General features: G+C 66.6%; 48 protein-coding genes and 1 pseudogene (1 of these 49 running past the window's edge). 26 read left to right on the plus strand and 23 right to left on the minus strand.

Features of this window, described 5'->3' with window-relative positions:
* Positions 1–8: 8 nt before the first annotated feature.
* Positions 9–2,495, minus strand: coding sequence for a S8 family peptidase (locus ACTOWK_RS14535; protein WP_441330842.1), 2,487 nt, complete (start codon positions 2,493–2,495; stop codon positions 9–11).
* A 266-nt stretch (positions 2,496–2,761) separates the two neighbouring features.
* Here ACTOWK_RS14535 and ACTOWK_RS14540 point away from each other — a divergent pair, with 266 nt between their 5' ends.
* The 10 genes from ACTOWK_RS14540 to ACTOWK_RS14585 all read left to right on the plus strand — a co-directional run bounded on the left by ACTOWK_RS14540 (position 2,762) and on the right by ACTOWK_RS14585 (position 15,294).
* Positions 2,762–3,601: a DUF6689 family protein gene (locus ACTOWK_RS14540; protein ID WP_441330843.1), complete on the plus strand. Its 840-nt coding sequence runs from the start codon at positions 2,762–2,764 to the stop codon at positions 3,599–3,601.
* A 71-nt stretch (positions 3,602–3,672) separates the two neighbouring features.
* Positions 3,673–4,575 (plus strand): FHA domain-containing protein, encoded by a 903-nt coding sequence (locus tag ACTOWK_RS14545; protein WP_441330844.1) that lies wholly within the window; start codon positions 3,673–3,675, stop codon positions 4,573–4,575.
* Positions 4,572–7,901, plus strand: coding sequence for a protein kinase domain-containing protein (locus ACTOWK_RS14550; protein WP_441330845.1), 3,330 nt, complete (start codon positions 4,572–4,574; stop codon positions 7,899–7,901). Before ACTOWK_RS14545 ends, ACTOWK_RS14550 begins: the two co-directional genes overlap by 4 nt.
* Complete coding sequence (locus tag ACTOWK_RS14555; protein WP_441330846.1) at positions 7,898–8,641, plus strand: sensor histidine kinase; 744 nt, start codon at positions 7,898–7,900, stop codon at positions 8,639–8,641. Before ACTOWK_RS14550 ends, ACTOWK_RS14555 begins: the two co-directional genes overlap by 4 nt.
* Positions 8,642–8,679: 38 nt before the next feature.
* On the plus strand, positions 8,680–9,330 hold the full coding sequence (locus ACTOWK_RS14560; protein WP_441330847.1) for a response regulator: 651 nt from the start codon (positions 8,680–8,682) through the stop codon (positions 9,328–9,330).
* A gap of 564 nt (positions 9,331–9,894) precedes the next feature.
* On the plus strand, positions 9,895–10,518 hold the full coding sequence (locus ACTOWK_RS14565; protein WP_441330848.1) for a hypothetical protein: 624 nt from the start codon (positions 9,895–9,897) through the stop codon (positions 10,516–10,518).
* Entirely contained in the window at positions 10,515–11,870 is a 1,356-nt protein-coding gene (locus tag ACTOWK_RS14570) for an XVIPCD domain-containing protein (RefSeq protein WP_441330849.1), read from the plus strand. The genes ACTOWK_RS14565 and ACTOWK_RS14570 overlap by 4 nt, the downstream gene beginning before the upstream one ends.
* Positions 11,871–12,630: 760 nt before the next feature.
* Complete coding sequence (locus ACTOWK_RS14575; RefSeq protein WP_441330850.1) at positions 12,631–13,755, plus strand: helix-turn-helix domain-containing protein; 1,125 nt, start codon at positions 12,631–12,633, stop codon at positions 13,753–13,755.
* A 70-nt stretch (positions 13,756–13,825) separates the two neighbouring features.
* The gene (locus tag ACTOWK_RS14580) at positions 13,826–14,752 is read left to right on the plus strand and encodes a type 1 glutamine amidotransferase domain-containing protein (RefSeq protein ID WP_441330851.1); all 927 of its coding nucleotides are present in this window, start codon (positions 13,826–13,828) and stop codon (positions 14,750–14,752) included.
* Between the two features lie 98 nt (positions 14,753–14,850).
* Positions 14,851–15,294 carry a nuclear transport factor 2 family protein gene (locus ACTOWK_RS14585; protein ID WP_441330852.1) on the plus strand — a complete coding sequence of 148 codons (444 nt, stop codon included), beginning with the start codon at positions 14,851–14,853 and terminating at the stop codon, positions 15,292–15,294.
* 403 nt (positions 15,295–15,697) lie between these two features.
* On the opposite strand, the gene ACTOWK_RS14590 is transcribed toward ACTOWK_RS14585, so the two are convergent.
* The 3 genes from ACTOWK_RS14590 to ACTOWK_RS14600 all read right to left on the minus strand — a co-directional run bounded on the left by ACTOWK_RS14590 (position 15,698) and on the right by ACTOWK_RS14600 (position 19,990).
* The gene (locus ACTOWK_RS14590; protein ID WP_441330853.1) at positions 15,698–17,995 is read right to left on the minus strand and encodes an endonuclease/exonuclease/phosphatase family protein; all 2,298 of its coding nucleotides are present in this window, start codon (positions 17,993–17,995) and stop codon (positions 15,698–15,700) included.
* Positions 17,996–18,309: 314 nt separating this feature from the next.
* Positions 18,310–19,155 (minus strand): hypothetical protein, encoded by an 846-nt coding sequence (locus ACTOWK_RS14595; RefSeq protein ID WP_441330854.1) that lies wholly within the window; start codon positions 19,153–19,155, stop codon positions 18,310–18,312.
* A gap of 145 nt (positions 19,156–19,300) precedes the next feature.
* On the minus strand, positions 19,301–19,990 hold the full coding sequence (locus ACTOWK_RS14600) for a hypothetical protein (protein ID WP_441330855.1): 690 nt from the start codon (positions 19,988–19,990) through the stop codon (positions 19,301–19,303).
* Positions 19,991–20,289: 299 nt separating this feature from the next.
* On the opposite strand from ACTOWK_RS14600, the gene ACTOWK_RS14605 reads away from it, so the two are divergent.
* Positions 20,290–20,943 (plus strand): glutathione S-transferase family protein, encoded by a 654-nt coding sequence (locus ACTOWK_RS14605; protein ID WP_441330856.1) that lies wholly within the window; start codon positions 20,290–20,292, stop codon positions 20,941–20,943.
* Between the two features lie 78 nt (positions 20,944–21,021).
* On the opposite strand, the pseudogene ACTOWK_RS14610 reads toward ACTOWK_RS14605, so the two are convergent.
* Positions 21,022–22,554: pseudogene (locus tag ACTOWK_RS14610) on the minus strand (amidase).
* Positions 22,555–22,843: 289 nt separating this feature from the next.
* On the opposite strand from ACTOWK_RS14610, the gene ACTOWK_RS14615 reads away from it, so the two are divergent.
* Complete coding sequence (locus ACTOWK_RS14615) at positions 22,844–23,263, plus strand: H-NS histone family protein (protein ID WP_441330857.1); 420 nt, start codon at positions 22,844–22,846, stop codon at positions 23,261–23,263.
* A 311-nt stretch (positions 23,264–23,574) separates the two neighbouring features.
* On the opposite strand, the gene ACTOWK_RS14620 is transcribed toward ACTOWK_RS14615, so the two are convergent.
* On the minus strand, positions 23,575–24,414 hold the full coding sequence (locus ACTOWK_RS14620) for a LysR family transcriptional regulator (RefSeq protein WP_441330858.1): 840 nt from the start codon (positions 24,412–24,414) through the stop codon (positions 23,575–23,577).
* A gap of 111 nt (positions 24,415–24,525) precedes the next feature.
* Between ACTOWK_RS14620 and ACTOWK_RS14625 the strand changes: the two genes are divergently transcribed.
* Both ACTOWK_RS14625 and ACTOWK_RS14630 read left to right on the plus strand, forming a co-directional pair.
* On the plus strand, positions 24,526–25,020 hold the full coding sequence (locus ACTOWK_RS14625; protein ID WP_441330859.1) for a lipocalin-like domain-containing protein: 495 nt from the start codon (positions 24,526–24,528) through the stop codon (positions 25,018–25,020).
* A 66-nt stretch (positions 25,021–25,086) separates the two neighbouring features.
* Positions 25,087–25,431 carry a 5-carboxymethyl-2-hydroxymuconate Delta-isomerase gene (locus ACTOWK_RS14630; RefSeq protein ID WP_441330860.1) on the plus strand — a complete coding sequence of 115 codons (345 nt, stop codon included), beginning with the start codon at positions 25,087–25,089 and terminating at the stop codon, positions 25,429–25,431.
* Between the two features lie 89 nt (positions 25,432–25,520).
* Here the strand turns inward: ACTOWK_RS14630 and ACTOWK_RS14635 are convergent, their stop codons facing one another.
* Positions 25,521–26,171, minus strand: a complete 651-nt coding sequence (locus ACTOWK_RS14635) for a hypothetical protein (protein WP_441330861.1) — start codon at positions 26,169–26,171, stop codon at positions 25,521–25,523.
* 193 nt (positions 26,172–26,364) lie between these two features.
* Positions 26,365–27,255 carry an AraC family transcriptional regulator N-terminal domain-containing protein gene (locus ACTOWK_RS14640; protein WP_441330862.1) on the minus strand — a complete coding sequence of 297 codons (891 nt, stop codon included), beginning with the start codon at positions 27,253–27,255 and terminating at the stop codon, positions 26,365–26,367.
* 134 nt (positions 27,256–27,389) lie between these two features.
* On the opposite strand from ACTOWK_RS14640, the gene ACTOWK_RS14645 reads away from it, so the two are divergent.
* The gene (locus tag ACTOWK_RS14645; RefSeq protein ID WP_441330863.1) at positions 27,390–28,145 is read left to right on the plus strand and encodes an SDR family NAD(P)-dependent oxidoreductase; all 756 of its coding nucleotides are present in this window, start codon (positions 27,390–27,392) and stop codon (positions 28,143–28,145) included.
* On the opposite strand, the gene ACTOWK_RS14650 is transcribed toward ACTOWK_RS14645, so the two are convergent.
* Complete coding sequence (locus ACTOWK_RS14650; protein ID WP_441330864.1) at positions 28,133–31,642, minus strand: PAS-domain containing protein; 3,510 nt, start codon at positions 31,640–31,642, stop codon at positions 28,133–28,135. The two genes, ACTOWK_RS14645 and ACTOWK_RS14650, sit on opposite strands and share 13 nt — an antisense overlap.
* A gap of 376 nt (positions 31,643–32,018) precedes the next feature.
* On the opposite strand from ACTOWK_RS14650, the gene ACTOWK_RS14655 reads away from it, so the two are divergent.
* Complete coding sequence (locus tag ACTOWK_RS14655; protein WP_441330865.1) at positions 32,019–33,602, plus strand: proprotein convertase P-domain-containing protein; 1,584 nt, start codon at positions 32,019–32,021, stop codon at positions 33,600–33,602.
* Positions 33,603–34,122: 520 nt separating this feature from the next.
* Entirely contained in the window at positions 34,123–35,361 is a 1,239-nt protein-coding gene (locus ACTOWK_RS14660) for a trypsin-like serine peptidase (protein ID WP_441330866.1), read from the plus strand.
* Positions 35,362–35,896: 535 nt separating this feature from the next.
* On the opposite strand, the gene rpmG is transcribed toward ACTOWK_RS14660, so the two are convergent.
* The 10 genes from rpmG to ACTOWK_RS14710 form a co-directional block, all read right to left on the minus strand.
* Positions 35,897–36,061, minus strand: a complete 165-nt coding sequence (gene rpmG / locus ACTOWK_RS14665) for a 50S ribosomal protein L33 (RefSeq protein ID WP_064746009.1) — start codon at positions 36,059–36,061, stop codon at positions 35,897–35,899.
* Positions 36,062–36,074: 13 nt separating this feature from the next.
* Positions 36,075–36,311, minus strand: coding sequence for a 50S ribosomal protein L28 (rpmB, locus tag ACTOWK_RS14670; RefSeq protein ID WP_031370657.1), 237 nt, complete (start codon positions 36,309–36,311; stop codon positions 36,075–36,077).
* 458 nt (positions 36,312–36,769) lie between these two features.
* Positions 36,770–37,105 carry a lipid-A-disaccharide synthase N-terminal domain-containing protein gene (locus ACTOWK_RS14675; RefSeq protein WP_435395354.1) on the minus strand — a complete coding sequence of 112 codons (336 nt, stop codon included), beginning with the start codon at positions 37,103–37,105 and terminating at the stop codon, positions 36,770–36,772.
* Between the two features lie 8 nt (positions 37,106–37,113).
* Positions 37,114–37,854 (minus strand): glycosyltransferase family 2 protein, encoded by a 741-nt coding sequence (locus ACTOWK_RS14680; RefSeq protein ID WP_441330867.1) that lies wholly within the window; start codon positions 37,852–37,854, stop codon positions 37,114–37,116.
* Between the two features lie 347 nt (positions 37,855–38,201).
* Entirely contained in the window at positions 38,202–39,167 is a 966-nt protein-coding gene (locus ACTOWK_RS14685; RefSeq protein WP_441330868.1) for an NAD-dependent epimerase/dehydratase family protein, read from the minus strand.
* A gap of 114 nt (positions 39,168–39,281) precedes the next feature.
* Entirely contained in the window at positions 39,282–39,713 is a 432-nt protein-coding gene (locus ACTOWK_RS14690; RefSeq protein ID WP_441330869.1) for a hypothetical protein, read from the minus strand.
* A gap of 343 nt (positions 39,714–40,056) precedes the next feature.
* Positions 40,057–40,974, minus strand: a complete 918-nt coding sequence (locus tag ACTOWK_RS14695) for a ParB/RepB/Spo0J family partition protein (RefSeq protein ID WP_057916203.1) — start codon at positions 40,972–40,974, stop codon at positions 40,057–40,059.
* Positions 40,971–41,789: a ParA family protein gene (locus tag ACTOWK_RS14700; protein ID WP_441330870.1), complete on the minus strand. Its 819-nt coding sequence runs from the start codon at positions 41,787–41,789 to the stop codon at positions 40,971–40,973. The genes ACTOWK_RS14695 and ACTOWK_RS14700 overlap by 4 nt, the downstream gene beginning before the upstream one ends.
* Positions 41,790–42,128: 339 nt before the next feature.
* On the minus strand, positions 42,129–42,794 hold the full coding sequence (gene rsmG, locus ACTOWK_RS14705) for a 16S rRNA (guanine(527)-N(7))-methyltransferase RsmG (protein WP_441330871.1): 666 nt from the start codon (positions 42,792–42,794) through the stop codon (positions 42,129–42,131).
* Positions 42,795–43,029: 235 nt separating this feature from the next.
* On the minus strand, positions 43,030–43,641 hold the full coding sequence (locus ACTOWK_RS14710) for a 4'-phosphopantetheinyl transferase family protein (protein WP_441330872.1): 612 nt from the start codon (positions 43,639–43,641) through the stop codon (positions 43,030–43,032).
* Between the two features lie 204 nt (positions 43,642–43,845).
* Between ACTOWK_RS14710 and ACTOWK_RS14715 the strand changes: the two genes are divergently transcribed.
* Together ACTOWK_RS14715 and ACTOWK_RS14720 are read left to right on the plus strand one after the other, a co-directional pair.
* On the plus strand, positions 43,846–45,231 hold the full coding sequence (locus tag ACTOWK_RS14715) for an AMP-binding protein (protein WP_441330873.1): 1,386 nt from the start codon (positions 43,846–43,848) through the stop codon (positions 45,229–45,231).
* A 326-nt stretch (positions 45,232–45,557) separates the two neighbouring features.
* Positions 45,558–45,833 carry a GlsB/YeaQ/YmgE family stress response membrane protein gene (locus tag ACTOWK_RS14720; protein ID WP_031370668.1) on the plus strand — a complete coding sequence of 92 codons (276 nt, stop codon included), beginning with the start codon at positions 45,558–45,560 and terminating at the stop codon, positions 45,831–45,833.
* Positions 45,834–46,069: 236 nt separating this feature from the next.
* Here the strand turns inward: ACTOWK_RS14720 and xth are convergent, their stop codons facing one another.
* From xth to ACTOWK_RS14740, 4 genes are all read right to left on the minus strand, one after another.
* Complete coding sequence (xth, locus tag ACTOWK_RS14725) at positions 46,070–46,837, minus strand: exodeoxyribonuclease III (RefSeq protein ID WP_441330874.1); 768 nt, start codon at positions 46,835–46,837, stop codon at positions 46,070–46,072.
* 16 nt (positions 46,838–46,853) lie between these two features.
* Positions 46,854–48,233, minus strand: coding sequence for a hypothetical protein (locus tag ACTOWK_RS14730; protein ID WP_441330875.1), 1,380 nt, complete (start codon positions 48,231–48,233; stop codon positions 46,854–46,856).
* 52 nt (positions 48,234–48,285) lie between these two features.
* Entirely contained in the window at positions 48,286–49,722 is a 1,437-nt protein-coding gene (locus ACTOWK_RS14735) for a coniferyl aldehyde dehydrogenase (protein ID WP_441330876.1), read from the minus strand.
* A gap of 111 nt (positions 49,723–49,833) precedes the next feature.
* On the minus strand, positions 49,834–51,108 hold the full coding sequence (locus ACTOWK_RS14740; protein ID WP_441330877.1) for a hypothetical protein: 1,275 nt from the start codon (positions 51,106–51,108) through the stop codon (positions 49,834–49,836).
* Positions 51,109–51,255: 147 nt separating this feature from the next.
* Between ACTOWK_RS14740 and ACTOWK_RS14745 the strand changes: the two genes are divergently transcribed.
* The 7 genes from ACTOWK_RS14745 to ACTOWK_RS14775 form a co-directional block, all read left to right on the plus strand.
* The gene (locus ACTOWK_RS14745; protein WP_441330878.1) at positions 51,256–51,798 is read left to right on the plus strand and encodes a gamma carbonic anhydrase family protein; all 543 of its coding nucleotides are present in this window, start codon (positions 51,256–51,258) and stop codon (positions 51,796–51,798) included.
* An 80-nt stretch (positions 51,799–51,878) separates the two neighbouring features.
* Positions 51,879–52,382 (plus strand): RDD family protein, encoded by a 504-nt coding sequence (locus ACTOWK_RS14750; protein ID WP_441330879.1) that lies wholly within the window; start codon positions 51,879–51,881, stop codon positions 52,380–52,382.
* The gene (locus tag ACTOWK_RS14755) at positions 52,382–53,065 is read left to right on the plus strand and encodes an RDD family protein (RefSeq protein ID WP_441330880.1); all 684 of its coding nucleotides are present in this window, start codon (positions 52,382–52,384) and stop codon (positions 53,063–53,065) included. The genes ACTOWK_RS14750 and ACTOWK_RS14755 overlap by 1 nt, the downstream gene beginning before the upstream one ends.
* A complete protein-coding gene (locus ACTOWK_RS14760; RefSeq protein WP_441330881.1) occupies positions 53,062–54,078 on the plus strand; it encodes a stage II sporulation protein M in 1,017 nt (338 codons plus the stop codon). Before ACTOWK_RS14755 ends, ACTOWK_RS14760 begins: the two co-directional genes overlap by 4 nt.
* Entirely contained in the window at positions 54,075–55,754 is a 1,680-nt protein-coding gene (locus ACTOWK_RS14765) for a DUF4129 domain-containing protein (RefSeq protein ID WP_441330882.1), read from the plus strand. The genes ACTOWK_RS14760 and ACTOWK_RS14765 overlap by 4 nt, the downstream gene beginning before the upstream one ends.
* A complete protein-coding gene (locus ACTOWK_RS14770; protein WP_441330883.1) occupies positions 55,751–56,977 on the plus strand; it encodes a DUF4350 domain-containing protein in 1,227 nt (408 codons plus the stop codon). Before ACTOWK_RS14765 ends, ACTOWK_RS14770 begins: the two co-directional genes overlap by 4 nt.
* Positions 56,974–56,985, plus strand: the beginning of a protein-coding gene (locus tag ACTOWK_RS14775; protein ID WP_408951916.1) for an AAA family ATPase. 978 nt of this gene lie beyond the right edge of the window; the window shows 12 of its 990 coding nt (coding positions 1–12); the start codon lies at positions 56,974–56,976; the stop codon falls past the right edge of the window. Before ACTOWK_RS14770 ends, ACTOWK_RS14775 begins: the two co-directional genes overlap by 4 nt.

The following is a 56,985-nucleotide window of genomic DNA, read 5'->3' on the forward strand; positions in this document are numbered from 1 at the left end:
CTCGCAGCTCAGTCCTCGGCGCTCTGGTAAGCGACCAGATACCGGCCTGCGGCGACGGCGAAGGCGGCACGGGTCACCGTCTTGCCGGGGTCGAAGTAGGCATGCAGGGTCGGCTGCAGATCGAACGGGCCCTGGGTGACGGCGAAACGCGCGTTGATCAGGCCACGGTCGAGGGCGAGCTGCACGTAGCCGCGCAGGCTGGCCGGGATCGACGCCGCATCGTCGACGGCGATGCGCTTGCCGTCGTAGAACGCGGTCAACTGGCCGTTGAACGCGCGCGCTTCGCCTTGCAGGGCCAGGCTCTGCACCAGCGAATAGGCCAGGCTGACCCGGCTGACGCTGTCGTTCGGGCGGAACGCGCCGTTGAGCGTGCCCATCACGCCATCCTGCGACTGGCTCAGGTCGCGCAGTGCGCCGCCGTTGGCGATCGCGGATTCGGCATAGGCGTAACGCGCATCGCCGGGCGAGAGGTCGCTGAAGCTGGAGCGGCCGTTGAACGGCAGGTACTGGCGCACGCTCTGGCCCATCAACAGGTACTGCGCCAGTTCGCTGCGCTTGAGCGTGGCATCGGGACGGAACTGCTGGTCGGAGTAACCGTCGACCAGCCGGTTGGCGACGGCGAATTCGATCGCCGAGCGCGCCGCGTGGGTGGCGACGTCGCCCATGCCGGTGTAGCCGCCGCTCTTGAGGAAGCTGATCTCGCCGTCGACCGTGCCGGGCAGGCCGTAGCCATTGGTGACCTTGGCCGGGTCGAGGTTGGTGCCGGAGACCGAGCCGACGCCGCGCACGCTGACCTTCCACACGCCGGGCTTGCCGGGTGCGCCGGTGGTGACGGTGTCGCCGAGCACCGGCAGGGCGATCGAAGAGCCGTACTTGATGCCGTCCGGATCGGTCAGCACCACCGCGAGGGTGTTCTCGCCGATGGTGGCGCGGGCCGCGACCCAGGCGATGTCGCTGGCGACGGTGAAGCTTTGTTCCTCGACCGTGCCGACCGGGGCGAAGTCGACCGAGAACGGCAGGTTGGGCACGCCGCCGGAGAGGATGGCGTTGGCGTTGAACGCGCGCAGCGGATTGACCGTGGCGCCGAAGCCGTAGCGCAGCGCAGCGGCCTCGGCGACCGCGGTGTAGGCGTTGACGTGGCCGGCACCGGCTTCCCAGGCCAGGCGCCCGGTCATGTTGGTCGAGGTGCGTTCGAGAATGTCCTTGATCTGCGCCGGGGTCAGGTTGGGGTTGGCTTCCAGCATCAGCGCGACGATGCCGGCGACATGCGGCGTCGCCATCGAGGTGCCGCTCATGTGGGTGTAGAAGGCCAGATAGGCCGGCGCCAGGGTTTCGGCGTCGTGCTGTGCTTCGGTCGCCGGCAAGGCGCCAGTCAGCGCGCGCGTCGACACGATGTCGACGCCCGGCGCGACGATGGTGGGCTGGTTGATGTAGGTCCACTGGCGGCCGTCGGGCATGGTGAAGCTGCCGCTTTCGCCGCGCTTGCCGCGCGAGGAGAAGCCGGTCAGCACGCCGTCCTTTTCGCCGGCGCCGACCGAGATCACCCACGGCGCTTGCGCGTAGGGGTTGTGGGTGTCTTCGCCGGGGCCGTCGTTGCCGGCGGCGAACACGCTGACGATGCCGCGCTTGTACAGCTCGTAAGTCGAGACGTTGACCGGGTTGAGCGGATCGAACTTGCCGCTGCTGCCCCAGGAGTTGCTGGTCACGCGGATCGGATGGTCGAAGCTGAACTGCTTGGTCGCGGCGTAGTCGAGGCCGCCGACCGCATCGAGGATCAGCAACACCGCACCGGAGCCGTAACCGACCAGGTCCGCGCCCGGCGCCACGCCGCGGTACAGGCCGTTGGAGCGGGCGCCGTTGCCGCCGATGGTGCCGGCGCAATGAGTGCCGTGGCCGGAACCCAGGTCGGTGTTGATCACCCCCTCGGTGTAGGAGATCGGCAGCATCGAATCGAGCGAGTTGAGGTTGGTGGTGCCGAGGGTGTTCTCGACCACGTGCTCGCGGAACTTGAGGTCGTCGTGGGTGGCGTCGATGCCGGAGTCGTTGACCACCACGGTGATGCCGGCGCCGCTGAACGGCACCGCGCGCACGTAGTCGCCGGGGTGGTCGACGGCGCGGGCGGCGCCGGTGATTTCGCGCGCTTCCTTGTTGAAGTAGCGCAGCGGCGCATTCCAGTAGATCGAGGCCACATCGTCGCGCTGGGCCAAGGCGCGGATTTCCGCGGGCGTCGCCAGGGCGCCGGCGATCGGCAGGGTCCGCATGGTCACGCCCTGGTCGATGCCGAGCGCGCGCAGCGCCGCGACCTGGGCCGGGGTCACCGGGCTCGACTGCTTGTAGCTGACCACGACCTGCAGCGGCTCGGTGCCGGCGACGGCGGCCATGCGCTTGAGCAACTGCGGGTCGAGATGGGCGTCGGCCAGAGCGACGCCGCTGGCGAGTACGCCGGCGGCGATGGCGCAGACGCGGAAGGTCTTACGGGGAATTCGCGATGACATGGTCGATTGGCTCCGGAACCGCCCAGGACGTGAGGCGTCTTCGGAGTATTCGCAGCGGCCCGGGGCGATCCCATCGGGACTTCCCCCTAACCCCACTGGGGAGAATCCCCCAGCGCATGTCGCGGGCATCCGGGATCGCTTTCGGCGGCGAGTGCGGAAAACCCCCAGTCAGCTTCGCTGGAGGGCGCTGAGGGAAAGTACCTAGAGACACACGTCACATTTCGGTTTAGCCTGCCTTTCCGCGAGGCAGTACGCCGGAGTGAGCGATGGGGAAGTTGGCGTTGGCGTCGAGGCTGCTGGCAGCCGTCGCCCTGTTCGTATCCAGCGCCGTCGCGTCGGCGCAATCGTTGCCGCTCACCGTCAACGCCTCCGGCAACACCGCCACGATCGTGGTCGGCGCGACCGCGCAGCCGGTCGCCGACATCACCCTGACCTTCGACGACGCCAGCGGCCTGCAGGCGTCCAGCCTCGGCATCAGCGCGCAGCTGGTCAGCCTCAGCGACAGCGCCTTGCTCACACGCCTGCCGGATCTCGGCCTGACCCCGCTCGACCCGGCCTTCCCGCTGTTGATCACCATCGAGCCGCCGGCCCTCGGTGGGCTCAGCTTCCACCGCAGCGTGCGGGTCGAGGTGCATACCCATGCGCTGAGCTATAGCGCGGGCAGCTCGTACCGCTTGTTCAAGGCCTCGCTCGGCGGCAACTTCCGCGACATCTCCGACGAAATCGCTCCGGGCAGCGTGCGCGCGCGCGGCACCACCGGCGGTTTCTCGCAGTTCCTGGTGCTGCCCGACCTGCGCGCCACCGGCGACGTGATCGCGCAGAAGATCGCCTGGCTGCGCGCCCGCATCGACCTGTTGCCGCCGACCGAGCAGTCGAGCTTCGACGCCTGGCTCGACACCGTCGCCACCGCGGTCGCCGCCGGCCAATACGCCGATGCGGTCACCGCTTTGGATGCGTTCCGCGCCCGTGCCGTCGCCCGCGCCGGCAGCCCGCTGGCCGACCAGTGGCGCGCCGCCCGCGACCTCGACAACCATGCCGGCGAGTTGATCGCCGGGGCGGCGACGCTGAAGTTCAGCGTCGCCTACCTGCGCGACGTCGGCCAGTAAGCCCTGCGCCTCGTCGGTGGGTCGCGCCGCCGCGCCTGCCTTTCCAGCATCGGCAACGCTAAGATGACCCGATGCAGGCGCGCCTGATCGCTTATCCGCCAGATCACGCCGCCGTCGTCCGGTCGTTGCGGCCCGGCGACGCGCTGAGCATCGGCCGCGCGCCCGATTGCGACCTGGTCATCGCGCACCCTTCGATCTCACGCCGGCACGCCGAACTCAGCGGCGAGGCCGAGGGCTGGCGCCTGCGCGATCTCGGCAGCAAGAACGGCAGCTTCGCCGACGGCCTGGCGGTGGCCGAGCTGGTCATGACCGAACCTTATTGGCTGCGTTTCGGCGACGTCCATTGCGAGTTCGCGCCGCTCAGCGATGCCGAAGTCGCTGCCGGTGAAGAGGGCCGGTCGCTGCGGCGTGCCGCCGCCACCGCGCATACGATGCGGCTGCAAGGCCTGACCCGGCTCGACGACCTGCTCGACGGCAGCTTGCGCGCGGTGCTGGACCTGGCCCAATGCGAACGCGGTTTCGTCCTGCTCCGGGACGGCGACGAGGACCGGGACGGGGGCGGTTATAGGGTGCACAGTAGTCTCGCGCTCGACCCCGGCCGGCTCGGCGCGCGCGAATTCTCCGGCAGCGTCGGCGCAGTGCGGCGGGCCCTGCAGCAACGCCGCGCGGTGGTCGCCAACGACGTCCGCAGCGAAGCCTGGCTGGCGACGCGCGCCTCGGTGGTCGCGGCCGGCATCAATGCGCTGGTGTGCCTGCCGCTGCTCGACGGCGAACAAACCCTCGGCGTGCTGTATGCCGACCGCGTGCGTCCGGGGCCGGCGATCACCACCCTCGACCTGGAACTGCTCGAAGCTTTCGCCGAAGGCGCGGCGGTGTGGATCGCGGTGCGCCGCACCAGCGAATGGCTCGACGCCCAGCCGGCTGCGCCGCAGTGGGAGCGCATCGTCGCCGCCCATCTCGGGGAGGCCGGATGAGCACGGCGGGCGGTTCCGGCCACGACGCGACCGCCACCGGTCTCTACCAGCATGCCGACCTGCCGCCGGGCAGCGTGCTGGCTGGGCGCTTCCGCATCGAATCGATGCTCGGCGTCGGCGGCATGGGCGTGGTCTATCGCGCCACCGACCTGGCCCTGGACATCCAGGTCGCGCTGAAACTGCTGCGCCCGGAACTGATGCACCGCCCGGATGCGTTCGAGCGCTTCCGCCAGGAGCTGCTGTTGGCGCGGCAAGTGTCCAGCGCCCACGTGGTACGCATCCACGATCTCGCGCAGCACGAAGGCCGCTGGCTGATCAGCATGGATTTCGTCGACGGCGAATCGCTCGACCGCCGCCTCGACCGCGACGGGCCGTTCGCCGTCGACAGCGCCTTGCGCATCGCCCGGCAACTCGCCGAAGGCCTCGCCGCCGCACATGCCAAGGGCGTGGTGCATCGCGACCTCAAACCGGCCAACGTGCTGCTGGATGCGCAGGGCAACGCCTACATCAGCGATTTCGGCGTGGCGCGCTCGCTCGCGAGCAGCGGCCTGACCCAGTCCGGTGCGGTGATCGGCACGCCGGATTACTTGTCGCCGGAGCAGGCGCGCGGCGACGCGCTGGATGCGCGCAGCGATTTGTATGCGCTCGGCCTGATCCTCTACGAAATGCTGACCGGCAAGCTGCCGTTCGCCGGCGGCACGGTCAGCGAGGTGCTGGCGCAACGCATGCTGCGCACGCCGCCGCCGGTGACCGACCAGCGTGCGGAACTGCCAGCCTGGATCGCGCGCCTGGTCGACAAGCTGCTGCGGCCGCAGCCGGCGCATCGCTTCAAGGATGCGGCCGCGGTGATCGCCGCGCTCGACGCGAAAGAGGTGGCGCGCGACGGCTACCGCGAAGGCGGTGCTCCGACGCGTGCGCTCTGGCTGGCCGCGGCCGCCGTACTGGCCGTGCTCGCCGGCGCAGGCGCCTGGTGGTGGCAGCACGACAGCGCGCCGGTGCAGGTGGCCTCGGCGCCCCTGGACCGTCTGCTGATCCTGCCGATCCGTTACGCCGGCGACGATGCGCCGGCGCCGCGCATCGTCGGCCTGGGCTCGCATCTGCGCGATGCGCTCGCGGCCATGCCCGGGGTGGCCGTGGTCGATGAAGAACGCACCGTGCAGGCGATGCGGCAACTCGACCCGACCGGCAACGCCACCCCCGATAGCGCGGCGCTGAGCCGGCTCGCGGCGGCGCGGCGGGTGTTGCAGCCGCGCTTGATCGAGCGCGACGGCCGTTGGCGCATCGAGGCCGAACTGCGTGTCGCCGGTGCTCCGGCGCAGACCCTCGCCGGGCCGCTCGCCGCCGACCCAGCCGCGGCCTTGCAGGCGTGGACGGCGAAACCCGACACCGTGCGCGCGCTGATGGTGCCGTCGGCGATCGCGCTCGCCTTGCCCGGCACCGGCACCGGCAAAGCGCTCGATGCCTACGGCGCCGGCTTGCTGGCGCGCCGGCAGGGCCGCTTGAGCGATGCGCTGACCCAGTTCGGCCTCGCCACCTCCGCTGCGCCCGACTACGCCATCGCCTGGCTCGCGCAGGGCGAAGCCGCCCTCGCCATCGGCGAGCAGGATGCGGCCTTCGAAGCGATCGAACGCGGTCAGGCCGTGGCCGGGATCGGCGAACGCCTGCGCCGCCGCCTCGATGCCGAACATGCCTTGCTGCAGGGCGACCCGCCCAAGGCGGTGGCGGCCTGGCGCGAGTGGTTGGCCAAGACCCCGGACGACAGCTACGCCGAACTCAATCTCGCCCGCGGCCTCGGCGCCGGCGGTGATTTCAAGGCCGCCGTCGCCGCCTTGCTGCGGCTCGCCGAGCGCGACGGCGACGACCCGCGGGTGTGGTTCGAACTCGGCAAGTTCTCGATCCTGCAGGGGCAGGCGCGGCGCGCGGTCGACGACTACCTGGTGCGCGCCCTGGTCCTGTTCAAGCGCAGCCGCAACCTCGGCGGCGAAGCCGAAACGGTCAATGCGCTCGGCGTCGGCTACGGCCGCCTCGGCCAGTCGGCCGACGCCGCCGAGCAATACCGCAAGGCGGTGGAACTGCGGCGCGCGCTCGGCAACCGCCGCGGCGTCGCGACCAGCCTGCGCAACCTCGCCAACGTATTAGCGACCACCGGCAAGTTCGACGAGGCCGCCGCCGCGCTGGCGCAGGCGCGCGCGCTGCACGTCGAACTCGACGACCGCGCCGGGCTGGCCGCGGTCGAGAACGAACTCGGCCTGCTCGCCGAAGAACGCGGCGACTATCACGGCGCGCTCGACGCTTTCCGCCGCGCCCTGCAGGCCTGGCGCCAGGTCGAAGACCCGCACGGCACCGCGCAGGCGCTCAACAACATCGGCTTCGCCGACTATCAGCTCGGCTTCTACGACGACGCCCAGCTGTACTGGCAGCAGGCCGCCGAGGCCTACGCCAAACTCGGCGAGCAGACCGGACGCATCCGCACCGAGCAGAACCTCGGCCTGCTCGCGACCGCGCGCGGCGATTGGGACGAGGCGCGCCGTCTGCTGCAACATTCGCTGAGCGCCGCCGAACAGCAGCAGATGTTGGAAGAGGTCGCGGTGAGCCGCCGCAACCTCGCCGAGCTGGAGTTGCTGCAAGGTCATTACGCGGCGGCGATCGCCCAGGCGCGTCAGGCCGGCGACCTGTTCCGGCAACGCGAAGACGCGCGCGGTCAGGTCGATGTCGACCTGCTGCGGGTGCAGGCCCTGATCGAAGCGCATGCCACGACCGATGCGCAGCGCCTGCTCGACGAGCAACGCAAACCGCTCGCGCAGGCGTCCAGCGAACAGCGTGCGATCGCCCATCTGCTGCAGGCGCAGCTGGCCGCGCGCGAGCATCGCGCAGCGCAGGCCGGCCCGGCCCTGCGTCAGGCCCGGCAACTGGCCGAAGCCTCCGGCGTGCGCCAACTGCAGCTGCAGATCGCCCTGGAACAGGCCCGCACCGAGCCCGCCGACGCCTCGCTCGAGCGTGCGACCGCCGCCCTCGGCCACGCCGGCTTGCGGCTTGCCTGGTTGGAACAGGCGATGCAGCGTGCGCTGTCCGCAGGCAACCCGGCTGCGGCCTTAGGCCACTACCGCGAGGCAACACAGCGCTTGCGCGATGGCGACTTCCATCGCGCCCACACCTTGCATCGGCTCGGCGCGAGTGCCTACACCGCGGTCGGCGACGTCGCCGGCGCGCGCAGCGCTCACAACAAGGCCGATGCGGCATTGAGGAGCTTGCGCGACGGACTGCCGCCGGCCTTGCGCAGTGACTTCGACCGCATCGAAATTTCGTCAGGCAAGGCAACGCCATGAACCGGTCCGACCCCACCGAGCCCGACCTGTCGCTGGATCGCATCCGCGATCAATACCGCAGCCTGCTGCAACGCCTGGAAGCCAACGAACGCGAGTTCCGCCGGCTCGGCCGTTCGGTGTGGCGAGTGCAGGAAGACGAACGCCGCCGTCTGGCGCGCGAACTGCACGACGGCATCGGCCAGAACCTGACCGCGCTCAAGCACCGCCTGGTCCAACTCGGCGAGGGATTGTCCGAAGAGCAACGCACGCGCCTGCAGGCGGCGATCGCGCTGTGCGCCGACACGCTCGAAGACACTCGCGAACTGTCGCGCCTGCTGCGTCCGCCGATCCTCGACGACCTCGGCCTGGAACCGGCGCTGCGCTGGCTGGCGCGCAGCCAGAGCGAAGCCAGCGGCATGGACGTCGCGATCGAGATCGAAGCACTGCCGGCGCTCGACGGCGATCTGCAGACCCTGCTGTTCCGCGTCGCCCAGGAAGCGATCAACAACGCGGCCAAACATGCGCAGGCACGCAGTGTGCTTTTGCGCCTCGTCGCGCGCAGCGGCCTGCTGCAATTGCAAGTCGTCGACGACGGCTGCGGCTACGACCCCGATGCGGTCGCCGCGTCCGGCGGCTGCGGCCTCGGCGGCATGCGCGAGCGCCTGCGTCTGTACGACGGCCAGCTCGAAATTCATTCCGTGCCCGGCGAAGGCACGCGCCTGCGCGCGGTGCTGCCGTTGCCGCCCGTCGCCGACGCCTGAGGCTTGACGGCAGCGAAGCCGGCGCGCACCTTGCGGGCATGGCGAGCTTTACTATTCGCGTTCTGATCGCAGACGACCACACTCTCGTGCGCGAGAGCCTCGTCAGCCTGTTGCAGGCCGACGGCGCGATCGAAGTCGTGGCCCAGGCCGCCGATGGCCTGGAGACCGTCGCCCGGGCCATCGCCACCCGTCCCGACATCGTCGTCGCCGACATCTCGATGCCGAGCCTCAACGGCATCGAAGTGGTGCGGCGCCTGCGCGAAGCCCTGCCCGACACCCGCGTGCTGGTGCTGACCATGCACCAGGAAGAAGAGTACGTACTGCAGGCGGTACGCGCCGGCGCTTCCGGTTATCTGGTGAAAGACAGCGCCGCCTCGGAACTGCTTGCCGCCGTGCGCAGCCTGCATGCCGGCCGCAGCTACTTCGGCCCGCAGGCGGCCAAGGCCATGGCCGAACAGATGCGTCACCCCGAGCGCACCGTAGAAGACCCCTATGGCCGGCTGACCCCGCGCGAACGCGAAGTGTTCCATCTGATCGCCGAAGGCCTGACCACCAAAGAGATCGCCCGTAAACTCGACATCAGCGCCAAGACCGCCGAGAACCACCGCGCCCGCGTGCTCGACAAACTCGACGTGCGCAACACCGCCGAGTTGGTGCGCTACGCCCTGCGCAAGGGCTTGCTCGACTGAACATGCTCCGCGGCACACTCGACTGCGTGCTGCCAATTTCGCCTCGCCACTGCCGGCAGCCCAAAGGGTAGGAGCGACGCGAGCCGCGACCGCGCACCTTCAACCTCGCGCCGTAACCCTCAGCACCGCCCAATGTAGGAGCGGCGCAAGCCGCGACCGTGCTACCTCAATCTCGCGGCGCAACCCTCAGTCCCCCCAGGGTAGGAGCGGCGCAAGCCGCGACCGTGATCCCGCCAACCTAGCCTCGTCACTCTGCCGAGCCAACCTGCTTTCCCAGCGTGGCCATTCGTCTACACGCATGCAGCAAATGCCTACAACCGATCGGATTTTTCCTATAGCCGCCCGAAGCGGCCCGCTGCTAGGCTGGGATCTCGATGGCCATTCGTCATCGGCCGCACTACCAGGCATCTTGCAGAGCGACCCGGAAGTCAGGCCGGTAATAGCGGTGCATCGAGTCGACACGAGGAGAAGTCCTTTGCGATATCCCTCAATGGCTATCTGTCTCGTTGGACTGGACGCGGTTACTCATGGAAATAAGGCTGCCATCCGGTCTGGGAAATGATCATGTCAACTTCATATCGATTCGTTCTAAGTCTGGCGGGCGTTCTTCTGGCCAGCGCATGCTCCAGTGACTCCGGCGCCAAGAAGCCCGAGTACAAGAAGAACCCTGATCCGAAACAACGCTACGAGATTGCCGTCGCTCTGGACAGGGCGCCTGGCGCATTCGCCGTCGTAGACGCGACCATGCAGTTCGACATCACCAACATGGATTGCCTTCCGCCAGCCGAGTCGCCGTCGGGTGTCCAAACGACGCCGGCTTCAACCTTTTTGCCGATCGTGCTTGCCAGGATTCCTGATGGTTCCTATAAGGGAAAAGTTGCCCTTGATGGCTTACTCGATGGGGACTATTTCGGCAAGGGTGTCTGCAAGTTCAAGCCTGTTGTTGCCAGCATCATCTTCAAAGCGACTGGGGCCGACGGCGAGACTCGATTCATCGCGAGCATGAACGCCGAAGAGGTTCGTGAATCGAAGAGTAAGACCAACTACTACTGGCGTGGCGGCTATCCGAAAGAAGCCAAGTTGCCGAACTATCCGGACTACGGATACAGCGATCCGATGGAGTTCAAGGAAAGTCTGCGGGCTGAGCTCTTCAGCATAAGTACGGAATCCAAAGTCGCGCAGCCATGAGTATTACGACGCAGCAGTACGCCGATCTGGCCGACGATGCGTATCGGAGTCCGGACCTTAAAGACCCCGAAAGCAGAAGAGCGAAGATCGGAGAAGTCGAGTACGCGATTCTTGCTCATATCGACAAGGATTCCGGCTATCAGGGGACGATCTACCAGCGGCTGGATACCAAGGAAATCGTTGTTGCTCATCGCGGCACCGAGTTCGGCGACCAGCCGATCAAGGATGGCTTGTTGGCTGACGGTGGAATGGTCGCAAATCGTGTTAATCGACAAACGAGCGATGCACTTGGATTCACCCGGCATGCTATGGAAATCGCTGACGCCCAAGGGCTGCGAAGTGGGACAACCCCTCAGGTAACCGTCACAGGCCACTCGCTGGGTGGGTGCCTAGCCCAGATCACTGCGGCAAAGCTGAACTTGAATGGAGAGACCTTCAACCCTTATGGTGCGGTCGGGCTCGGATACAGGATTCATGAAGGGGGCAACCAGATAATCAACCACGTGATGGCTGGTGATTTCGTAAGTGCTGGAAGCCGGCACTTCGGAAAGGTCAAGATGTATGCAGATCCCGTGGAGGTGAACATCCTAAGGGCTGTCGGCTATGAAGACAGTAGTAGCCGGCTTGATGTCCGTAATCCGTTGAAGGCTGCGGCCTACGGAAACGGCTCTCACCGGATGCATCACTTTCTGAATGTGGATGTCAACGGGCGACGAGATCATTCTGTTCTGGGCGACGTCAGGGCAATAGAACTGGCGGAACAGCATCGACCTATGTTCGAGAAGTACAGGAGCGATGTCCTGGCATTGCGCAGTGGCGTTTCGGCCGGAGTTGCATTGTCAGGCGGGGTCCAAGGAGTTGCTGGAGAAATCAGCCGCCGTCTGCCTGACAAGGTGTCAAATCCATTCGAAGACTCGAAGGGAACATTGCCTTCTTTACCAAGCGAAGGGCATCGAGTAAGCGATCCGCACGATTCCGGGCATCCTGACAATGCCATGTATCTGAAGATTCGAGACGGCGTTGGCGCCGTTCGCCAGCAGCAGGGGAGACCCTTCGACGAAGGCTGCGAACGGATTGCCGTCAGCCTGCTCGTAGCGGCGAAGCAGGCCGGCCTGGATCGAGCCGACCATGTAGTGCCCAGTGTCGGTGCCAACCCAGGGGATACCTATTTCGTCGTGCAAGGCGATCTGCGCGACCCGGCGCATAAGCGCGCTCAAGTCTCGATTGCTGCGGCTGAGCAAACACCAGTCGTTGTTTCGTTGCAAAAACTCGAGGTTGAGAATCAGCGCCTGGCGGAGACTGAAAGCCAGAATCAAGAGCAAGCTCGAAGCAACGGCCCACGTATGAGTTGATCAACGCTTGAGTCCAGATTGCCGTTGTGCTTCGCAGCATCGCTAAGATAAGTCGAGCTCAGCTTTCCATTGCATGTGGCGATGCAGTGACGATCTCGGCTGAGGCGATCCTGCAAGAGGGTCAGCGAGCGTTGATCTGGCCGATACCGGACCACAATCGCTCGAATTCCTCCCGACTGATTCGAAACGGCTCGAACTCCGACTGACAAGCCGGCGCGTGGCAGGCCCGGACACATCGGCATCGACCGGTAGCCGAATGAGCGAAATCGGTCGCTCGGCCATTCTCTCCGTTCTGTCCGCCTTCGGCCGTCAGCGGACGTAGCTCTTGTCGGTCGGACGCCCCGTGCCAAGCGTCGATGTCTCGGCGAACGGGCTGGGCCGATCATTCGGCCTACGGCCTCGGACCATCCGAGCCCGACCGACGTCGAACCGGGCTGGGCGGGTGCATCCACCCTGTCGCTGGGAAGTCAGGGGAGGTTCCACGAGAAGCGACAAGCCGCCCGCCCCGTCCGATCCGCCGGGCCAGGTTCGGCCACCGCATCCGGGTGGTCGCGGGTCCACGACCCACTCGCATGCACCGACATGACTGGCCGACAGAAGCTCACGGTTTACCGCGGCGAGGCACAGGAAACGGACTCCGCGGTCGGTGAGCCAGCGGTGCCTAGCCGGAGCAGCGCCCCGCAGGGGTCATGGGCATGTGTACCATTGCGTACCCTCGCCGGGGTGCGTAGGCCGGGCACCGGAGCGAGGTGATGCAGGAATGTTCCGCCTGTTCGCCGCAAGCGCGCGTCGCCATCTCGCCGTGCGGTCGCAACTCGACAAAAACCGACCTTTCGATGCGCCGATCATGTTGAGCCAGCATTTCCTGTTCTTCTTTGCCATGCTCGGCGCCTTCAATGGCATCGGCGCGGCGTCGTTTCTGTGGTGGCGGGCCAAGGGCGAACCCACGCAGCGTTGGCTATCGCTGCTGATCCTGGCGGTCAGTGTGCGAACGGGCAAATCCGTTGCCTTCTATTTTTGGCCCGACATTCCCAAGGCCGTTCTCCAGATCGGCCTGACCGCCTGTTTCATGATCGGGCCCTGCCTGTTCTTTCTGGTCCGTTCAAGCCAGAACGACAGCTCCGGCCCCGGGCGAGCCGACCGCCGGCATATCGCCGGGTTGCTGTCCGTCGCCGCCGCGGTGAACCTGTTGCTGCCCTATGCCGACTACATCGACCTGTGGCGACAAGCGATCACGCCGGCCATCACCTACTCCTGGCTGGGCTATCTCCTGCTTGCGAGCGCACAGGTCTACCTGCATCGCACGCGGCTTTCGGGGACACCCAGCGGCCCGCTGTTGCTGGGGGCGGTGGGCGGCATCTGGTTGATCTGGATCGCCTACTACACCTCCGGCTACACCTCTTACATCGTCGGCGCGCTGTCGTTTACCTTCGTCCTCGCGGCGAGCGTTCTGATCTACCTGCGCCTGCGCTCCGGTCAGGCCCCGATCGAGCCCTATCAGGATCGCCGGATTCCGGAGCCCGAGGCCGCCGTGCAGTTGCAGGCCCTGGCCGAGTTGATGGCGCGCGAGCGCTTGTACCTGGACCCCGCATTGACGCTGCCCCGCCTCGCTCGCCGGCTCGGCGTGCCCCAGACCCGGCTGTCGCAGCTGCTGAACGACAACAACCAGACCTCGTTCAAGCAGTACCTGGCGCAGCTGCGCGTGGGTGAGGCGAAGACGCTGCTGCGACAGCTCCCCCCGAAGCCGCTCGAAGTCGTCGCCGAAGAAGCGGGCTTCCAATCGATGTCGACCTTCTACAGCGCATTCAAAAAGCTCGAGGGGGTCACGCCGGCGGCGTTCCGCGCCAGCAAAACCGACTCCGAAAAGCGATTCCAGCACTCCTGAAGGATATTGCAAGACATTGATCTGAAAGAGATTGGGTAGTGTGCGGGCTCCTCCCCACGAGCTCGCGCTCATGCACCTACCCCGCTTCATCCGGTACCTTCCGATACTCATGCTGTCCGCCTGGCTGGGCGGCGCTTCCAGCGCCCATGCCTTCGCCGGGCCGGCCTTCACAGGGCCGGCCTTCACAGGGCAGGTCGCCGCAGGGCAGGCCCTCGCCGGCCAGGCGGCGGTAGATCGTTCGCCGACCGAGGCGTCTCGCACGGTCCCGTCCGTCGCGAAGACCGGCAGCCGGGAGTCCGCTCGCGGCAGCCAGGGACGCATCCTCTTCATCCTCGCCAGCAGCAAGGTCTACGGGGCATCGGCCCTGCCGGCCAGCATCAGCTTCGGCGAGGTCGTGCATGCCTGGGATACGTTCCAGGCGGCGGGCTATTCGGTCGACTTCGTCTCGCCCGATGGCGGCGCCGTGCCGATCCTCGACACTTATGTCAGCAAGGAGGTGGAGCCCCGTCTGAAGGACGAGCGCGTCATGGACGGGCTGCGGAACACCGTCAAACCCGCCCAGGTCGACCCCGCCCGATACCGCGCCGTGTACTACGTCGGCGGCAGTAATGCCATCTACGGCGTGCCGGAGCATCCGGTCCTGCAGAACATCGCCATGCATGTCTACGAGCGCAACGGCGGGGTGATCTCGGCCGTCTGCCACGGCACGGCTGGAATCGTGAACCTCAAGCTCCCCAACGGCCAGACCTTGGTCGCAGGCAAACGCATCACCGGTTTTCCCGAAGAACACGAAGATCAGGGCGCTGCCTACTTCAAGGAGTTCCCTTTCCTGATCCGGAAAACCGTCGAAACCCGCGGCGGCTCGTTCCATGCGGTCAATGGCGACGGGCCGTACATCGAAGTCGACGACAGGGTGGTGACGGGCCAGAACTACGCGTCCGCGAAGCCCGTGGCGGAAGCCGTGGTCGCCGTGCTTCGCAAACTGGCCGACCGATAGCCAGGTCGCGGCGCGGCTAAAGGCCGACTACCGGAGCACCGACCATCGCCAGGCGAGGTCGGAACATTCTCACGCATTAGATAAAACTCAGGACAACCATGAAAATCTCGATCCGGTCGTTTGTTTTCGCACTCGCTTTCCTCCTCCTTCTTCCTGCGTCCGCCGTGGCGCGAAGCAGCGAGCATGATGCGGTGGATCAAGCCATGAAAAAGATGATGCGCGCCTTCGAAACCGGCGACGCCAATCTGGCTTTCGAAGTGCTCAGAAAGGACGGGGCGGTGCTCGGCTACTCGACCTCCAGAGGCCAGGTGGTCACGCAGACCGCGGAAGAATGGGCGAAGGGGTTCCCAGGCAAGCCGGCCGACGACGAGGCCCAACGCAAGCGCAGCTACGAAATCGTGGATGTGACCGAATACGCTGCGGTCGTCAAAGTGAAGCTGGATTATCCCGCGTGGAAGGGGATCGACTACATGGCGCTGTCGAAGATCGACGGAAAATGGATGATCGTGAGCAAATCGTGGAGCGGCCAACGTAAACCCTGAGCGCCGTAACGCAGCACTCAAGCCCACCGCTTCGCGTGCAGGGCGACGCGAAGCGGTGGGTTATGGCCGGTGTATCGTTTGCGCGCCGTTGTGGCGGAATGTTTGCCCCGAGTGAAACCGAATCGGGTTCACTCCAGCCGTGTCCGCTCCGGGTCGAAATCAGTCCCTCGCACTCGCGGCCCGGAACTGAGCTTCAGAACCTGGAAGCCCAGCTAGGTTGTGCAGCCAGTATGAAAACTCCGACCGCGCCTCCAACACAGTGCCGAGCCAGCGTGAGAAAATCGGGTGCGAGTTCGTTGCGGGACTGAGATCAATTGCCGCCCGCCGAACCGCTGGATCGTAGGAGCATTGCTCTACGCGGGTTAGCGGTACGGTGCTCGCAGGCAGAGCGTGTCTTACGTTGTCAGATCGGAAGGAAATGCGTGACTGAGCAGTAGAATCGATACTTACCATCATCGAAGTCGACCAAGAAGTAGCCGTGCAACGTGCCGTCCTGTTCGCGATATTCCATATGGAAACTCGGGCTTCCCTCGCAGGCGGCGAAGGTGGGAATCGTAACGGTCGCGTCGTCATCTCCAACCGCATCGACTTCAATCAGGTCGAGCTTGTAGCTGTCAAGATAGCGCACGACCCCTACCCACGGCTCAAGGTCTTTCGTACCGCCCTGGTTGAAGGGGCCGATGTCGCCGCGCGCAACCGACTTGATTACGGATCCGTCCGTCGTCATGCGCAGCCTGATGTCGTCGGCACCGGCTTCGGATCCTAGGAAACCGTCGGTTTCATCCGAACAGTAAAGGGATAATTGCCGTCCTGGACGCCCGCCCTGCAAGCCGTAGATGTAACTGAGGTTGGACGACCACTCTACCGTGAATTCGTGGGCCGAGTAGTTTTGCGACGATCCAGGCGGAAACCTTGGGTCTTCGCGACGCACCAGGACATAGAATCTCTCGCGTCTGGAGGTCGCCCAGGAGATAGTGGTTTCCCGGCGCTGGGCAGGTGCCGTGTCGATGTGAGTCAGGCTGCCGTCCTCCTTCTGCAGCAGAAGGAGCAATGTGTAGATGGGGGCGTCTTCGTCGTGGCTGAGGCGGAACGCCACGGTTTGTTCGCCTCCAGCGTCTGCACGGTCGGTATCGACGCAGAACCAGACACAGTCATGCTCATTCCACGGGGTGTTCGGATCATCCACGTTGAGAGGCCCGTTGTTCGCAGTTGCGTGCGACATCTTGCAGCGCGATGGCAAGGAGATGGCTTCCATTCGATTAGCGCCAGTGAACCGGTGCGCGTGCAAGGTGTACTCTGCACGCGCCGTACGATCCGGAATGAAGACGCGCACGAAGAACGGTGCTGTCGGCAGGACGAACTTGGTTCCATAGTGGTTGGAAGCAGTCGTCTGTTCGGCTTGGAAGCGGTAGGCCGAATAAGGCTGACTCAGATTCGTGGCTAGATAAATCTCAAAGGCAGGATCCGTGGCCCCACCCGTGCGTTGGATCCTGAAGGCATAGGCGCCGGCTTTATCGAAGCGATGCCAGCGCATCGCTCCGGGTGTCAGCAACCCCGCGTTGTGCCAGTCGATGAAATTCCCGGGTGCCACGATAGCGGAAGGAACACGGCAATAGGCTGATTCGAGGGAGAAATGGGCGCGCAAGGGGTAATGGTCACTGGTGAATGAGGACCGCTCTCCATCCACCACCGGATTGCTCTGCATTAGTTCGTGCGCGATCTGGAGGTGCTGCGCTACCAGGCGACGACCCCGGCCGCCGGGTGTTCTACCAAGAATGTAGTCCAGGCGCTTTCCGGGAATTGTGGTAAGCCCCTGATCCCAGGCGTTGCCGTAAGGCATTTCTATCTCGCCGGGCAGGGGCCCGTGCTGGGCATAAGCAAGACCCGGGGATTGCTCGTGTACCCACAAGTCGAAGAGCGTGTTGGTGAAATAGCTTGCGGGGTTGTTGAAATATGAGGTCCATTCATCGCCGGTCACGCCCGCTCTTCCCGGGTTGCCCGGCTGATAGGCGCCGGGCACGTTCAGATCGCCCATGAAGAAGACCTGGTGGTTGTCGGGAATGGGCGTACCCGAAACGCTGCCGATCAGGTTTGCGACCTCCGTGAATTGTCCCAGGCGATCTTCTCTATGCTGTTCGTCGCTCGTGTAATCGGCTTGGGCATGGCTCAGTACCACGTCGCACGGGTTGTAGGTGACGTCGAGCAGCACCCGGGCGAGCAAGGCGCCCTTTGCGGCGAGTGAGTCGTCGCCGCTTGACAAGGTGTACGGCCAGAAGACAACGATAGGATTGCCGCTGCTGTCGCGGGCGAATGGATAGCGGCTGAAAAGCATGAGACCGCTGTCTTCGAACTTCGTGTTGACCAGGCCAGCGAGCCCGTAGGCTGCCAGCACCACACTAGTCGTGAGCAGTGTGGCGGTCTGTGCGAGTTGGAGCCCAAGAAAGTTCAGGTCGCACTTATGTACCGCCCACGGGTATTTTGCGCTCAGTTGGTTCTTAAGTATTTCGCGCGCGTCCTCGTCAAATACTTCCATCAGCCCAACGATGTCGTAGTCGTATGGGCTTGCCAGGATGCGCTTGGCGATGATGCGGGCGCGCTTCTCAGCGGTTTCCTCAATGAAAAGGTCACCAGCGTCGCCGGCTTCCATACCCCATGACCGGAGTTGCGTGTTGAAGCTGAGGAGTCGGACCGAGTCAACCATTGGGCTCTCCTTCGTAGTGAACGGTCACTCTGGCTTAATCCGCGCCTCTTGCCGACGCGGCCCCGTGCCGTCACTGGACGTCACCTAATGTAGTGACGGCAGCCAGCGCGGTGATCGGTCACGGTGGGGCTCGGAATCAGTCTTCCTACGCGCTGAGCCGTTCGTCGCGAGTCTGACGACTGGGGCGGGATCCGACCGCGCGCGGATTAAATGCCCGCCATGAGTGGAAAGCCGCTAGCGAATGTCCGCTAGCGGCCAGAAACGGCCATCCGTCTGTCTACGAAGCGCGGCCGGTCCATTGCCACGCGGCCCGCCTAGGGGTTGCCGCGCAGAGCGGCTAGCCTCGGGCGCAGCGCTTCTCCAAGTTCCTGTATTCCCTGAGCATTGGGAAGGTACGTGAGATAGCGAATATGGCGCAGGTCAAAAGGGATGTCGTCCGCGTTCTGCGTTATCAAGATAACCTCGCGCCCAAAAGCGTGAGCTAGGCCGATCTCGTAGAACACATTTGGATTGCGACCCGTGCAGTCACAGATCACCACTGAAGCCCTGTCGATAAGTCCAACAACATCTTGGATCACCGCATCTGCATTCCAGATATCGTCGGCCCTGAGACATTCCATCCCGATTGAGGTGGCGATTTCTTGGAGCTTCGCGTAGACCGGACCGAACTGAGGTGCGAACGGCATCATTGCTGCGCAAAGCGTGCGGTCAATGCGCTCCGGCGCCGAAACGGCGAAGGCTGTCGGAAGGCGGCGGGAGGGTCTCTGATGCCTCGCGAGAAAACGAAAGAGATCAAAGTCGTGCACGGCCCAGTGTGTTCGAGTGAATACCGTCAGTCCTATCTGCAAACCAGAATTCGTCAGCAACTCGCCAGCCACAGCAGGCAATAACTGGTCGTAGTGATATTCCAGATTAACGTTAGTGCCCACGATCCGAGCCTGAGTGATGTACCCGACGTAGGCAGTTGGCAGCACGCCACGAGACTGCTCACTAAGGAACAGAGTCGGCAGCTTGATCAACTCTGCAAAGTTGGTCGTGTTAGCTGCGCCTGGTTGGAATCGAGCAACGATTGCCTCATCCGTATACTCAAATATGCGTGAAAGCGGAAACGAGTCAGCGTTATCCCGCCAGCCGTTCGCCGAGAATATGGCGCTATACATTTAAGATTTCCCTGCCGATGCCGGAGTCTAATATGCCAGTCTTCGAGCGGCTTCGCTTGTGGCCGGCATTCCACATCGTGGCGGCCCAGCATTTCTTGAAATACGTAGGCGAAGGTCATTCGCCGAATGCGATTGTCACACTCGGTTATGCGCTTCCTCGCTGCTCAAGCTTCGCGGCTCTCTCCTTCGGTGACTTCTGCTGGTAAGGCTGCCCCGCTGGTGTCAGAAAAGCACCTTTAACATCGAGCCATCCATCATTGGCATCTTCGGGATAGAAGGACGACCAAGGGTCGATGCCAGCCATTATCAGTTTCGGGCCAGTGCGCGAGACGAAGAGATCCTCAATCTGCCCGACATTTCCTATCCGCCTCTCGCACAGCCAAGCCTTTGAAAGCTTTGGATCCAGCGTTGCCGAGACTAGACCTGCCTTGCCGAGACTGGATTCCTTGTAACCGAAGTCGCTTGAATATCTATGCATTACCACATCGGTTGTGGCGAATCCTTCCAACTCAGCTCTCAGTTCGCTGATTAGCTCAGCGTTCATCGCGAGGCCATTAGCGCGGTCAATGCGAAACTGCCCCCTGTAGCCGGTAGCGCTATTGAAGAACCAGTCAAAGAGCGGAGCACCCAGCGGGAACTGAATCACCCCACGGAGGTCCTCGGAATTGCGACCGGATTCGTCAAATCCGAATCGTGCTTCCATGGTTTCCATAGCCACACGGAGTGCTTCGCGCACAGCCGCGACCTGCTCAGACCAAGGTGGAGCCTGCCTGAGATGGAAAGCCCGCGTCGCATCATGTGTATCAAATTCGTCGAGCGTCCAAAGGTGCGGCATGGTTTGCTCAGGGGGTTCCTTGATCGACTACATAAGTGGGTCCTCAGATGACAAGATCAACGGTTCAATCCGTCAACATGGGCCTACTGCGGCGATGGACTCGCATTACACGAGCTGACAGTTGGCGCCCTATGGATTCGTCGCCAGGCGATAGACGAGGAATTTCCTATGTCCGCTTTGGGTCGGAAGCGGACGCGCGCTCATGCGCATGCTGCCGGCATCTGTCGAATTCCGCTCCGGTCGTTCGTCGTAATGAGGTAGCGGACAACTGGCAACCGGCTCACCAGGAGCGCATCAGCATGACCATCATCATTACCGCCTTTGAACGCTCGCCCGACGGCGGCAAGGGACTGGCGCGAGATACGCGCGTGCGTTGGGCGCTGGAAGAAACAGGGCAACCCTACGAGGTTCGCCTGGTTTCGTTCGCTGCGATGAAGGAGCCCGCGCACCTGCGCCTGCATCCATTCGGCCAGATTCCCACCTACGAGGATGGCGATCTCGCCTTGTTCGAAACGGGCGCGATCGTCCTGCATCTCGCGCAAAACCATCCGGGCCTGTTAGCGGGCGACGCCAACGCGCGGGCGCGTGCCATTACCTGGATGTTCGCCGCGCTCAACACCGTGGAACCGTCGATCCTCGACCTCGTCGTCGCCAAATTCCAGGAAGGCGACCGGCCCTGGGCCAAGCAGCGCTTGCCCCTGGTCGAAGATCGCATTCGCCATCGGCTGCTCCAACTGTCGACCCGCCTGGGCGATGCCGACTGGCTCGATGGTGCGTTCAGTGCGGGCGATCTGATGATGGTCTCGGTGCTGCTCAGGCTGCGACCGTCGGGCATCCTCGACGAATTTCCGGCCCTGGCCGCCTACGTCGCCCGCGGCGAAGCCCGGCCCGCGTACCAGCGGGCCTTCGCCGCGCAATGGGCGGTCAATGCTGCCAAGCCGCAAGGCGGCTGAGGGTTCGGGTTGGGTCGGGCATCGTCGTTCGGAGCAACGGTCGGCCTTCGGCCCGATGCAGACGCTCGGCCGTGGGTGTTAAGCCCCGAAACCAGGTGGCGCCTGAAAACCGCCAAGCTCTTGTGCGATGAGTCGGGCTACTTCAATGGTGGTCTGATCGCCATATTCCGGACCGATAATCTGCAAGCCGATCGGAAGCCCATCGCTCGACAATCCACTGGGAAAAGCGGTGCTCGGCAAGTAGGCGGCGGTCGCAAGCCCTATCCAAAATTAATGCTCGTAATGCGAAGTCGGTGCTTGGTCGACGGCGAGAACCCTCTCATGTTTGGGCCGATGATCGTGTTCGTAGGCCGTTGTTGCGGAGATCGGGCATATCACCACATCCCAATCGTTGAAGAAGGCGCGCCACCGTAGCCGGTGGTTGGTGCGCGCCTCATCGTGATCGGACCAGCTTCGATGATCCAGTACGCGGGCGCGCATCACCACCGCTAACGGCGATTCGTCGTTCGCATCGAACTCTGCAGCCGCCCGCTGGGCATCGGAATAATATTCATCGGGAAGGCCGACAAGTCCTGCCGATGCCAACAGGTTCAGATAGGTTTTGTGCGATTCCCTTGCGGAGATTTCGGGGCGCGCCAGATCGGAGACCACCGCGCCGGCCCGAGCGAGAACCTCCCCGACTTCCTGCACGCGATCGGATATCTCGACAGAGGTAGGAATGCAATCCTCCTTCGGCCAAATCGCTACGCGCAAGCCTCGCAACGTGCGCGCCTTCGGCGGTGGAAGCGCTAGCCTCCAGCCCGACGACCGGAACCGGTCAGGACCCGCTACAGCATCCAGAGCCAGCGCCAGATCTTCCGCACTTCGCCCCATCGGCCCGACGACATTAAAATCCGGCGCGGATACGACGCCCAGGGGATTGTGGCCAAGCGTTGGAACGATTCCATAAGTGGGCTTGTGCCCATACACGCCACAGAAGTGAGACGGGTTTCGGATCGATCCAGCGATATCGGAGGCAAATTCCAAGCCGGTCAAACCGGCCGCCAGCGCGGCGGCCGATCCACCGGAAGAGCCACCCGGCGACCTCCCCGTATTCCACGGGTTGTTGGTTGTGCCGTAAATATCGTTGTAGCTCTGCCAGTCCGCGAGTCGCAGCGGGACGTTCGTTTTCCCAATGAAATGGGCGCCGGCTGCCTTCAGGTGCTCGACCACCGTGGCGTCGTTCGCGGCGAGGTTGTCCCGTTGCTCCGGCACGCCCCAGGTAGTCGGCAATCCAGAAATATCGAAGGCTTCTTTGATCGTCATCGGGACGCCGTGCAGCGATCCCAATCGGTGCCCCCGGGCAAACGACTCATCCGCCAACTTCGCCGCTTGCAACGCGCGTTCGAAATCCCTGACCACGACGGCATTCAACGCTCTATCGAATTGCTCGATGCGCTCGATGTAGTACTGAGTGAGTTCGAACGAGCTGACTTGTTTTCGCTGGATCAGTTCCGCCAGGTCGGTCGCCGACGAAAAAGCCAGCTCTCCCGATGCGAGGCCATTCTGCGCAGATGAAACTGCAGTGCCGCCTGACGCTCCAGGAACGTCGCGCCTGGAAATCGGATTCATGATTGTCCTATCTGTAGGCCGGCGGTCTTCAATCGAGGGTGCTTCCGCCCGTGATTCTTGCGGGCTTGTCTTGCGATGCCGGAATTCTAGCGGAAACACAAGTGGCCGCGACGGGGCGCCTCGCGCCCAACTTCATGGCCCAGGAGGGCCTTAACCAACACTTTCGCCAGGCGTTGGTCATGGCATTCTTCGCCCATCTGGCCGCAGCTTTCGGCCCGAAGCGCATTCTCATTGGGCTACCGGCGTTATTGCTTGACAGCTCGATGGGTATGGCTGGACCCTTTACGGCATGAATATCGATATCGAAAAGCTCAGCCTGGCGGAACTGACGTCCCTTTTGACCGCCGCGGAGCAGCGGAAGAAGTTGATATCCAGCCGTCGTCCCATTGCCTTGGTGCGCCGAAAAGTGATCGCACTGGTTGCTCAGTACGGTTATACGATCGAGGACCTCTATGGGGACCGGCCGGTAGCTGAGATTGCTCCCAAGAAGCGAGCGCCGCGGCGAAAGGCGAGCAAGGTGGCTGCCAAGTACCGCGACCCGGATAACAAGCGCAATACCTGGTCGGGCCGTGGGCGGATGCCGCTGTGGCTGGTGCAGAAGACGAAGTATGGTCGGAGCGTCGCTGACTTCCTGATCCCCGGCCTGGCAAGGCCCACCGCACGCAAGAACAGTTCAATTGGCCAACGGACGCTCGTCAAGCAGGGCTGACGCAGCATCCTGGATGCGCGGAAGGCCGTGCGGGCTGCATTCGGGCTCTTATGCTGCGCGGTTACACGCGTTAATGGTCAGCCGCCACCAGCGCTCCCTTATCCAATCGTCGCAACTTTCGCAGGCGAATTGGAAGGTGATCGAGACGTCCCAGGGGCGGCAACAACTTCGCCTTTAGGTACGCTTTCGGCCGACAGCGGTCATTGCTGTTGCCGACAACACGGTCGGTTCCCAAGAGGCCATTGCGGTTGCCGTTCCACATGGGGCGCGAGTCGTGGTTGATACAACCCTTGCGCCGTGACTAGGCTCCTTCACTGAAAGGCCAATGTAAGGACGCGCAATGCATCGCGCGTTCGCCGGTCGCTGAGGTTGCTATACAGCATCACGTCCTGCGGACGTATCGGCGGCAGCGACAGAAGCCCGCCGACGTCGACCGTGCCCGGCGGCGCCGCGCGCCGCGCCAGCAGCGCCACCGCGAGGCCGGCGACCGCGGCGGCGCCCAGGATCGCGGCGCCCTTGCCGACGAAGACTTCGCGCCATTCGACGCCAGCCCGATCAAGCGCCCGTACCGCCTCGATACGGATGCGGCAGGATTCGCCTTGCGTAGCCAGCGGTAACGGCTGGCCGGCGCGCGGCTCCCAGCCGGCCGCTGCGAACCACGAGAAGGATTCCGCGAACACGATCTTGCCCCGCTTGCCACGGTCTTCGGGGCGCAGCACCAGCACGGCGTCGAGTTCCCCCCGTTCCTGGGCTTGCATGAGCTCCTTGGTGCCGGCGATGCGCATCTCGACCAGCAGATTCGGATCGTGGTCGCGTATCTGTCGCAGCAGTAGCGGGAGTTCGCTGCGGACCAGTTGTTGGTTGATGCCGATCGCCAACCGGCGCTGCTCGGTGTCGAAGGCGGCGGCCGCACGGTCGTGGGACGACACCAGTTCGCGCGCCACGCCAAGAAAGGCGAGTCCCTCGACCGACAGGCGAACGTGCCGCGGCGTGCGTTCCAGCAGGCGGCGGCCGAGTTGCCCCTCCAGGCGCTGCAGCTTGAGGCTTACCGCGGATTGGGTGGTGCCCAGCACGTCGGCTGCCCGGGTAAAGCTGTGCAAGTCGGCCGCCAGCAGGAAAGCCCTGACCGCGTCCACGTCCATCGCCTTCATCTGTAAGGATTCGATTTCGAAATGGCAGATATCTTTGTAAATGCATTTTTCATATCTATCAAGCGACTTAGGATGGGGCCGGTCGACCCCCACTCATAAGGACTCACCGCGATGAAACCATTGACCGGCGCATTCGTCGCCATGCTGGCGGGGTTGGCCGCCCGCGACGTACCCGTGCCGACCGGCGTCTTCCCACTGCAAGGCACCTGGAGCCTGGTCGCCGCGGACAAGCTCCTGCCGAATGGGGAGACGACACGGGACTACGGCGAGAACCCGAAGGGCAGGCTCGTCGTCGATACCAAGGGGCGGTACTCGCTGCAGATCTTCAAATCCGAACGCCCGCATTTCGCCAGCGACAGCAAGGCCGATGGCAGCGTCGACGAATTCAGGTCCGCGGTCATGGGCAGCAGCACTCATTACGGCCGGTTGACGATCGACGAACGGGCGGGGGTATTGGCGTTCTCGATCGAAGGCTCGTCCTTCCCTAACTGGGAGGGCACGACCCAGAAACGCCAGTACCAATTTAACGGTGCCGAACTGCGTTACCAGGTGCCGCCCCGGGCGGATGGGAGCATCCCGGTTTCGGTGTGGAAGCGGCTTGATTAAGCCTTGCCTCGTTTCCGTTCGGAGGCGATCGCGCCTTCGATTCGCGTTTCAACCGATGGAGCCGTCATGCCGCACTTCGTTGTCGACTGTTCTCAGGGGATACTTCAGATTCATGACGAAGAATCGATCATCGCTCGGCTGCATCGGGTAGCGAACGCGTCCGGGTTGTTCGAGGAATCGGACATCAAGGTTCGCATGCGTCCCTTCGCAATCCATGCTGTCGGCGGCCGACGAGAAGATTTCATTCACACCTTCGCCTGGATCATGCAGGGGCGCAGTGTCGAGCAACGCGCTGCCTTGTCGAAGGACATCGTCAGCGAGCTGGCGGAGATGTTCCCACAGCTTCCTCGCATTGCCGCGAACATCGCCGAGTTCGAACAGGCGACCTATTTCAATCGCGCGATGATGTGACTCCCCGGTCGGGGGTTGGCGCGGTGGGTGATGTCGATCATCGGCATTCGATGGATATGCCGCCGTCAGCGAGGAAGGCGCTTGCGAGATCAATCGGCCTGTATTTCCGGAATAACCGCAGCAGCGAACGGCGCAAGCACCGTCCAACCCAGGTTCGCATACAGGCCGCGGCCGTCTTCGGTCGCCACCAGAAGCTGTTGGCTTGCTGGAGATTTTCTCGCGCTGCTCAGCGCGATCATTACCGCGACACCCAGTCCTTTACGGCGGTGGTCCTGCGCGGTTTCGATGCGGTCGTAGATGAAGGCGTCTGCGGTTTCCGCCGCGCATCCGGTTGCGGCCAGATCGCCATTCGGTGCGATGACGCTGGCTCGGGTGACAGGGCCTGCTCGATCCAGTTCCATCCGGTAGCCGGTCGGCAGGGGCTTGGTATCGAGGTTCGCTATGGCCGCCGTCATCAGATAGTTCGCTGGCTGGATCTCCCAGCGGGCGGGTAGAGCGCTTCGCAGTTCCTCATCGGAGCCGCATAGCTTCAGGTAATGCCGCGGCGCGGTGATGTCTTTGGCGATTTCGCGCAGGCCGTCGCATAGCGCCGGGAACACCCAGCGTTTCGTTTCCTTTTCCGAGTGGGTATCCACGCGAAAGCCGCCACGGTCGTGCACGGGAACCGGGGAGCCGCGGGCGATGGAGTGCGCGGCTTGCCAGGCGAACAGGAGCTTGGGATCGATGCGGGGTGCGGTCATGGCGGAGGTCGGCGAGGCTCGGCAGGGGAAGGGGCATTCTCCGACGGCCGCAGGTGCGGCGCCATTGGCTGTCGGCTATGAGGTTCCCGTGACCGCCGACTAGAGCATTGCCCGGTCTCAGGAACTAAGACGGCAGCGATAGGGCGAGACAACAGGCTCGAACGATTCGCCCGCGCAAAGCAGACGCGTTCGCTCAGGTCACCGTCCGCGCCTTGTTCTTCGCCGTCTGCGTGTCCCGCACCGGCGGCAGGCCGAACACGCGGCCGTATTCGCGGGTGAACTGCGGGACGCTTTCGTAGCCGACCGCGAATGCGGCACTGCTGGCGCTGACGCCTTCCGACAGCATCAGTCGCCGGGCTTCGATCAGGCGCAGTTGTTTCTGGAATTGCAGCGGCGACAGCGAGGTCACTTCGCGGAAGTGTTGGTAGAACGAGGACGGGCTCATGCCGGCGGCTGCCGCGAGGCGTTCGACCGGCAGCGGTTGGGCGAACTCGGCGCGCAGCACGGTCACGGCCCGCGCGACGCGTTGAGCGTTGCTGTTGGGCCAGCCCAGGCGGCGGATCGCGGCGCCGTGCCGTCCCAGCAGCAGCCAGTAGTGCAGTTCGCGCAGCAACTGGGTTTGCAGCACCGGCATCGACGCGGGGCGGTCGAGCAAACGCATCAGGCGCAGCGCCGCGTCGGCGACTTCGCTGTCGGTCGGCTCGATCCGCACGGGGAAGCGGTCGGCGCTGGGCGCCGCCTGCATTTCCGTGGCCAGGTTGGCGATGACCGCAGCATCGAGTTCCATCACGAAGGACAGGTAGGGCGCGGCGGCGCTGGCCTGGGTGATCTGGCTGACGGTCGGCACGTCGGCGGCGATCAGCAGCGAGTCGCCGGCGCCGAAGGCGAAGGTTTGCGTGCCCATCGTGACCTGCTTGCTGCCTTGCAAGACCAGGCAGACCAGCGGCCGCGAGATTTCGTGCAGCAGGCCACTGGGCGCGGTGGCGCGGATCGCAGCCAGGCCGGGAATCGGGGTGCGGGCCAGGCCGGTCGGGTCGGCGTGAGCCTGGGCGTAATGGCCGACGGTATCGAGAAGAGTGATCACGGGGCGAGCCTACTCCGTCGCTGCGGCGGCACGGGCCAGCTTGGAGGATCAGGCAAACAACGCCGAGATTCCAGCAACCGTGGGAGGGCCGCCGGTCCGATAGTGGCGCTCTCATTCGCCCCAGGAGTCGCAGCATGAGCAAGATCGCCCTCGTCACCGGTGCCAGCCGCGGGCTCGGCCGCAACACCGCACTCAACATCGCCCGCCACGGCGGCGACGTCGTCCTCACCTATCAACGCCGGTCCGAAGACGCGGCCGCCGTCGTCGCCGAGATCGAGGCGATGGGGCGCAAGGCGATGGCCCTGCCGCTCGACACCGGCGACGTCGCCGCGTTCGCTCCGTTCGCGCAGACCTTGCGGTCGGCGTTGCAGGACAGGTGGCAGCGCGAGCACTTCGATCACCTGGTCAACAATGCCGGCCACGGCGACAACGCGCCGTTCGAGCAGACCACGCAGGCGCAGTTCGACCGCCTGGTCGACGTCCACTTCAAGGGCGTGTTCTTCCTCACCCAGGCCTTGTTGCCGCTGATCGCCGACGGCGGCCGCATCGTCAATCTGTCGACCGGCCTGACCCGGTTCTCGGCGCCGGGTTGGTCGGCGTATGCGGCGGCGAAGGGCGCGGTCGAGGTGCTGACGCGGTATCTGGCGAAGGAACTCGGCAGCCGCGGCATCGCCGTCAACACGGTGGCGCCGGGCGCGATCGAAACCGACTTCTTCGGCGGCGCGGTGCGCGACACGCCCGAGTTCAACCGCCACTTCGCCGAGATGACCGCGCTCGGCCGCGTCGGCCTGCCCGACGACATCGGACCGATGATCGCCAACCTGCTGTCCGAACCAAACCGCTGGATCAACGCGCAGCGGATCGAGGTGTCGGGCGGTCAGGCGATCTGAGGCGGCGGCCGCAGCCTGACCTGCGCCGTCTGCTTCTGCGCCGCCAGGAACGCGCGTAGCGAGGCCGGTTTGATCGGTTTGGTCAGCACCCGACAGCCGCGTTCGCGCGCGGCGAGCTTGAGAGCGTCGCTGCCGTCGCCGGTCAGCAACGCGGCCGGCAACACGATGCCGAGGCGTTCGCGCAGGGCGTCGATGGTGGCGAGGCCGTCGAGGCGATCGTGCAGGTGGTAATCGACCAGGGCGACATCGGGATTTTGTTCGAGCAGCGCCAGGGCATCGTCGACGGTTGCGGCAAGCAGCGCGGTCGCGCCCCATCGGTCGAGCAGGGCGCGCATGCCGTCGAGGATTTCGCGGTCGTTGTCGATGCACAGCACGCGCAGGCCGGACAGCGAGTCGGCCACCGACGAGTTCGCCGGTTCGGCGACGGGCTGGGCGCGCAGTGCGTGCCCGCGCGGGACGAAGATCGAGAACACGCTGCCGCGGCGGATCTGCGAGCGCACGCGCAGCGGGTGGTCGAGGGTGCGGGCGATGCGCTGGCAGATCGACAGACCCAGGCCGAGGCCGCGCTCGCCGCCGCTGCCGGGCTGATCGAAGCGGCGGAACTCGTCGAAGATCTGTTCGAGGTGATGCTCGGGGATGCCGGGGCCGGTGTCCCAGACCTGCAGTTCGATGCGGCCCGGTTGCGAGGGGTCGTGATGCGGGCGCAGGCGCGCGGCCATCAGCACGCCGCCTTCGCGGGTGTAGCGCAAAGCGTTGGCGAGGAAATTCTGCAGCGCGCGGCGCAGCAGGCGGCGGTCGCTGCGCACCGGCATCGAGGCCTGGGCCAGGCGCACGCGCAGTTCCAGGCCGCGACCGGCGGCGCTCGGTGCGTACTGCGCGGCGAGTTCTCGCAGCAGTTCGCCGGCATCGAAATCGGTCAGCTCGGGGCGCAGCGCGCCGGCGTCGAGACGGGAGATGTCCAGCAAACCGTCGAGCAGGTCTTCGGCGGCGCGCAGCGAGGCGTCGACGCGTTCGGCCAGGCGCCGTTGCTCGCCGATGTCGTCGCTCTCGCGCAGGGCGGTGGTGAACAAGCGCGCGGCGTTGAGCGGTTGCAGCACGTCGTGGCTGACCGCGGCGAGGAAACGGGTCTTGGACTGCTGCGCCGACTCGGCTTCCTGGGTGCGTTGTTCGACGCGTTGTTCGAGGTTCTCGTTGGCTTCGCGCAGCGCCTGCTCGGCGCGCTTGTAGTCGGTGACGTCGCTGTAGCTGGTGACGTAGCCGCCGCCGACCAGCGGGCGGCCGACCATTTCGATGACCTGGCCGTTGGCGCGCACGCGTTCGAACACGTGCGGCGCGCCGGCGCGCAGATGGGCGAGGCGGCGTCCGACCAGTTCGTCGATGGCTTGTTCGTCGAGCGGGCCGGTGCCCATCTCGCCGCGCTCGGCGTTCCAGCGCAGCAGGTCGCCGACCGGGCGGCCGACGTAGAGCATGCCGTCGGGATAGTCGAACAGTTCCTGATAGCGCCGGTTCCAGGCGACCAGGCGCATCTCCGGGTCGACCACGCTGACGCCCTGGCTGATGTTCTCCAGGGTGGTCGACAACACTTGGCGGTTGAAACGCAGTTCCTGGTTGGCCTCGTCGAGCAGGGCCACCACTTCGCCGAGTTCCATGCCCGAGCCGCGCAGCGCGCTGGTCAGGGTGAGGCGCGCCGAGGCCGCGCCGATCGCGGCGGCGAGCAGGCGTTCGGTGAACTGGGCCAGGGCGCGGTCGGCCGGTTGCAGCGGCTGCCATTCGCGGCCTTGCTGGTGGGCATAGTCCTCGAACGCGCGGCGCGCATGGCGTTCGCCGACGATGCGTTCGGCCAGGGTGAGCAGTTCGCCGCTGCGCACGCTGCCGGCCCAGCCGCCGGGGCCGAGCGCGGGGCGGCGCACGTAGGGGTCGAGGAAGGGCGCGGCGAGCAACTGATCTTGCAGGCGCGGACGCTGCCGCACCGAGATGAACAAGAAGGCGCCGATGTTGAACAGCAACGACCAGAAGGTGCCGTGGGTCAGCGGGTCCCAGCCGACCAGGCCGAACAGTTGTTCGGGGCGCAGCCAGACGATGTCGAGCGGGCCGGTCGCGAGCCAGCCGTCGGCGATCCAGCCGCCGCGCGCGAGCGCCGGCAGCAGCAAGGTGTAGATCCACAGCACGGTGCCGGCGAACAGGCCCGAGAACGCGCCCGAGCGGCTGGCGCCGCGCCAGTACAGGCCGCCGATCAGCGCCGGGGCGAACTGCGCGACCGCGGCGAAGGCGAGCAGGCCGTGCTGGGCCAGGCCGTTCGCGCCGAGCGAGCCGCGGTGATACGCGTAGGCCATCAGCGCCAGCATCACGATGGTGATGCGCCGCACCCACAGCACCTGGCGGTCGATGCCCTGGCTTTCGTTCAAGGCGCCGCTGCGCAGCAGCAACGGCACCACCAGGTCGTTGCTGACCATGGTCGACAGCGCGACGCTGGACACGATGACCATGCCGGTCGCGGCCGAGAAGCCGCCGATGTAGACCATCAAGGCCAGCGCCTGCTGGTCGAACTGCAGCGGCAGCGCGAGCACGTAGGTGTCGGGCGAGACGCCGCTGCCGGCGAGCACGGCCTGGCCGGTCAGGGTGATCGGCACCACCAGCACCGTGATCAGCGCCAGATAGCCGCCGAACAACCAGCGCGCCGCGCGCAGGTCGTTCGGGTCCTGGCACTCCACCACGGCGACGTGGAATTGGCGCGGCAGGCAGATGATCGCGGTGAAGGCGAGCAGGGTCTGGGTGACGAAACCGGCCGGCAGGCCCGGCTGGATCACCACGTGCGCGGCTTGCTGGATGCGCTGCGGGAAGTTGCCGAGGCCGGGCAGGTGCACCAGCGCGAACACGCCGATGGCGATGAAGGCGATCAGCTTGACCAGCGATTCCAGCGCGACCGCGAGCACCATGCCGTGATGGTGTTCGGTGGCGTCGATCTGGCGCGTGCCGAACAGGATCGCGAACACCGCCAGCATCATCGCCACGTAGAACGCAGGGTCGGCGAGCAGGCCGCCGTCGGACGGCACCCCGGCCAGCACCTCCACGCTCATCGCCACCGCCTTGAACTGCAGGGCGACGTAGGGCACCGCGGCGGTCAGCGCGACCGCCGCGACCAGCGCGGCCAGGCCGGGCGCGCGGCCGTAGCGCGAGGACAGGAAGTCGGCGATCGAGACGATCCGGTGCTCGCCGGAGATCAGCACCAGGCGTTCGAGGATGCGCCAGCCGAACGCCAGCATCAGCAGCGGGCCGAGGTAGATCGGCAGGAAGCCCAGGCCGGTGCGCGCGGCGGTGCCGACCGCGCCGTAGAAGGTCCACGACGAGCAGTACACGGCGAGCGCGAGCGAGTACACCGCGGTGCGCAGCCAGCGCGCGCGCGGCGTGCGTTCGCGCTGGTCGCCGTAGTAGGCGACCGCGAACAGCAGGCCGACGTAGCCGGCCGATACCAGCAGCAGAATCCAGCCTGGGATCAAGGGCGCGGGTTCGGAATCGGTGAAGTCGGTCGAGTGTACGGCCTGGGCGCGCGGGCCGGGCCGGCGCCGGACTTCGACTTTGGCCGTGGGCCGGGCGGCAACCCGAGTGGAGGGCGGCTTGGGCGGCGCTGCACCGCCGGCACGCTCGCGCTGAGGCCGCGGTCAAGATTCGGCGATACGGCCGCGGAGGGAACCACTGCGATCACGGTTTCGGCCCGGGCGATCTGAGAGCGTGCTGCGGCGCCGGCCCGTCGCCGTGCGCTCCGACTCATCACCCCCGGCGTCTGCACCGCGACGCTGCGCCGCCGTCCGCACGGTGGCCGACCGCCGTTGCGACTGCTCTGTGCGCCATCGCCGCTCCAGGAGGGAAACCGCAATGAAGTCCGGAACCACGAAATTCTTCGCGCCCACGCTGCTCGCCATCGCCCTGAGTTCGGGCCTGGCCCTGTCCTTCGCCTCCGACGCCGTCGCCGCCGACACCGCGCCCGCGCCGCTCAAGATCGCCGAGCAGCGCAGCACCGACCTGCGCCTGGGCGCCGGCGGCAAGGCCGCGTTCGAGCCGGTCGAGATCCGCACCCCCGACGCCGCCTTCATCAAGGTGCACTTCGACCGCTTGTCGCTGCCCGAAGGGGTGATGCTCGAAGTCGCCAGCTCCGACGGCCGCGAGGTCTACCGCTACGGCAACACCCAGCGCGACCGCTACACCGTCGCCAAGGACCTCGGCCAGGACGGCCGCCTGAGCTTTTCGGCGATGTCGATCGGCGGCCCGGTCGCGGTGTTGCGCCTGGTCGGCACGCCGCGCGAGCCGTGGAACTCCGGACACGGCGTGGTGGTGACGCGTTATCTGGAAGGCTATCCCGAAGCGATGCTCGGCGAACTGCAGGACGCGAACCTGCTCGGCGGGCAGGTCGGCACCAAGTCGATCTGCGGCGTCGACGACAAGAAGGCCGTGGCCTGTTACGCGAGCAGCGATGCCACCGCCTTCGATCGTTCGCGCCCGGTCGCGCGCATGCTCAGCAGCGGCGGCAGTCTGTGCACGGCGTGGCGCGTCGGCCCCGACAACCGCATGTTCACCAACAACCACTGCATCAACACCGCCGCGGCGGTGGCCGGCGCCGAGTTCTGGTTCAACTATCAGCTCAGCAGCTGCGGCGGCGCGCAAGGCACGGTGACCAAGGTGGCCGGCGACCAGATGCTTCGCACCGACGCCACGCTCGACTACACCCTGTTCACGGTCAAGAACTTCGCGACCATCTCCAGCTTCGGCTACCTCGGCCTCGACGTGCGCGCGGCGACCGCGGGAGAGGGCTTGTTCGTTTCCGGCCATCCGGGCGGACGCCTGAAGGAACTCAGCGTGGTCGACGACCGCAACGGCGGCGGCAGTTGCCGAGTCGATTCGGCCAACGTCAACGGCAACGGCACCAACACCGACATCGGTTACTACTGCGACACCGAAGGCGGCAGCTCGGGTTCGCCGGTGATCGCCCGTTCCACGCGCAAGGCCATCGCCCTGCATCACTTCGGCGGCTGTCTGAACTCGGGCGCGAAGTTCTCGCTGATCTGGCCGCAGGTCTCGACTCACTTCGGCGGCGTGGTGCCGGACGGCGACGGCGGCGGCACGCCGGCGCCGCGTTTCGAAAACACCACCGACTATGCGATCAACGACAACGCCACCGTCGACAGCCCGGTCACGGTCAGCGGCATCAGCGGCAGCGTGCAGACGGTGAGGGTCGAGGTGGCGATCGTGCACACCTACCAAGGCGATCTGAAGGTCGACCTGGTCGCGCCCGACGGCAGTCTCTACAACCTGCACAATCGCACCGGCGGCAGCGCCGACAACATCAACCAGACCTATACCGTGACCGTCAACGAACTCGCCAACGGCGTGTGGAAGCTGCGGGTCAACGACAACGCCGCGCAGGACGTCGGCAAGATCGACCGTTGGGCTTTGCAGTTCTGAGCCACGCGGTTTGAGGCGCGGCCCGCATGCGGGCCGCGCTTCGCGCTTCCCCTGTAGGAGCGGCGCGAGCCGCGACCGCGGGGTAGCCGATCGCGCCGTCATCTCGATCCAGCGCGGTTGCGGATTATGCCGCTCCTGCAAAGGCAACAGGGCCTGGGTAATGTTGGATGCCCAAGAGTAGGAGCGGCGCGAGCCGCGACTGCGGGGTGGCCGATTGCGCCGCCATCTGGATGCGTCGCGGTCGCGGCTCGCGCCGCTCCTACCCTCAAGCACGCGCGCTCCACGATTGCGGCGCTATCCGGCACTGCGCCGCGTTCAGCTCATGCGCACACACGCGCTGCGCGCTCGATCCAAGTTCCGCACATCCGCGCCGCGAATCCGATCGAGGTCACGTTTGTACCCGGTTTCGATGCTGCGCGATGCGTCCGTGCGGCGTTCGCACTGTGCAAGCTCGTGCGCGGCGCATGCGTGCCGTTCGCAGTCGCGTAGAGAGCGCCGGATCAGAATCTTAGGAGACGACATGACTATCGCAAGGATTTCGCCGCAGACGCTCGGCCTGCTGATCGGCGCCTGCCTGTCGACCAGTACCGCCTTCGCTGCCGCCCCCCGTCCGGCGCCGCTCAGCGCCGGCCAGACGCGCGCCGCCGACCTGCGTTTGGGGCCGCATCTGGGCCTGTCCAAGTCGGCGTGGTCGCAGCCCGTGCGGATCAGCACGCCCGATGCGGCCTTCATCAAGGTCCACTTCGAACACTTCGATTTACCCGCCGGCGTGACCCTGCAGGTGTCGAACCCGCAGGGCACCGAGGTCTATCGTTATCGCCAGGGCGACCTGGGGCGCCACACGGTCGATGCCGCGCTCGGCGAGGACGGCAAGACCCGTTTCGGTGCGATGTCGATCGCCGGCAACACCGCGGTGCTGCGTTTGCTCGGCACGCCGACCGAACCGTGGGCGCCGCAGCACGGTGTGCGCGTGAGCCGTTACGACGAAGGTTTTCCGCAAGAGTTGATGGGCGAGCTCAGCGATGCCGGCCTGCTCGGTGGCGACGTCTCGGCCAAGTCGGTCTGCGGGGTCAAGGACAGCCGCCCGGTCGCCTGCTATGCCAGCACCGACGCCACCGCGGTCGCGCGTTCCAAGCCGGTCGCGCTGATCCTGCTCAACGGCACCAAGTGGTGCACGGCCTGGCGCGTGGGCGCCGACAACCGCATCTTCACCAACAACCACTGCCTCGACAGCGCCGCCGACGTGGCTGGTTCGGAGTTCTGGTTCAACTACCAGGCCACCACCTGCACCGGCACCACCAGCGGCACCTTGACCAAGGTCGCCGGCGACAAGTTGCTCAAGACCGATCAGACCCTGGACTACAGCCTGCTGACGGTGAAGAACTTCGCCGCTATTTCCAGCTTCGGTTATCTGGGCCTGGAGGTGCGCAAGCCGGTGCTCGGCGAAGAGATCTACATCAGCGGTCATCCCGACACGCGCATGAAAGAGTTGTCGGTGGTCAGCGATCGCGACGGCGGTGGTCGTTGCAAGGTCATCGACGCCGATGCCGATGGTTACGGCACCAACACCGATGCCGGCTACTACTGCGACACCGAAGGCGGCAACTCCGGTTCGCCGGTGCTCGCGCGTTCCTCGCACAAGGTCGTCGCGCTGCACCACTTCGGCGGCAACTGCAATCTGCAGGCGCCGAACCGGGGCGTGAAGATGCAGTTGATCTGGCCGCAGGTGAAGTCGTTCTTCAACAACGTGGTGCCTTGAGTCGCGGAACGCGATGCAGCCGTGCGGATTACCGCACGGTTGCGCGCGAGTGCTTCGGCGGTTGGAGGAGTTGCCGCGTCATCGACCTGCCGTCGTTCCCGCGAAGGCGGGAATCCACCGGACTTTCGTGCGAGAACGCCTGAAGACTCTGCGGCCTGGCCAGGGCGCACAGCGCCCTGGCGTTCATGGATGCGCGAGCCAGTGGCTCATAAACGCATCCACTCACCCCCGCCTTCGCGGGGATACCGGCTGGGGAGAGACGTTTAGGGATGATGAGCGATTCCCGATTCCCGATTCCCGATTCCCGAACCTCGAACCTCGAACCTCGAACCTCGAACCTCGAACCCCGAACCCCGAACCCCGAACCCCGAACCCCGAACCCCGAACCCCGAACCCCGAACCCCGAACCCCGAGTCCCGGGCAAAAGAAAACCCGCCACAGGGGCGGGTTCTCTTCTGAAGGCTTTGGATCTCCGCCTACGCGGGGATGAGGCCTTGGCAACGCCGTTCGCGCGCAGCGCAAACGGGCCAAGACATCACTTGATCTTGCCTTCCTTGTAGATCACGTGCTTGCGAACGACGGGGTCGTACTTCTTGACCTCCATCTTGTTCGGGGTGTTCTTCTTGTTCTTGTCGGTCGTGTAGAAGTGACCGGTGTTCGCCGTCGAGATCAGGCGGATCTTGTCGCGCTTGGAAGCCATGGGTCAGTCCTCCTCAGATCTTTTCGCCGCGGGCGCGGAGCTCGGCGAGAACGGAGTCGATGCCGTTCTTGTCGATGGTGCGCAGGGCATGGGCGGAAACACGCAGCTTCACCCAACGGTTCTCACTGGCGACCCAGAAACGGCGCTCGTGCAGGTTGGGGAGGAAACGGCGGCGGGTTTTGTTCATGGCATGCGAGACGTTGTTACCAGTCGTCGTTCGCTTGCCCGATACTTGGCATACGCGGGACATTACGCACCTCGAAAAGGTCTGTGCTTCCCTTGGCCAGGGAGGCGGCGGCCCCGATGCCGGCATTCGATCGAATGCGCGCACCACGCGACACGGGTCAGGATTGGAAACCGCTGCACCATGGCGGGCCGGAATCGCGTTTCCGGGTCCGCCCGGTCACCCCTAGGGGTAAGCCGGACGCAGCGAGCCGCGCATTATGCCGGCAAATGCAAGCCGGAACAAGCACTTGTGGCCGGGCAGGGGCGAAACCATCGACGCAGCCCCTGGGTAGGAGCGGCGCGAGCCGCGACCGCGGGGTGGCAGGTCGCGGCGGGAGTCCGGGATCGGCGGCGGCCTTCCCTCGGGGAGGGGCCCGCATACCGCCATTGGCGCCGTGGTCCAGTTGTCGTGGTCGCGGCTCGCGCCGCTCCCACCCTAAGAGCCAAAGCCCCGGCGATCTGTCGCGTCGAAGCCTGAGACGCCTAATGGCCGTTGCGGTCGCGGTGCCAGCCGCGGTGCTTGATGTCCAGGTACAGGCTGTAAGCGGCGGTGAAGGCCGGGAACAGGTTCTGGATCACCCCGACCGAGTCCTGCTTCTGCGAGAACACGAAGTAGCTCAGGGTCATGACGCTGCCGACCAGGCTCATGTACCAGAACGCGCGCGGGATCACCGGCTTGCCCTGGCGCTTGCTGGCGATGAATTGGACCAGCCAGCGACCGCCGAACATGAAGGCGCCGACCAGGCCGATCAGCTTCCACGGCGACATGTGCAGCCCGGTCCAGGCCAGCCAGGCGATCGGGGAGTTCATGAAGTCCATGGTGGGCCTCAGCGTTCGACGATGGCGGTGACCTTGGCCCGGCGGATCAGCCAGGCGACGCCGCGCAGATCGGCGATCCCGACCAGGGCGCGGTTGAGGTTGTTGTACTTGGACACGCCGGTGCTGCGGGCGCGATGGTTCACCGGCACGCTCACGGTCTTCCAGCCGGCGCGCTGGATCAACGCCGGCAGGTAGCGGTGCATGTGGTTGAAGTACGGCAGTTCGAGGAAAGCGGCACGCTCGAACAGCTTGATGCCGCAGCCGGTGTCGGGGGTGTCGTCGCGCAGCATGCGGCTGCGGATCGCGTTGGCCCACTTGGAGGCCCAGCGCTTGCTGCCGGAGTCCTGGCGGTTGACCCGCCAGCCGGCGAACAGCTTCACCTCGGCGCCGGATTCGGCGCGCTTGGCGAGCAGCTTGGGGATGTCGGCCGGGTCGTTCTGGCCATCGCCGTCGAGGGTCGCGATCCAGGCGCCGCGCGCGGCCTTGACGCCGTTGCGCACCGCGGTGCTCTGCCCGCTCTGGTTGACGTGGTGCAGCACGCGCAGCTCGGGCACGCCGGCCTTCAGCGCTTCCAGCGCCGCCAGGGTGCCGTCGCGCGAATGGTCGTCGACGTAGACGATCTCGAAATCGCCGCCGTCGGACGGTGCGCGGCCGCGCAGGGCGGTGGTGATTTCCTGGATCAGCGGGGCGACGTTGTCCTGTTCGTTGAACACCGGTACGACGACGGACAGTTGTGGGCTTTGCGTCATTGCTTGGAACTCGCGATGGATTCGATGCGATTGCGCCCTGGAGCGGACAGGCGAGGGCGGGCGCGCTGCGGGCGAGTGCATGCGCGACCGCCGGTACGCGACGGCACCTCACTCCGCCCGATACAGCCGGGCGGCCGGGGCGCCCGATCTTTCGGGCTGCCTCCCCCGAGGGGAAGGGAACTGCAGGGGATTCAGGTTGTTCTTGTCGGCACCGACCGCGAGCGCGGTGGAGCCAGGGTAGTGTGTCATCGCCGCGGCGAAGCGGAGCTTCACATGGTCACGGTGCCGCCGGATAGCGTCGGTCAGGCCGGCCGCGGCTGCGACAGCCGCCAGAACCGGGCATCGGCTCAGGCACGCTCGCCGAAATAGCCGCGGCACCACTCGACCACCCGGGGCAGGCCGAGCTCGATCGAGGTGCTCGGCTCGAAGCCGAAAGCCGCCTGGGCGCGGCCGGTGTCGGCCATGGTTTCGATCATGTCGCCCGGTTGCATCGGCTTGTAGACCTTCTCGGCGTTGCGGCCGGCGGCCTGCTCGATCACCGCGATGAAGCGTTCCAGCTCGACCGGGGTGTGGTTGCCCAGGTTGAACACCCGGTGCGGCGGGTCCTGGTCCGAGGGGTGTGCGAGCGCGCCGAGCACGCCGGCGACGATGTCGTCGATGTAGGTGAAGTCGCGCCGCATCTTGCCGTGGTTGAACACGTCGATCGGACGTCCGGCCAGGACCGCGCGCGAGAACAGCAAGGGCGCCATGTCGGGCCGGCCCCAGGGGCCGTAGACGGTGAAGAAGCGCAGGCCGGTCGCGTGCAGGCCGTAGAGGTGGGCGTAGGTATGCGCCATCAGCTCGTTGGCGGCCTTGGTCGCGGCGTACAGCGAGCGCGGCTGGTCGATGCGCTGGTCTTCGGAGAACGGCGGCGTGGCCGAGTCGCCGTAGACCGAGGAGGAGCTGGCGTAGACCAGATGCCGCACCTGGCGGTGCCGGCACAGCTCGAGCAGATTGACGAAGCCGGCCAGGTTGCTGTCGACGTAGGCGTGCGGATGGGTCAGCGAATAGCGCACGCCGGCCTGGGCGGCCAGGTGGATCACGCGCTCGGGCCGCACTTCGTCGAACAGCGAGGCCAGGCCGTCGCGATCGCCGAGATCGAGAGGGCGGATGTCGACGTCCGGACACAGCGCGGCGACGCGGTCGCGCTTGAGTTGCCGGTCGTAGTAGTCGTTGTAGTTGTCGAGGCCGACCACCGCTTGGCCTTGCGCGCGCAGGGCGCGACAGACGTAGGCGCCGATGAAGCCGGCTGCGCCGGTGACGAGGAGGGTCATGGGAACTGCGACGGGGTAGAGAAGGGGAAGCTTGCCCGACTATCGATGAACCGATGTCGGAGGGATGTCGTAACGCCCGCGGCCGTGGTGCCGTGGGCGTTGCGATGGCGCCGCTTACTGGACTGCGATATGCCGCGACAGGCCGAACGCCTCATCGAGCTGTTCCTGGCTGCTCGCATCGATCCAGACATACACCTTGACCTTGCTCTTGGGCTTGGCGCCCGGCAGGTTGACCTGGGTTTCGCGCGAATACGGACGCGCGTTGTTGACGGTCGGCTTCTTGAACCAGGTCACCGCCTGGGTGCCGACGGTGCCCTTCTCGGCGCGCGCCTTCTTGCCCGGCTTGAAGCTGCGCTGGCCGAGGTACACGCCCAGGCCCGAGCCGGCGCCGAGGCTCGACGGCAGTTCGAGGTAGCAGATGGTGTAGTTCGCGCCTTGGCGTTCGCCCCATTTCAGGCTGGGGTCGCTGAGTTCGGGGCAGGTGCCCGACTGTGCGAAGGCCAGGGCCGGTGCCAGCAACAAGGTGGCGGCGGCAATCCATTTCATACGAATCTCCTTTCGGTGGTGTCGGTATTGGCGGTCGAACGGCGGGCGGTCGAACGGCGGCGCGGTGCGTCCGGCCAAGATGGACGCAGCATTTTAGTGGATCGATCCGGCCCTGCCGCCGTAAAGCGTCACAGGACGGCCCCGGTTCGTCCCCGCAGGCTATGCCGGACGAATCGAGCCGGTGCTCGACTCGCCGCGACGGCAAGCCATGGCGGGCGGCGTTGGGTCAGGCGCTTGCTTGAGGGTAGGTGCGGCGCGTGACGCGACCGCGAACCTGCCGGTGTGGGTCGTCGGAGGCCGGCAGGGTGCCGCGGCCAGCGCGGCGCGACCCGCCAGGCGACGTTTACGCTTCGACCTTGCCGCGCAGCCGTTCCAGCACGCCTTCGAGCGAATCCAGGTCGGTGTAGTGGATGACCAGGCGGCCCTTGCCGCCGCGGCCGTGCAGCACGTTGACCTTGGTGCTCAGCGATTCGGACAGCTCGCGTTCGAGGGTGACGATGTCGGCCTGCGGCTTGGCCTTGGCCGGCTTGGGCTTGCCCGACACCGGCACCTTGCCGGCGGCGAGCTGCTGCACGCGGTGTTCGACGTCGCGCACCGACCACTGGTTTTCGGCGGCCTGGCGGGCGAGCGCGATCGCCGCCTGCGGGGCGAGCGTGAGCAGGGCGCGCGCATGGCCCATCTCGAGGGCGCGGGTTTCGACCAGGATGCGGATCTCGCTCGGCAGTTCGAGCAGGCGCAGCAGGTTGGACACCGCCGCGCGCGAACGGCCGACCGCTTCGGCGGCCTGGGCGTGGGTGAGGTCGAATTCGTCGATCAGCCGCTGCAATGCGGTGGCTTCTTCGAGCGGATTGAGGTCTTCGCGCTGGATGTTCTCGATCAGCGCCATCGCGACCACGGTGCGGTCGTCGACTTCGCGGATCACCACCGGGATCACGTCGAGCCCGGCCAGGCGCGAGGCGCGCCAGCGGCGTTCGCCGGCGATGATCTCGTAGGTCTTGCCGCCCTTCTCGCCGATTTCGCGCACCACGATGGGCTGGATCACGCCCTGGGCCTTGATCGACTCGGCCAGCTCGGCGAGCTTGTCCTCGTCCCAGTGTTTGCGCGGCTGGTACTTGCCGGGACTCAGCGAGTCGACCGGCAGGTTGCGCAACAGATCGCCGGGCTGGGCTTCGACCAGGGTCGGCGCTTCGGCGGCGGCCTTGGGGCCGAGCAGGGCTTCGAGGCCGCGGCCGAGGCCGCGCTTCTTGGCAGGGTGACTCATGCCGGGGTCTCCGCAGTGGCGGCGTGCGCGGCGGCCTTGGCGGCCTGGTCGCGTTCGCGCTGGCGGCGCAGCACTTCGCCGGCCAGGCCCAGGTAGGCGATGCCGCCGCGGCTGGCCTTGTCGTAGCCGACGATGCTCTGGCCGTGGCTCGGGGCCTCGGCCAGGCGCACGTTGCGCGGCACGATGGTCCGGAACACGCGGTCGCCGAAGTGGTTGGTGAGTTCGGCCGAAACCGCGTTGGCCAGGTTGTTGCGCACGTCGAACATGGTGCGCAACACGCCTTCGATTTCGAGTGAAGGATTGAGGTTGGCCTTGAGCGCTTCGATCGTGTCGACCAGCGCGCTGAGGCCTTCGAGCGCGTAGTACTCGCACTGCATCGGCACGATGATCGAATCGGCCGCGGTCAGCGCGTTCAGGGTCAGCAGCGACAGCGCCGGCGGGCAGTCGATGATGATGAAGTCGTAACTGCCCCTCAGCGGCGCCAGCGCGCGCTTGAGCCGTTGCTCGCGCGCGTCCTGGCCCATCAGGGTGATCTCGGCCGCGGTCAGGTCGATGTTGCCGGGCAGCAGGTCGAAGTCCTCGGGCGCCCGCACGATCGTGGCGGCGGCGTCGGCCTCGCCGAGCAGGACATCGCAGATCGAGTCCTCGAGCTGGCGCTTGTCGATACCGCTGCCCATGGTCGCGTTGCCCTGCGGGTCCAGGTCGACGAGCAGGACACGCTTGGGCGTGCGCGCGAGCGCGGCGGCCAGGTTGACGGCGGTGGTGGTCTTGCCGACCCCGCCTTTCTGGTTGGCGACGGCGATGATGCGGGCCATGCGGCTCGTCCCCTGCTGTAACGATGAGATGACATGAAGGAGGACGGCGTCTGGCGCCGGCCGGACTGGGGATTATGCCCCAGTCTTACCTCGGGACTCGGGACTGGGGACTCGTCGGTCGGGACTCGGGACTTGGGACTCGGGACTCGCAAGCCGGGACTCGGGGTTCGGGACTCGGAGGTGTGGATGGCGCTTTGCCGTTAAGGCGATCTGCCGGATGCGCCGCCTCTGCTTCATTCGAGTCCCGAGTCCCGAGCTTCGCTTTGCCGTTAAGGCGACTCGCCAGGCGGCGCCGCCTTTGCTTCACCCCGAGTCCCCAGTCCCGAGTCCCGGACCGCGTCACTCCGAGTCCCGCCGCCCAACGACCACCATATGCCGCTCGGCGGCCAGGCCCGGCACCCGCATCGGTTCGACCGAACGGACGCTCCAGCCGGCCGGCAGGGCGGCGATCTCCTCGTCCGGACGCACGCCCTTCATCGCCAACAGCACGCCACCGGGCTTGAGCAGGTGGCCGCCGAGTTCGAGGATCAGCGGCAGGGTCGCCAGGGCGCGCGCGGTGATCGCGTCATAAGCGCCGGGTTCGGCGAAGGCCTCGATCCGCGACTCGGCCACGCGCGCGTCCTTCAGCCCCAGTTGGCGCAAGGCCTCGCGCATGAAGCGGGCTTTCTTGCCATTGCTCTCGACCAGGGTCACGCGCAGGCCCGGTTTGACGATGGCCAGCGGGATGCCGGGCAGGCCGGCGCCGGTGCCCAGGTCGGCCAGGGCGCCGCCGCGACCGGCGAGCGCGTCGACGTAGGGGTGCATGGCCAGGGAGTCGAGCAGGTGCTTGCCGACCATCTCGTGCGGGTCGCGCACGGCGGTCAGGTTGTAGGTGCGGTTCCAGCGCGCGAGCAGGGCCAGGTAGTCCAGCAGGGGCGCGGACAGGGCCGGATCGAGGGCGAGCGCCGACAGGCCGGCTTCGAGCTCGCTGCGCAGCCCGGGCGGTAGGGAGACGGGGTTATTCATCGGCGACAGTATCGCCGATGGGCCGAGCCGGGCGCAGCCATGAGCGCTGGGCGGGGTGTCCGAACGATGGCTGCGGTGCCGGTCGCGCCGGCGCTGCAAGGGCGCGGTCGCGACTTGCGTCGCTCCTACCCTTTGGATGCGTCGTCTCGGGGTAGGAGCGGCGCAAGCCGCGACCGCGAAACCGCGACCGCGACGAAACTTCGAAGTCGACGTTCAGGCGCGAACGCCGCGTCGTCTACTCCGCCAACGGCCGCCACGCCAACGCGCCCAGATACCCCGGTGCCGGCTCGATCTCGCGCAGGCTCCATTGCTCGGCCCGGCCCAGTGCCGGATCGCATTCGACCAGGTGCAACCGCTCGTCGCGCTCTTCGAAACGCAGCTTGTCGAGGCCGAACGACAGCCCGTGGCCGTGCGCCTTGAGCACCGCCTCCTTCGCGCACCATAAGCGCAGGAAGGCGCGGTCGCGGTCGCGATGCGCGCGCAGCCAGTCGGACTCGCGGCCGGTGAAGAAACGCGCCGACACTTCCAGCGCGCGCGGCCGCCGTTGCAGGCGCTCCAGGTCGACGCCGACCTGCGCCCGATGGGCCAGCGCGACCAGCAGGCGCTCGCCGCTGTGGCTCCAATTGCAGTCGTAACCCTGGTGCGGCGGGTCCAGGTGCGGGCGCTGGCGGTCGTCGCGGGTCAACGACAGGTCCGGGTCGCCGAGCTGCCCGGCCAACCAGTCGCGCGCTTCGGGTTCGGCCGGACGGCCGTGCCGATGCGCCAGCCAGGTCCAGCGCACATCGTGGCCGTCGGAGCGTTCCGAATACGTATCGACAAGCGAAGGTGAATGGCCGGACAGGGACATGAACAGGTGTGCTTTGGCCTCCTACAGGCCGGTCAGCGTAAGCTAAACCCTGGGGTACGGGTTCATGGCGACGACACGGCGCGGGGGCGCGGTGCGGTCGCGCTGAAACGCGGCGAAGGTCCGGACGGACCCTCAGCTGCCGATCAGGCGGGCCCGGGCAAGTTGCGATATTGGAAACGGCCGTGCGGCCGCGGGAATTTATTGATGTCAGCGGTTATCGATCCGAGCCTTGTTCCGTTCAGCCAGGATCCTGCATCGCCCGGCGGCGAGTCGTTCGCGCTCGTCGCGGGTGCGCCCGGACGCGCCTTGGCCTTCGGGCCGGACGGCGTCGTCGATCGCGCGGGTTTCGAGGCCGAGGTGCGGGCGCTCGCTGCGACGCTGCCGGCGGCCGAGTACGCGGTCAACCTGTGCGAGAACCGCTATCGCTTCCTGGTCGCGTTGTGCGCGGTGGCCTTGCGCGGACAGAGCAATCTGCTGCCGCCGTCGCGCGCGCCGGCGGTGGTCGACGATGTCCTCGCGCGTTATCCCGACAGCTACTGCATCGGCGATCTGGCCCTCGATCCGCTGCCGCCGCGTTATCTGCGCCTGCCGACCGACTTGCCGCGCGACGCCGGCGAGGCGCCGACGGCGCAGGCCGCCGCGCTGCTCGCGATCGGCTTCACTTCCGGCAGCACCGGCCAGCCCAAGCCCAATGCCAAGACTTGGCAGGCCTTCCGCACCAGCACTGCGCAGAATCTGAGCGCGCTCGGCGACCTGCTGCGTGCCGATGAGGTCACCTATCTGGTCGCGACGGTGCCGCCGCAGCACATGTACGGTATGGAAATGTCAGTGCTGCTGCCCTTGCTCGGCCCGGTCGCGGTGCACGCCAATCGGCCGTTTTTCCCGGGCGATGTCGCGCGTGCGCTCGGCGATGCGCCGACCCCGCCGTTGCTGGTGACCACGCCGGTGCATCTGCGCGCACTGGTCGAGTCCGGCGTCGAACTGCCGCCGTTGGCCGGCATCGTCTCGGCGACCGCACCGCTGCCGGTGGAGCTCGCGGTCGCGGCGGAAACGCGCTACGGCTGCGAAGTGCGCGAAGTGTTCGGCTCGACCGAAACTTGCGTGTTCGCCCGCCGCCGCACTGCGCGCGAAGCTGCATGGACGCCGTTGCCCGGCGTGCGCGTATGCCCGCAACCCGACGGCACCGCGATCCATGCGCCGCATCTGGCCGAGCCGGTGGTGCTGGCCGATCTGATGGAAGTCGAGGCCGACGGACGTTTCGTGTTGCGCGGGCGCAGCGCCGACTTGCTGGAGATCGCAGGCAAGCGCGCCTCGCTCGGCGACCTCACCCGCAAGCTGCTCGCGATCGAGGGCGTGGTCGATGGCGTGATGCTGCAACTCGATGCCGCCGACGCCTTCGGCGTGCGCCGCATCGCCGCCTTGGCGGTCGCGCCGACGCTCGACGAAGCCGAGATACTGCAGGCCCTGCGACAAAGCATCGACCCGGTGTTCCTGCCGCGTCCGCTGCGCCGCGTCGATGCCCTGCCGCGCAACGAAACCGGAAAGCTGCCGCGCCATGCGGTCGAGGCGATGCTGCGCGACGCCGAGTGAGCGCGCCGCAAGACGCCTGAAACTGGAAAACCGGAGTGGCTTCGCGCGGAACCGATGCGAGCCAGGCCGGATCGATGCCGGCCATCGGCGAATCGCGACGTTCATCGGGAGAAGCGAAACGTCGCCGCCGCGGCCCTGTGAACCATACCCAGGCGCAGTGTGCTTTTGGCCTTGTATCGCAGCGTTTTCTTCACATTCCTAAGTGCGGTTTCTGACGTCGCCGTCACGTGCGCCGATTCATGCTTCCTGTGCCCCCGAACGAGGGACAGCGATCGCATTACGCATCGTGTCGCCTTGGGCTCATCAGAATCGCTAGGAGAACGCACATGCTCGGTATCATCATTTGGCTGGTAGTAGGCGGCATCATCGGTTGGATCGCCAGCATGATCATGAAGACCGATGGTCAGCAGGGTCTCTTCCTCAACATCATCGTCGGCATCGTCGGCGCGTTCCTCGGCGGTTGGCTGGGCGGCGTGCTCGGCATCGGCGCCGGTACCATCAACAGCGGTGCGTTCAGCCTGTCCGGATTGTTGCTGTCGCTGGTCGGCGCGATCGTTCTGCTCGCGATCGTGAACCTGTTCCGCCGCGGACGCGTGCGTTAAGCGCTAACGTTGCCGCAACAAAAAAGCCCGGCTTCGGCCGGGCTTTTTTGTTGCGGGACTCGGGACTCGGGACTGGGGACTCGTTAACAGCGCTGAAGCGATGCTTGCATCAAGCCACAAGCTTTTTATGCTCTTTCCCGAGTCCCGAGTCCCGAGTCCCGAGTCCCGAGTCCCGAGTCCCGAGTCCCGAGTCCCGAGTCCCGAGTCCCGAGTCCCGAGTCCCGAGTCGCACCCCCTCAAGCCAACTCCACCCAAGCCGGGGCGTGATCGCTCGGGCGGTCCCAGGTGCGCGGTTCGCGGTCGATGCCGGCGCCGGTGCAGCGGGCGCGCAGCGAGTCGGAGATCAGGGTCAGGTCGATGCGCAGGCCGAGGTTGCGACGGAAACCGGCCTGGCGGTAGTCCCACCACGAGAACTGGCCTTCTTCCTGGCTGTGCAGGCGATACGCATCGTGCAGGCCGAGCGATTGCAGGCGCTGCAGGGCTTCGCGCTCGGCGGTGGAGGTCAGGATGTGGTGCTCGTTCCACACCGCCGGGTCGTGGGTGTCGCGCGCTTCCGGTGCGATGTTGAAGTCGCCGAGCACGATCAGGTCCGGATAGCGCGCGAGCTCGTTCTGCAACCAGTTGTGCGCGGCGTCGAGCCAGCGCAGCTTGTAGGCGTACTTGTCGGTGCCCACGTCCTGGCCGTTGACGACGTACAGATTGACGATGCGCAGGCCGCCGACGGTGGCGGCGATGACGCGCTTTTGCTCGTCGTCGAAACCGGGGATGCCGATCTGCACCTCGCTGGCGCTTTCGCGCGAGAGGATGGCGACGCCGTTGTAGGTTTTCTGCCCGGCGAACACGCTGCGGTAACCGGCGCCGACCAGCGCGGTGTCCGGGAAGCGCGTGTCCTCGAGCTTGGTTTCCTGCAGCGCGACGATGTCGGGAGCGAACGTGCCGAGCCACTGTTCCAGATGCGGCAGGCGCACGTTGAGCGAGTTGACGTTCCAGCTGACGATTTTCATGGCGGCAAGTGTAGCCTCAGCGCCGCTCGCTGTCGGCCTCGCTGGTCTCGTTCATGCCGGCCTGGCGGTCGTTCGCGGCCGCGCCCTCGGCGTTCTTCGCGGCCGGATCGGGCCGGTCGTCGCGGGCCGGCGCAGCCTGGTCCGCAGCGTCGGGCGGACACAGGGCGTGGTGGATGCGCGCCGCCGCGGCGACGCGCGCGGCCGAGTCGGCGAGCGTGGGCCGGCGTTCGGATTCGCTGAGCTCGAAGGCCGCGCAGGGCTTGCGCACGTGTTCGGACCGGCGCGGGTCGGCGCCGGCGATGCGCAAGGCTTCGACCAGTTCGGCCGGCACCGCCGGGTCCGGGCCCCGGTCGAGCAGTTCGGACAGTTCATAGCTCAGGTGCGACAGCGCATCCACGCCTTCGCTTCGACCGGCGCCCAACATCGCCGCGAACTCCGGGTCGGCGGCGATCAGTTCCTGCAGCATCGCCTTGGAGCGCAACGCGCGCAGGGCGACATTGCGCTGTTCCTCGCTGAAGCCGAAACCGGCTTGCAGCCACTGGCGCAGGCCGGCGTCGTGCCAACGCTTGAGCACGGCGTCGGCGGGGTCGCGCGCGGCGCTGCAACTGCCGGTGTCGCCGCGATAGTCGGAGGCGAGCAGCAGCGGCCGCGCTGCATCGGGCTGTTCCAGAGTGCGGCGCCACAGGCCGGCCCAGGCCGGGAACCGTGCGGGCTCGTCGCGTTCGCTCAGGTAATGCAAGGCGACCAGCAGCGCCGCCTGTTTCTCCTGGCGCGGCCAGGTGCCGTCGACGACGGCCGCGGCGGCTTCGAGCAGATCCGCGCTGGGCACGGCCTCGCCGTAAGCGTGATCGTCGAACCATAACCAGCGCTCGAAGGTGTAGGTGGCGCCGCCGCCGAACGCGCACAACGCTTTCGGCGCGCTGAAGCCGTCCGGCAAGGCCCGCAGCGCCTCGCGAATGCGGGCGTGGTCGTGGCTGCGCACGGTCGCGACGAAGGCGGCGTAGCGCGCCTTCTTGTCGTCGAAGGCCTGGACCCGGCGCGCATTGGTCAGGTGAAAACTCAGCGGTAACGCGAACACCGCGATGACCGCGCCGATCGCCACGCCGAGCAAGGCCTGTCCGATGCGCCGGCTCAGCCCGCCCCAGATCAACACCGGCAAGGGCACCAGCAAGGCGACGAGCGCACCGATCAGGAGGGCGTCGGAGTAATCCCAGAAATCGGCGGTTTCGGTGCCGCGGGTCAGTACCACCCAGATCAGCCAGGCGCCGGCGGCGAGCGGATAGGCTGCGAGTGCGATCCAGAACACCGCGCGGCTGCGTCGGGCGCCCGGCGTTGCGGTGGGCGGCGGCGCCGAAGGCGGTGCATCGTGCGGTAAGGGTGGAACTGAGCCTGCCATGGCATGCGATCCGTAGTGAGCTCCGACCCGGCATGGGTCGGAGCGAGGCCGGCTATTTCGCCAGCCAGCGGATCATCGCATCGATCTTGCCGCGGTATGGCGGCTTGAGCAGGTCGCTGGCGGCGAGGCGGCGCTGGTGGAACACCGGCAGCAGCTTGCTGAAGGTGTCGAAGCCGTTGCGGCCGTGGATGGCGCCGATGCCGCTCGGGCCGATGCCGCCGAACGGCAGGTCGTGGGCGCCGAAATGCAACAAGGTGTCGTTGACGGTGACGCCGCCGGCCAGGGTTTGGGTGAGGATGCGTTCGATCTGGGCGCGGTCGTGGCCGAACGGGTACAGCGCCAGCGGCCGGTCGAGCGCATTGATGCGGGCGATGGCTTCGTCGAGGCTGCGGTAGGACAGCACCGGCAGGATCGGCCCGAAGATCTCGTGCTGCATGACCTCGGCGTCGGCGCCGGGGTCGATCACCAAGGCCGGCGGGAAGATGCGTTCGGCCACGCGCTGCTCGCGCGGCGCGCTGTCGGCGAAGGGCTCGACCACGTCGAGGCCGCGCGCGCGGGCGTCGTCGAGGTAACCCGACAAACGCGCGTACTGACTGTCGTTGATGATGCGGGTGTAGTCCTGCGGCGCGACCAGGTCGCCGTAGCGCTCTTTCAATTGCTTGAGCAGGGCCGCGACCAGTTCGTCGCGGCGCGCCGCGTCGACCAGCACGTAGTCGACGCCGATGCAGGTCTGGCCGGCGTTGAACCACTTGCCGCTGGCGATGCGCGCGGCGGCGCGTTCGATCGGATAGTCGGCGCAGATCAGCGCCGGCGCCTTACCGCCGAGTTCCAGGGTCACCGGGGTCAGGTTAGGCGCCGCTGCGGCCATGACCTTGCGCCCGACCGCGGTCGAGCCGGTGAACAGCAGGTGGTCGAACGGCAGCGCCGAGAACGCCGCGCCGATCTCGGGGCCGCCGAGCGCCACCGCGACGCGATCCTCGGGGAACACCTCGGCGAGCAACTCGCGCAGGAACTGGGCGGTGCGCGGGGTGTGTTCGGACGGCTTCAGATAGACGTGGTTGCCGGCGGCGATCGCCGACACCAGCGGCACCAGCGCCAGGTTCACCGGGTAGTTCCACGGCGACAGGATGCCGACCACGCCGACCGGTTCGGGACGGATTTCGGCGCGCGCCGGCCAGAAGCGCCAGCCGACCGCGGCCCGGCGCGGGCGCATCCAGCGGCGCAGATGGCTCAGGGCGTGGTCGATCTCGGCCAGGGTGATCATCGCCTCCGAGAGCAGGTTCTCGTGGCTGGAGCGATGGCCGAAATCGGCACGGATGGCCGCGTCCATCGCCGCGCTGCGAGCGCGGAAGGCATCGCGCAGACGCAGCAGGTCGGCGCGGCGTTGAGCGTAGTCGGGTTTGTGCGCCTGCCAGGCGGCGCGCAGGCGTTCGCGGGTGGCGGCGAGTTCGGTCGTGGCGGTCGTGGCGGTCGTGGCGATCGTATCCATACGCCGCAGTCTAGTCGGGTTGGGGCACCCGGCGCGCGGGCGGCAGGGGACAGCCGTGGGGGGCGAATCGGCCGTTGCAGCGGCTATCCGATTAGCTCAGGCGGTGGCCGATCAAATTTTGGCCGGCGCTCCGGGACAAAGCACGGCGCGCATCTGGCCGACAGCGACGATGCGTTCCGGGCGATCCGGCATGTGACCCGGAAGGGGGTGCACCTGCATGCGTTGGTACAGCGCCTCGGTGCGTTCGAACGCAGCGCAAGCGTTCCGTCCATAGGCGTCAGGCTTGTCCAGGCGTGCCCCGGCGGCGATCAGGGTGCGAGCCAGGTCGATCGAGGTTTCTGGCGCATCGTTCAGATTGTTGGAGAAACTCACTGCAGCCAGGTGAGCCAGCAACTGCGTCGCCGGCCAGACACCATCGTCGGCGAGAGGTCGAGGGTGCTCGCTCACCGCCAGCAGGAGGGCCAGTGACTTCGCCGAGCCCACCGAGTTCAATTGATCGCGCAACTGCGTGTCGCTGAGCCGGAAGCCTGCGTCACGCAGCGGTTCCAGAGTGCTGTGCCCCCAGTGTCCGAACAGCCCCATCGTCAGCGTGCCATCGAAACAGGCTGCGTTGTTCGGGAAGTAAGCGCGCTGGTCTTGTTTGGACAGCCGCCTCCATTCGATCCGGGTCGATGCCGGGTCTTCCAGGGTCATGCGCCACAGTTGCAGCCACCGCGGAAACTGGTCGAAGGCGTCGCGCTTGTTCAATACGCTCAGCAGCGCCACCAGTGCGGTCTGGCGATCCTGGCGTGGTGCGGGGGCCGCAGCCAGCACCTCGGCGGCGAACATCAGTTGCGGCAGCGACAGATCGGGGGCTTCGCTGTGCAGCCGGCTGCTCAGGTAGTCCTTGCCGGCGGCCTGGGTCGCCAGTCGGCACAGTGCCGCCGGTGGCGGCAGCGCCTGCAGGTCTGCGTAGGCGCGGGCGACGGCAGCGCGGTCACCACGTTTGACCGCCGCCGCCAGCGGTCGGTATTCGTCTGCCTGCGCCTCCAGGTGCCATTCGCGCACCTCGTCCTCGACGACCCCGGTCAACCAGAACAGGCCGATCGCCAAAACGATGGAGATCATCACGCCCGTGAATGCCGATCCCAGCGTCGTCGCCCAACTGCGGTTGATGCATGCGGCTACGAATGCGACCGGCAAGACCATCGCCAGGAGGAGTAGTTGCAGGAAGAGCCAACGCAGTTCGGCCACGGGCTGGGTAAAGGACGAGCCGAGCAAGAGCCCGATCAGGCTGATCAGCAGGGTCAGCCCGATCGGTAACCCAAGCCAGATGGCGCCGCGCCGCGCGTCGGCGCTCCGGTACGCCTCGTCGTCGGGTGGGGGCGGGCAGGTCGGGTCGTCCATGTAGGTCCTGAACTTGCGCTCGGGCGGCTGCGATCGCCGCCTCGGCCGTCCACGGACGGCACCTGCCATTACAGCGTGGCCGCATCCGTTTGGATACGGCCAGATGATCGCAGGCCAATCCGCCTCCGTCGCGCCTACAATGCACGCATGAGCCTACGTCCTTATCTCGACAAGTTTCCCACCCTCGGCGAGCGCGTCTACGTCGATCCGGCCGCGACCGTGATCGGCGAGGTCGAGCTCGGCGACGACGTTTCGATCTGGCCCGGTTGCGTGGTCCGCGGCGACGTCAATTCGATCTCGATCGGTGCGCGCACCAACGTCCAGGACGGCACCATCGTCCACGTCACTCACGAAGGCCCGTATACCCGTCCCGGCGGCCTGCCGACGGTCATCGCCAACGACGTCACCATCGGCCATGGCGCCATCGTCCATGCCTGCACGATCGACGAGTTCGCCCTGATCGGCATGGGCGCCAAGCTGCTCGACGGCGCGCGCGTGTCGCGCTACGGCTTCGTCGCCGCCGGCGCGGTGCTTTCGCCGGGCAAGATCGTCGGCGAAGGCGAGCTGTGGGTCGGCAATCCGGCCCGTCTCGCGCGTCGCCTCAGCGACCGCGAGATCGAACAACTGCAATACAGTGCACAGCACTATGTGCGGCTCAAGGATCGTTACCTGGGCATGCTGTCGGGCTAGTCGCGGCCGGGCTAGTCAGGGCCGATGGCCGCGTTTACAGTCGCGGCAGGGGAAAGCAGGACTCAGGGAGTCAGGGCTACATGGAAGAAACGCAGAATCCGTACGCCGCGCCGAATGCGCCGGCGTTGCCGAATGCCGAATGGCAACAAACCGTACGCGCCGACCGCGGCATGCGCCTGGTCGCCCGCCTCATCGACGGCGGCCTGTATCTGGTGTGTTTCCTGCCGATGTTCATCGCCGTCGCGATCGATCCGGAAAGCAAGGAACCCTCGGCGATCCAGATGGCCATGATGGGCCTGAGCTTCCTGCTCATGCTCGGCCTGTTCGTCTACAACATCGTCCTGCTCAACGAGAGCGGCCAGACCCTCGGCAAGCGCTGGATCGGCATCAAGATCGTGCGCACCGACGGTTCGCCGGCCTCGCTCGGCCGCATCCTCGGCCTGCGCATGTTCGTGATCGCCCTGATCGAAGCGGTTCCCTGCCTCGGCAGCGTGTTCGCCCTGGTCAACGTGCTGTGGATCTTCGGCGAGGACAGCCTGTGCCTGCATGACTTGATGGCGGATACGAAGGTCGTCAACGCCTGATGCTCGACACGTACCGCCAGGTGGTGACGCCGGAGGGCGTGGCCCTGCACCTGCGCGCGGCCGGACCGGTACCGCGCGCCCTGGCCTGGATGATCGACCTGGCCTTGCGCGCGGTCATCTACGTGGCCCTGTACCGCGCCTTGGTCGGCCTGTTCGGCGAGGCCGGCAACGCCATCCTGGGCTTGGCGGTGTTCGTGATGACCTGGTTCTACCAGGTGCTGTTCGAGGTGCTCATGCAGGGCCGCACGCCCGGCAAATGGGCGCTGGGCCTGCGCGTGGTCGCCGCCGACGGCGCCCCGGTCGGCTGGATGGCCTCGTTCACCCGCAACCTGCTGCGCGTCGTCGATGCGCTGCCGGTCTGCTACGCGGTCGGCCTGATCACCAGCCTGATCGACCCTTGGGGCCGTCGCCTCGGCGACATGGTCGCCGGCACCCTGGTGGTGCACGCCGCGCGCCAGACCGACATCCGCGCCGCCGCGGTCAGCCCGCCGCTGGCGCCTTCGATGATGTTGCTGCCGCATGAGCAGGCCGCGGTGGTCGCGTTCGCCGAGCGCGGCCCGAACCTGACCGCGGCGCGCCAGGCCGAACTCGCCGACCTGACCGAAGCGTTGACGCAGGCGCGCGGCGAAACCGCAGTGACGCGTCTGTACGGCATCGCCAACTGGTTGCTGGGGCGGCGATGAGGCAGGAGCATTTCGTCGCCCGTCATGAGGCCGAGTGGCGCGAGCTCGAGCGCTGGCTGGAGATGCGTGCCTCCAGTGCGCGCAACGCCCGCAGCCACCGCCGCGACTGGACCGGCCTGCGCGACGACAAGATTCCCGAGCGCCACCGTCGCCTGTGCCAGCAACTGGCGCTGGCGCGCAGGCGCGGCTACAGCGCGGTCGTCACCGACCGCCTGCAGCAGCTCATGCAGCGCGGCCACAGCGTGCTGTACCGGACCAAGCCGGTGCATTGGCGGCGCTCGGTCGAGTACTTATTGGCCGGTTTTCCGCGCCTGGTCCGCGCCGAGTGGCGCTGCATGCTGGCCGCGGCGCTGCTGTTCTGGCTGCCGCTGATCAGTATCTTCGTCGCCATCCAGGTGCGTCCGGAACTCGCCGCGGGCCTGTTCGACGCGCAGTCGCTGGTCCGCTTCGAGCAGATGTACGACCCGGCCAAGCCCGACAGCGCCCTGGGCCGCACCAACGAAGACGACCTGCAGATGTTCGCCCACTACATCGGCAACAACGTCGGCATCGGTTTCCAGACCTTCGCCAGCGGCCTGGTCGCCGGGCTCGGCACGGTGTTCGTGCTGATCTTCAACGGCGTCATGATCGGCGGCGTCGCCGGCCACCTGCAGGCGGTCGGCCACGGCGAGCCGTTCTGGCGCTTCGTCGCCGGCCATTCGGCGCCCGAGCTCACCGCCATCGTCATCTCCGGCGGCGCCGGCTTGCGCCTGGGCCTGAGCCTGATCGCGCCCGGACAGCGCCGGCGCATCGATTCGCTGATCCACGGCGGCCGCCGCGGCGCGCTGATCTGCATCGGCGTGTTCGCGATGCTGGTGTTCGCCGCTTTCGTCGAAGCGTTCTGGTCGTCGATCGGCAGCGTGCCGGCGGCGATCAAGTACGGCGTCGGCCTGGCGCTGTGGCTGCTGGTCGGTCTGTGGCTGCTGCGTGGCGGCCGCAACGCCGTCCATCGCGACGACGAAGACGCGGCATGAAGCTCGAAGCGCTGACCGTTTCGCTGCGCCCGCGCACCGCGTGGGAGGCCTGCGAACTCGGCATGGCCCTGGTGCGCAGCCATGCCGGCGCGATCTGGAAGCCCTGGCTGCTGGTGACCTTGCCGATCCTGCTGCTGATCAACCTCGCCGGCTGGGCCCTGGACCTGCTGTGGCTGTCCGGCCTGTTGATGTGGTGGCTCAAGCCCTGGTTCGACCGCATTCCGCTGTTCGTGATTTCGCGCGCGGTGTTCGGCGAAACCCCGAGCACGCGCCAGACCGTGCGCGCGCAACTTCGCTGGGGCGCGCGCTGGTGGTTGCCCTACCTGACCTGGCGCCGGCTCAGCCCGGCGCGGCCGCTGTACCTGCCGGTGGACCTGCTCGAAGGCGGCGATGGCGGCGAAGCGCGCCAACGCCGTTCCGCGCTCGGTGCGCCGGTGTACGGCGTATGCGCGCTGCTGACCCTGGTGTGCGTGAACTTCGAGATGGCGATCGTCATCGGCAGCGTGCTCGGCGGCTTGATGTTCGTGCCCTTCGATTACCTGCCCGATACCTTCAAGTCGCTGATCGAGGCGGTCGGGGTCGAGCCGCAATGGCTCAGCGCGCTGTTCAATCTGCTGGCCTGGGTCGCGGTCAGCGTGATCGAACCGTTCTACGTCGGCGCCGGCTTCGGGCTGTATCTCAATCGCCGTACCCAGATCGAAGGCTGGGACATCGAAATCGTGTTCCGCCGTCTGCGCGCGCGGCTCACCGCCGCGGCCGCGCCGATGCTGCTGGTGCTGTGCGCGATGATCGGCTTTACGCCCGATGCCGCCGCGCAAACGGCGTCGCCTGCGGCAGAAACGAGCATCGCCGCGGACGCAGGCACGGAAGCGAGCGAGGGCGTTGCCGTTGCGGACGACAGCGAAGACGGGGAGCAAGACCAGGAAGAGCAAGCGCCGACCGAAGCGCCGATCCGCGACTACGTCGAAGACGGCAAGAAAGCGCGCCGGCTGCCGTCGACGCTCGGCGAGGTCTACCGCGACGGCCGCAGCGACGACCGCCGCCTGCGCGATGCGGTCGCCCAGGCGATGAAAGACCCGACCGTCGACCCCAAGCGCAAGCAGAGCGTCTGGAAAGCCAAGTCCGAGAGCAAGACCAAGGCCAAAAAGGAGCGCGACGACGCGATCAACGAAGGCCTGTTCAAGGGCCTCAGCAGCGGCGTGGCGGGCTTTCTGAAGGTGCTGATGTGGGGCGTGGTGGGCTTGATCGTGGTCGCCTTGCTGCTGACCGCTTCGCGTTGGCTCGGCTGGTTCCGCGACGGCGGCATCGACGAGGACGAGGCGCCCGGCGACGTGCGCAACGCGCCGTTGCCCGATCATGAGCCACTGCCCGACGATATCCCGACCGCGATCCGCCGCCTGTGGCAGGCCGGCCGCCGTCGCGACGCGCTGGCGCTGATGTACCGCGCCGCGGTCGAATCGATGGCGCAACGCGCCGACATCGTGCTGGTGCCTGGCGCGACCGAGGCCCAGTGCCTGCGCGCCTCGCGCAAGCTGCCGCTGGCCGAGGACCGCGAGGCCTTCGCGCGCGCGGTGCGCACCTGGCAGTACGCGGCTTATGCCGAGACGATGCCGAGCGGCGACGACTTCGACGATCTAATCGGCCAGCTGAGCCGGCGCTTCGGGTGGGCGGCATGAACCGCATCGGCCTGATCCTTGTCGGCACCAGCGCGGTCTTGCTGATCGTGCTGGTGCTGGCCGTCGGCGCGTTATGGCGCCGCGACTACCACAAGGTCGAGGAGACCGTCGCCGCGCCCCGCAGCGGCGAGGCCGCGAGCAACCCGCTGTACGTGCTCAAGCTCGCTCTGCAACGCGACAAGGTCAAGGTCGAGGCGCGCCAGCGCCTGCAGCTGTCGACCCATCCGCTGCAGCCGCGCGACACGGTGCTGATCTACCGCGACCCGCGCACCCTGGCCGGCAGCGAAGCCGAGGCCCTGCTGGGCTGGGTCGAGCGCGGCGGTCACCTGATCGTGCGCACGCCGCCGCTGCAGGATCAAGTCGGCGATTCGCCGATACCGGTGCTCGATGCGCTCGGCATCACCCTGCTCGACGCCAGCGATGCCGCCGATCCGGAGTACCTGCGCAACGCATGCGTCGGCCTGTACGAGCGCGGCCTGGAGCCGCAGCAGGTGTTCTGCTCGGCGCGCCGTTTCTATTTCTACAACAGCGACGCCGACCCCGACTACGCCTGGGGCGGCGAGGACAGCGCTTACGTCTATGCGCGTTTCCCGCGCGGCCAGGGTCACGTCGACGTGCTCGCCGACCTGGATTTCCTGTCCAACCGCACCGGCACCGGCAATCCCTTGCTCGACAGCATCGGCATCGGCGAGGACGAGATCGCCGCGCCGGCCAACGCCGCGTTCGCGCGCCAGGTGCTGGCGCCGAACTACCGCGCCGGCACCGTGCACCTGATCTACGCCGCCGAAGTGCCGAAGTTGTGGAAGACCTTGCTGCGCGACAGTTGGATGGCCTGGCTGCCGCTGCTGCTGTGCCTGCTCGGTTGGCTGTGGCAGCGCACCCAGCGTTTCGGCCCGCTACGCCCGGCGCCGGCGCTGGAGCGGCGTTCGCTGCTCGAACACATCGTCGCCAGCGGCGAGCACGTCTATCGCTACGGCTACGGCCCGCGCTTGTACGAATCCGCGCGCCGGGCCTTCATCGCCCGCCTGCGCCGCCGCGACCCCTACGCCGCCGCGCTCGACGGCGAGCCGCAGATCGCGCTGCTGATCGAGCGCTTCAAGGCCGATCCGGCGCCGATTGCGGCGAACGACATCCGCGACGCCCTCACTCCGCCGCCGGCACGCGACCACGCCGCGTTCCGCGCCCGCATCGCCACTTTGATCCGCATGAGAAACCGCTTATGAGCCTCGAC

The sequence above is a fragment of the Lysobacter sp. CA196 genome (assembly GCF_052078695.1).
Taxonomy (GTDB): Bacteria; Pseudomonadota; Gammaproteobacteria; order Xanthomonadales; family Xanthomonadaceae; genus Lysobacter.

Coding starts and splice junctions, on each gene's coding strand:
- ACTOWK_RS14550 (WP_441330845.1), top strand. CDS start 4,572: ATGAGCACGGCGGGCGGTTCCGGCCACGACGCGACCGCCACCGGTCTC.
- ACTOWK_RS14710 (WP_441330872.1), bottom strand. CDS start 43,641: ATGTCCCTGTCCGGCCATTCACCTTCGCTTGTCGATACGTATTCGGAA.
- rpmB (WP_031370657.1), bottom strand. CDS start 36,311: ATGTCCCGCGTATGCCAAGTATCGGGCAAGCGAACGACGACTGGTAAC.
- ACTOWK_RS14545 (WP_441330844.1), top strand. CDS start 3,673: ATGCAGGCGCGCCTGATCGCTTATCCGCCAGATCACGCCGCCGTCGTC.
- ACTOWK_RS14660 (WP_441330866.1), top strand. CDS start 34,123: ATGACTATCGCAAGGATTTCGCCGCAGACGCTCGGCCTGCTGATCGGC.
- ACTOWK_RS14655 (WP_441330865.1), top strand. CDS start 32,019: ATGAAGTCCGGAACCACGAAATTCTTCGCGCCCACGCTGCTCGCCATC.
- ACTOWK_RS14615 (WP_441330857.1), top strand. CDS start 22,844: ATGAATATCGATATCGAAAAGCTCAGCCTGGCGGAACTGACGTCCCTT.
- ACTOWK_RS14605 (WP_441330856.1), top strand. CDS start 20,290: ATGACCATCATCATTACCGCCTTTGAACGCTCGCCCGACGGCGGCAAG.
- ACTOWK_RS14765 (WP_441330882.1), top strand. CDS start 54,075: ATGAAGCTCGAAGCGCTGACCGTTTCGCTGCGCCCGCGCACCGCGTGG.
- ACTOWK_RS14595 (WP_441330854.1), bottom strand. CDS start 19,155: ATGTATAGCGCCATATTCTCGGCGAACGGCTGGCGGGATAACGCTGAC.
- ACTOWK_RS14685 (WP_441330868.1), bottom strand. CDS start 39,167: ATGACCCTCCTCGTCACCGGCGCAGCCGGCTTCATCGGCGCCTACGTC.
- ACTOWK_RS14735 (WP_441330876.1), bottom strand. CDS start 49,722: ATGGATACGATCGCCACGACCGCCACGACCGCCACGACCGAACTCGCC.
- ACTOWK_RS14730 (WP_441330875.1), bottom strand. CDS start 48,233: ATGGCAGGCTCAGTTCCACCCTTACCGCACGATGCACCGCCTTCGGCG.
- ACTOWK_RS14540 (WP_441330843.1), top strand. CDS start 2,762: ATGGGGAAGTTGGCGTTGGCGTCGAGGCTGCTGGCAGCCGTCGCCCTG.
- ACTOWK_RS14590 (WP_441330853.1), bottom strand. CDS start 17,995: ATGGTTGACTCGGTCCGACTCCTCAGCTTCAACACGCAACTCCGGTCA.
- ACTOWK_RS14720 (WP_031370668.1), top strand. CDS start 45,558: ATGCTCGGTATCATCATTTGGCTGGTAGTAGGCGGCATCATCGGTTGG.
- ACTOWK_RS14715 (WP_441330873.1), top strand. CDS start 43,846: ATGTCAGCGGTTATCGATCCGAGCCTTGTTCCGTTCAGCCAGGATCCT.
- ACTOWK_RS14635 (WP_441330861.1), bottom strand. CDS start 26,171: ATGACCGCACCCCGCATCGATCCCAAGCTCCTGTTCGCCTGGCAAGCC.
- ACTOWK_RS14570 (WP_441330849.1), top strand. CDS start 10,515: ATGAGTATTACGACGCAGCAGTACGCCGATCTGGCCGACGATGCGTAT.
- ACTOWK_RS14600 (WP_441330855.1), bottom strand. CDS start 19,990: ATGCCGCACCTTTGGACGCTCGACGAATTTGATACACATGATGCGACG.
- ACTOWK_RS14555 (WP_441330846.1), top strand. CDS start 7,898: ATGAACCGGTCCGACCCCACCGAGCCCGACCTGTCGCTGGATCGCATC.
- ACTOWK_RS14575 (WP_441330850.1), top strand. CDS start 12,631: ATGTTCCGCCTGTTCGCCGCAAGCGCGCGTCGCCATCTCGCCGTGCGG.
- ACTOWK_RS14560 (WP_441330847.1), top strand. CDS start 8,680: ATGGCGAGCTTTACTATTCGCGTTCTGATCGCAGACGACCACACTCTC.
- ACTOWK_RS14580 (WP_441330851.1), top strand. CDS start 13,826: ATGCACCTACCCCGCTTCATCCGGTACCTTCCGATACTCATGCTGTCC.
- ACTOWK_RS14745 (WP_441330878.1), top strand. CDS start 51,256: ATGAGCCTACGTCCTTATCTCGACAAGTTTCCCACCCTCGGCGAGCGC.
- xth (WP_441330874.1), bottom strand. CDS start 46,837: ATGAAAATCGTCAGCTGGAACGTCAACTCGCTCAACGTGCGCCTGCCG.
- ACTOWK_RS14770 (WP_441330883.1), top strand. CDS start 55,751: ATGAACCGCATCGGCCTGATCCTTGTCGGCACCAGCGCGGTCTTGCTG.
- ACTOWK_RS14630 (WP_441330860.1), top strand. CDS start 25,087: ATGCCGCACTTCGTTGTCGACTGTTCTCAGGGGATACTTCAGATTCAT.
- ACTOWK_RS14625 (WP_441330859.1), top strand. CDS start 24,526: ATGAAACCATTGACCGGCGCATTCGTCGCCATGCTGGCGGGGTTGGCC.
- ACTOWK_RS14680 (WP_441330867.1), bottom strand. CDS start 37,854: ATGACGCAAAGCCCACAACTGTCCGTCGTCGTACCGGTGTTCAACGAA.
- ACTOWK_RS14750 (WP_441330879.1), top strand. CDS start 51,879: ATGGAAGAAACGCAGAATCCGTACGCCGCGCCGAATGCGCCGGCGTTG.
- rpmG (WP_064746009.1), bottom strand. CDS start 36,061: ATGGCTTCCAAGCGCGACAAGATCCGCCTGATCTCGACGGCGAACACC.
- ACTOWK_RS14565 (WP_441330848.1), top strand. CDS start 9,895: ATGTCAACTTCATATCGATTCGTTCTAAGTCTGGCGGGCGTTCTTCTG.
- ACTOWK_RS14690 (WP_441330869.1), bottom strand. CDS start 39,713: ATGAAATGGATTGCCGCCGCCACCTTGTTGCTGGCACCGGCCCTGGCC.
- rsmG (WP_441330871.1), bottom strand. CDS start 42,794: ATGAATAACCCCGTCTCCCTACCGCCCGGGCTGCGCAGCGAGCTCGAA.
- ACTOWK_RS14535 (WP_441330842.1), bottom strand. CDS start 2,495: ATGTCATCGCGAATTCCCCGTAAGACCTTCCGCGTCTGCGCCATCGCC.
- ACTOWK_RS14645 (WP_441330863.1), top strand. CDS start 27,390: ATGAGCAAGATCGCCCTCGTCACCGGTGCCAGCCGCGGGCTCGGCCGC.
- ACTOWK_RS14585 (WP_441330852.1), top strand. CDS start 14,851: ATGAAAATCTCGATCCGGTCGTTTGTTTTCGCACTCGCTTTCCTCCTC.
- ACTOWK_RS14620 (WP_441330858.1), bottom strand. CDS start 24,414: ATGAAGGCGATGGACGTGGACGCGGTCAGGGCTTTCCTGCTGGCGGCC.
- ACTOWK_RS14695 (WP_057916203.1), bottom strand. CDS start 40,974: ATGAGTCACCCTGCCAAGAAGCGCGGCCTCGGCCGCGGCCTCGAAGCC.
- ACTOWK_RS14675 (WP_435395354.1), bottom strand. CDS start 37,105: ATGGACTTCATGAACTCCCCGATCGCCTGGCTGGCCTGGACCGGGCTG.
- ACTOWK_RS14760 (WP_441330881.1), top strand. CDS start 53,062: ATGAGGCAGGAGCATTTCGTCGCCCGTCATGAGGCCGAGTGGCGCGAG.
- ACTOWK_RS14700 (WP_441330870.1), bottom strand. CDS start 41,789: ATGGCCCGCATCATCGCCGTCGCCAACCAGAAAGGCGGGGTCGGCAAG.
- ACTOWK_RS14740 (WP_441330877.1), bottom strand. CDS start 51,108: ATGGACGACCCGACCTGCCCGCCCCCACCCGACGACGAGGCGTACCGG.
- ACTOWK_RS14755 (WP_441330880.1), top strand. CDS start 52,382: ATGCTCGACACGTACCGCCAGGTGGTGACGCCGGAGGGCGTGGCCCTG.